The sequence below is a fragment of the Streptomyces sp. NPDC059003 genome (assembly GCF_042740445.1).
Classification (GTDB): domain Bacteria; phylum Actinomycetota; class Actinomycetes; order Streptomycetales; family Streptomycetaceae; genus Streptomyces.
This window is the reverse complement of the sequence record NZ_JBHYJH010000069.1, coordinates 1-46,419: the sequence shown is the minus strand read 5'-3', so window position 1 is coordinate 46,419 and position 46,419 is coordinate 1. Positions and strand designations below refer to the sequence as shown.

Below are 46,419 nucleotides of genomic sequence, written 5' to 3'. Positions count from 1 at the left end.
GGCTAAAACCTTGCCGCGCCGACGAGATATCCAGCCCGTCCGGCGTTTGAGGACGAGGCCGCAGGCCGATGACAGCCCAGGGCGCCCCCACCAGCGTCAGTTCCAGTCGGAGAACGCCGTCAGCTGTTCCGTGACACCTTCCAGGTCTTCCGGCAGCAGGCTCCAGACGATGAGGTCGGTGCGGAGGTCGATCCAGCCGCCCAGAGGGTCGCCGCCGTTTCTGACGCGTGCTATCCACGCGCCGCGCAGGACGCCCTCGCTGATGCAGCCGATCTTCTGGGCGACCTGCTGGGCCGCGGTGTTGTCGGCGGCGGTGCGCAGCTCGATGCGCTCGAACTTCTGGTCGTGGAACAGCCACTGGGCGGTGGCGAGCGCGGCCTCGGAGGCGTAGCCCTCGCCGCGGGCCCACGGCGCGGTCACATAGCTGAGCTCGCTGGAGCGCACCCGCCAGTCGGTGCGGCGCAGGCGGACGGCGCCGACGAGGCGCTGGGTGAGGAACTCGGTGACGGCGAGGGCGATCCCGCGGCCCTCGGCCCGCTCGGCGGGGGCGCGGTCGGTGATCCAGGAGCGGGCGTCGGCCTCGGTGTACGGCTGGGGCACGGCGGTCCAGGCGGTGACGAGCTCGTCGTTCATCATCTCCGCGTACGCCGGGACGTCCGCCTCCTCGAACGGGCGCAGGACCAACCGCTCCGTACTGATGGAGATGTCGGGAAAACCCGACGAGCCTGAGGAGGCTGTAGTCATGCGCCGCTCCGTAACCTTCATGGGCCTGTCGCTCCGTGAACCTTCGTAGCCCTCAAGGACCTTCAGGCCTGCCGAAGTGCCCAGCATGCAGCATGGTGACGCGTGAACGCACCACGGGGTCCTCTCCGGCGCGCGGAGCGGACCCCATGGGTTCCCGGTGCGGGTGTACAGGGCACGGACGTGCGTCAGCCCGCCGTGACGGGCAGCACCGATCCCTTGTACTTGTCCTCGATGAACTTCCTGACCTCGGGGGACGTCAGGAGCTTGGCCAGCTTCTTGATCTGCGCGTCGTCCTCGTGGCCCTTCTTGACGGCGAGGACGTTGTTGTACGGGTTGTCCTTCACCGACTCCAGGAGGATGGCGTCCTTCTTGGGGCTCAGGCCGGCGTCGAGTGCGAAGTTGTTGTTGATGACGGCCGCGTCGACGTCCTCCAGGGAGCGCGGGAGCTGCGCGGGCTCCAGGGGCTTGATGGTGAGCTTCTTCGGGTTGGACGCGATGTCCTCGGGGGTGGCGTTCGCACCCGCGCCCTTCTTGAGCCCGATCACGCCCTTGGAGGCGAGCAGCTGGAGCGCCCGGCCCTCGTTGGTGGTGTCGTTCGGGACGGCGACGGTGGCTCCGGAGCGCAGCCGGCTGACGTCCGTGAGCTTCTTGCCGCCGTCCGCGTACACGCCCATCGGCGGCAGGTACACCTCGGTGACCGGCACGAGGTCCGTCTTCTTCGACTTGTTGAAGTCGTCGAGGTACGGGGTGTGCTGGTAGAGGTTGGCGTCGAGGGAGCCCTCCTGGAGCGCGGTGTTCGGCGCGACGTAGTCCGTGAACTCGCGGATCCGGAGGTCGAGGCCCTCCTTCTTCGCGAGGTTCTGCTGGATGTACTCCAGGACCTCGCCCGCCGGTGTCGGGGTGGCTCCGACGACGAGCGTGTCGCCGTCGGAGCCGGAGTCCGAGCCACAGGCGGTCAGGCCGAGCGTCAGGGCGAGGACCCCGGCCGCGGCGGCTGTGACGGGGGCGCGCATGTCAGAACGCGGCGACGACGGCGCCGTCGTACTTCTCGTCGATGAACTTCTTGACCTCGGGCGAGGTGAGGAGCTTGGCGAGCTTCTTCACGCGCGGGTCGTTCTCGTTGCCCTTCTTCACGGCGAGGAAGTTGCCGTACGGGTTGCCCTTGGCCTTCTCGGCGACGAGGGCGTCCTTGGCGGGGCTGAGGTCGGCTTCGAGGGCGTAGTTGCCGTTGATCACCGCGGCGTCGACGTCACCGATGGTGCGGGGCAGGGCGGCGGCCTCCAGCTCCTTGAACTTCAGGTCCAGCGGGTTGGACCGGATGTCCTTGGGGGTGGCCTCGAAGCCCACGCCCGCCTTGAGCTTGATGACGCCGTTGTCCGCGAGGAGCTTCAGGGCGCGCGCCTCGTTGGTGGTGTCGTTCGGGACGGCGACGGTCGCGCCCTTCTTGAGGTCGTCGAGCTTCTTGACCTTCTTGGAGTAGACGCCGAGCGGCTCCAGGTGCACCGTCGCGCCCGGGACCGGCACGATGTCCGTCTTGTTCTTCTTGTTGAAGTCGTCCAGGTACGGCTTGTGCTGGAAGTAGTTCGCGAAGACCTCGCCCTGCTGCGTCGCCGTGTTCGGCGTGACGTAGTCGGTGAACTCCTTCACCTCGAGGTCGAGGCCCGCCTTCTTCGCCAGGTTCTTCTGGACGTAGTCGAGGATCTGGCCCTGCGGCGTGGGGGTGGCGGCGACGACGAGGGGTCCGTCCTTGTCGCCCGCGTCGCTCTTCTCCGAGCCGCAGGCGGTGAGCCCGAGGGTGAGGGCTCCGACGGCCAGGACAGCAGCGGTGATCTTGGTGGTGTTACGCACGAAAAGTGCCTTTCTCCATGGGTGGTACACCCCCGCGGTCGGTGGCGGCGGGGTGGTGCTGGGTACTCGCTGGGCGAACTCAGCAAACTCTGGGGGCTCAGGAGGCCTTGGCGGGCTCGGCCTCGGCCGTGACGGTCTTCGGGGTCTTGGCGCGCAGCAGCTTCAGGCTCGGCGCGGCTCCCGAGTGACCGCCGCGCCGGTGCAGGCGGCGGGCGGCGTAGTCGCCGATGAACTGGATGATCGAGATGACCACGGCGAGGATGCCGACGGTGATCCACATCAGCTCGGTCTCGAAGCGCTGGTAGCCGTAGCGGACCGCGAGGTCGCCGAGGCCGCCCGCGCCGACGGTGCCGGTGATCGCCGAGTAGCCGATGAGGGCGACGACGGTCGTGGTGGCGGACGAGATCAGCGACGGCAGCGACTCGGGTACGAGGACCTTGCGGACGATCGTCCAGGTGTTGCCGCCCATCGACTGCACGGCCTCGACCAGGCCGTGGTCGACCTCGCGCACGGCCGTCTCGACCAGGCGCGCGAAGAACGGGATGGCGCTGATCGCGAGCGGCACGATCGCGGCCTCACGGCCGATGGTGGTGCCGACGATGGAGCGCGTGAAGCCCATCAGGGCGACCATCAGGATGATGAAGGGCATCGAGCGGCCGATGTTCACGACCTGCCCGAGCACCTTGTTCACGACGACGTTCTGCAGCAGCCCGCCGCGCTCGGTGAGGACGAGCAGCAGGCCGATCGGCAGTCCGGCGGCGACGGCGATGAGCGCCGACCAGCCGACCATGTAGAGGGTGTCCCAACAGGCCTGCTCAAGGAGCGGCTGCATTTCGTCCCAGGTCACTTGGCACCTTCCTTCACCAGCGCGGGGTTCACGAGCGCGGAGTCCCGCGGCGCGGGCGTCTCGTGCCCGGCGACGTCGACCTGGAGGCCCTGCTCGCGCAGGAAGCCGATGGGCACGACGTTCTCCTCGAAGCGGCCGGGCAGCTCGATGCGCATGCGGCCGACCTGCTTGCCGCCGACGGTGTCCATCGCGGCGCCGAGGATCGAGATGTCGATGTTGTACGTGCGCGACAGCTGGGAGATGACCGGCTGCGTCGCGGCCTCGCCGTGGAAGGTGACGTCGACGACGGTGCGCTGGTCGCTCGACGCGTCGCCGCTGAGCGGGAACAGCGCGGCGGCGAGCTGCGATCCTGGCGTCGCGAGGAGCTCGCTGACGGTGCCGGACTCCACGATCCGGCCCTTCTCCATGAGCGCCGCCGAGTCGCAGACGGTCTTGACGACCTCCATCTCGTGCGTGATCAGCAGGACGGTCAGGCCGAGCTGGCGGTTGAGGTCGCGCAGGAGCTGGAGGATGGAGCGGGTGGTCTCCGGGTCGAGGGCGCTGGTGGCCTCGTCGGAGAGCAGCACCTTGGGCTCGCCGGCCAGGGCGCGGGCGATGCCGACGCGCTGCTTCTGGCCGCCGGAGAGCTGTGCGGGGTAGGCCTTGGCCTTGTCGGCGAGGCCGACCAGGTCGAGGAGTTCGAGGGCCTTGCGGGAGCGCTCCTTGCCGGACAGGCCGAGGATTTCGAGGGGCAGCTCGATGTTGGCCTGGACGGTGCGCGAGGACAGCAGGTTGAAGTGCTGGAAGACCATGCCGATGCGGTTGCGGGCGGCCCGCAGTTCCCGGCCGGCGCGCGGGCCGCGTCCCGCGAGCGCCGTGAGGTCCTGGCCCGCCACCGTCACGGTGCCGGAGCTGGGGCGCTCCAGGAGGTTGACGCAGCGGATCAGCGAGGACTTGCCGGCGCCGGACTGGCCGATGACGCCGTAGACCTCTCCTTCGCGCACATGGAGGTCGACTCCGTCGAGGGCGGTTACTTCACGACCGCGTGAGCGGTAGACCTTGGTCAGGCCGGAAGTGGTGATCACTGGGGTTTCCGTCACTGTCGAGTGCACGGCGCGTTGGTCGCCGGGGCACGGGGCATTCGTTCGGAACGCGGCACGGTTCTCGCGGTGGCGGTGGAACCGGAGGACGTGTGCGCGGGGCAGGCTCGCTTCCTACGTCACGTACACGGTGGACGTAAGGTGCGGGGCACAGCGGCTTCGCTTCGGGGCGCGAGGCTCAGTGGAACAGGGGCCCTCAGAAGGCGCACATTCGACACATACAACGAGCACCGGGCGTCGTCATCGCCTCGGTCGCAAGGGTGCGGCTGCTCGTCGTGGTCATGCGGACAGTAAAACACGCGTGCGGACTCGCTCCGCCACCACTGTCCGAATAGCGGACTGCGGATGACCATCAGTCGGACATCCGCCGCCGCTCCCCCGGCCCGCTCAGGCGCCGGTGACGATCTCCACGCCACCCGCCGTGGCCTGCGCGGACACCGCCGAGAGATCCTTCACGACGACATCGGCCGACAGCTCGGCCGCCGCGTGCGTTGTGGTCAACGCCACGGTGGTCATGCCCGCGGCCCGGCCCGCCGCCAGGCCCGCCGGGGCGTCCTCGAAGACCACGCAGCGCGCCGGGTCCGCGCCGAGCCGCTCGGCGGCGAGCAGGAACGGCTCCGGGTCGGGCTTGCCGCGGGTGATGTCGTCGGCGGCTATCAGGAGCTTGGGGCGGATGCCGACCTCGGCGAGCCGGGCCTCGGCCAGGCGGCGCGTGGCGGAGGTGACGACGGCCCACCGCTCCGGCGGCACCGACGCGAGGAGCCGGAGCGTGCCGGGCAGCGCCACGACCCCGCCCGCGACGTCCGAGACCTCCAGGTCGTCGATCCGGGCGACGGCCTCCGCGACCTGCTCGGCAGGCAGCAGGTCGGACACGATGTCCACGGCGGGCCGCCCGTGCAGCTCGACCGCCGCGAAGGCCTCGGCCGTGATGCCGTACTCCCCCGCCCAGCGCGTCCAGCAGCGGTGGACCGACTCGATGGACGAGATGAGGGTGCCGTCGTTGTCGAACAGGAGCGCGTCAGCCTGGATCTTCATGCGCCCGACCCTACGTGCACGCGCGGGGGCGGACGCATCGGGCCTTTTGGCCTGTAATACGGTCTGGGCATGCTTGTTGCCCTGACCGTCGCGACCGCCGTGGCCGCGCTCGCGCTCGCGGCCTGGTGCGGCTTCGCCGCGTACCGGGACCAGCCGACGAAGGACTGGCACTTCATCGGGATGGGCGTGGTCACCCTCCTCGCCCTGGTCCAGCTGATCGTCGGCATCGTCCAGCTCGCCCGCGGCGAGGACCCGGAGCAGGGTACGACGATCTTCGTGGCGTATCTGATCGGCTCGTTCGCGTGCGTCCCGGCGGCGGGCTTCATGTCGCTCGCCGAGCGCACCCGGTGGGGCTCGGTGACGGTGGCGGCGGGCGGCGTCGTGCTCGCCGTGCTCGAAGTGCGTCTGTACGACATCTGGGGAGGCTGAGGTGGCCGCGACCGAGGACGGGCCCCGCACCGGGCAGCAGCAGAAGCTGATCAAGGGCCCCGGCATCGTGCTGGTGTGGCTGTACGGCGTGATGGTCGTCGGCGCCGTGTCCCGCTCGGCGGTGCAGATCTCGACGGACTTCGACAAGGCGCCGCTGGCGTACTCCCTGTCGGCGCTCGCGGGCCTGGTCTACGGCTTCATCACGTACTCGCTGGTGCGCGGCGGGGAGACGGCCCGCAGGGCGGCGCTGGTGTGCTGCGCCGCCGAGCTGGCCGGCGTGCTCGGCGTCGGGGCGTGGACCCTGGCGGACCCCTCCGCGTTCCCGGACGCGACGGTCTGGTCGGACTTCGGCATGGGGTACCTGTTCATCCCCGTACTGCTTCCGGTGACCGCGATGTACTGGCTGCGCAAGGCCGGACAACCGTAAGGGACCGCGCCCCCGAAGGGGCGCGGGGAACTGCGCGCCCAGCCACAAGGCACCCGCAGACAAGCGACCGCGCTGCTCGCGGAGCGCCTACGCACTGGTCACATACGCCTCGGCAGCCTCGACCTCCTTGGAGAGGGTCACCACCGTAAGCCGCTCATCCACGCGCCGAGTGCTCACCGGCGCGTACCCGTGCTTGCGGTACAGCTGCAGGTCACTGTCGCTCCGGTGCCCCGTGAACAGCTCGAACCGCTGGGCGCCGCCCTCCCCGAGGCGGCGCTCTATGGCGTCCAGGAGCCGCCCGCCCAGGCCGTGCCGCTGCATCCGGGGGTGCACGACGAGCTTGCCGATGCGGGCCGTGCCCGCCGCGTCGACGCTGCCGCGCACGGAGGCCACCACCTCCGCGCCGAGGCGGGCCACCAGGACGGTGCCCGCGGCCAGCTCGCCCTTGAGGGAGTCGAGGGTCTGCGTCAGCGGCTCGATGGAGTAGTCGCCGTACAGCTCGGCCTCGCTCTGGTAGCAGAGGTACTGCAGTTTGAGGATCTGCTCGGCGGCGTCCTGGTCGTCGGCCGCCGCCTCCGAGATGGTCACGCTCATGCCCATGTGTGCATGCCTCCCGCTCACCTGCTCCGCCGGTTGTCCCTCACTCCTTTCCCCACGGGTCCGGAGTCCCAACCTCCTGCGCGAGCATTCTGCGCAGGCATCCCAGGCATCGGGAACGTTCCGGCCCCAAAGATCCTTGTGACATACCCAACTCTCCTGCGATTTCGCGGTACGTCAGGTCCTTCGGCGACAGAAGTGCAGCCAGGAGGCGGGGGCAGCGTCCGGGGAGCCGGCGCACGGCCGCGTGCAGGGTGCGGCGCCGTTCGGCCCGCAGCGCGCGCTGCTCGGGGCCGCCGCGGAGGTCGTCGGCGGGCTCGGTGGCGTAGGGGCGCTCCTGGCGGGCGGTGTGGCGGGTGCGGTGCGCCTCGTCGCGGACGGCGGTGCGCAGCCAGGCGGCGGGGTCGGTGACCGGACCCTCGGCGGCCAGGTGTTCGAGGAGGCGCAGCCAGACGGCCTGTTCGAGGTCACCGGGCTCGGCTCCGCAGCCGCCCGCCTCCGCCGACGCCTCGGCGGCGAGCAGCGGGCGCAGGGTGATGACCAGGTCGTAGGAGAGCGAGAACGTCATACCGGCGGTGACGCGGCCGCTTCGGCGAGAGTTTCCGAAACGGCCGCGACTCACCCCAACCGGGTCTTTACGGTCACTCGTTGACGGAACCGCCGCGGCCGTCCGCGAAGTCGGCGGCGGCGAGCAGCGCCGTGTCCGCGTTGTCGGAGAAGATCCCGTCGATGCCCGTGGCGAAGTACCGCTTGAAGGCGCCGAAGGCGTCGCCGTACGCGTTCGGGTCCGTGCCCTTCTTGTAGTCCGCGGGCAGGAAGGTGTTCTCGTTGCGCATCGTGTACGGGTGCAGGATCAGGTCCTCGGCGTGGGCGTCGCGCACCAGCGTCGTCGGCTCCAGGAGCTTGCCGTCGGGGCCCTTGGGGATGATCAGGTCGAGCGTGGGGCCGATGCCCTTGGCGTACGACGCCATCCACTTCAGGCCCTCGGGCTTGATCAGGTCGGCGACGGTGCGGGGGTCGCCCGCCTCGACGAAGTCCCAGGGGCGGGAGTTCGCGGTCGACAGGAGGACCACGCCGGGCGCGTCGACGAGCTTGCGCAGGCGCTGGATGCTGCTGGGCTCGAAGGACTGCAGGAAGGTCGGCGAGTTCCAGCGGTGGCGGTGGTAGCGGCGCAGGAGCTTGGCGAGCGGCTCCTCCAGGCCGAGGCCGAGCTTGCGGAAGTACGTGGGGTGCTTGGTCTCGATGTGCAGCCAGACGCGGTGGCCGCGCTCGCGGCCCTCCTTCTCGGCCCAGCGGAGGACCTCTTCGAGGGTGGGGACGTCCCAGCGGCCGTCGTAGAGGGTGTTGCGCTGGCGGGTGCCCGGGATGCGCTCCTTGGCGCGCAGCGTCTTCAGCTCGGCGAGCGTGAAGTCCTCGGTGAACCAGCCGGTGAGCGAGACGCCGTCCACGGACTTGGTGGTCTTGCGGGAGGCGAACTCGGGGTGCGCGGCGACGTCGGTGGTCGCGGTGATGTCGTTCTCGTGACGGCATACGAGATGGCCGTCCTTGGTGGGCACGACGTCCTGCTCGATGACGTGCGCGCCCATGTCGAGGGCGAGTTGGTACGAGCCGAGCGTGTGCTCGGGCCGGTAGCCGCTGGTCCCCCGGTGCGCGATCACGGTCGGCACCGGCAGGTCCTCGTACCCGCCGTGCCCGTGGCCCTTGCCGTGCCCCTTGCCGTGTCGCGCGTCGGCTCTCGCCACGCCGGAGGTGCCGACGACGGTCGTGCCCGCCCCCAGGACCGCGGCCCCGAGCACCGCGCGCCGCCCCGGGCTCGCCCCTGTCCGTCGCTGCCCCGAATCCTGCGCCATGGAGCGCTCCCTCCTCGTGTGCCACTGGTACTGCCTTGCGCCTGGCAAAGCGGCACCGATCGTAGGTGGCGGCACATGACGGGTGGGAGACCCGGGGTCGAACGGACGGCTGACGGGTGATGTCGGGTGCTGCCGAACGGGTCCGCGCGGCGTGTTGCCGCGGCGGTGCGGGGTACCCGGCGGAGCCGTGGGGTTCCGGCCGCGGCGGGCCGCGCGCGTGAGAAGCACCACTCGGACAAGCCACGCAGTTCGCTCAGCGATACGGTCGTGACGGTGAGATTCTCGCGGGGCAACGAGCGTGCACGCACAGGTCAACTCTGCGTATCGGGCGCATGAACCCGATGTGCAATCGGCGGGGGGCCGCGAGTATGGTCCTCACCTGCACAGACTCTTTGTCGACCCGTTGACACCGGAGGACCCGTTGTCCCGTCTAGCGCTCATCAAGGCAGTGCTCGGACCGTTCTTGCGCCTGATGTTCCGCCCGCGGGTGGAGGGCGTGGAGAACATCCCCGGGACCGGACCCGTCATCCTGGCCGGAAACCACCTGACGTTCATCGACTCGATGATCATGCCCCTGGTCTGCAACCGGCCGGTCTACTTCATCGGCAAGGACGAGTACGTCACGGGCAAGGGCCTCAAGGGCCGCCTGATGGCCTGGTTCTTCACCGGCGTCGGCATGATCCCCGTCGACCGCGACGGCGGCCGGGGCGGCGTGGCCGCGCTGATGACCGGCAAGCGGGTCCTGGACGACGGCCAGATCTTCGGCATCTACCCGGAGGGCACCCGCTCCCCCGACGGCCGGCTCTACCGCGGCCGCACGGGCATCGCGCGGCTCACGCTGATGACGGGCGCGCCGGTGGTGCCGTTCGCGATGATCGGCACGGACAAGCTCCAGCCCGGCGGCAAGGGCCTGCCCCGCCCGGGCCGGGTGACCGTCCGCTTCGGCGAGGCGATGGAGTTCTCCCGCTACGACGGCATGGACCGCGACCGCTATGTGCTGCGCGCGGTGACGGACTCCGTGATGACGGAGGTCATGCTGCTCTCGGGTCAGGAGTACGTGGACATGTACGCCACGAAGGCCAAGGCGGCCTGACCTCACGGGTCTTGTGCACGGGACGCCATCGGCGAGGACATCGAAGGGCCGCACCCCGCGGGGTGCGGCCCTTCGCCGTGTCACCGGGAGGACGTGCGGCTACGGATGCTCCACGCCGTCCTCGAGGCGCTGGCCCTTGAGCAGGAACCAGGCGGCGACCGCCGTCGCGAGGAGCACCGCCGCGCCGACCCCGGCCGCGACCCGCAGCCCGTCGACGAAGGCCTCCTGCGCGGCCGACACCAGCGGCCCCGCCGTGTGCTGCGGCAGGCCCGCGCTCGCCTCGACCGCGCCGCCCAGGGACTCGTGCGCCGCGGCTGCCGCGCCCGCCGGGGTGCCCTCGGGGGCGGTGAAGTCGCGGTAGACGCCCGTGACGATGGAGCCGAGCAGGGCGATGCCGAGGGCCGCGCCGAGCTCGTACGCCGTCTCCGAGACCGCGGAGGCCGCGCCCGCCTGCTCCTTGGGCACGCTGGACAGGATCACGTCGGCGGTGACCGTGAAGGCGAAGCCCGCGCCGACGCCGACCACCAGGAGCACGGCGCCGAGCAGCGGATAGCCCGTGCTCTGGCTCAGGGTGGTGAGCACGGCCAGGGCGAGGCCCACGGCCGCGAGTCCGCCCGCGACCACCGCGCGCACCGAGAAGCGGCGCGCCACCAGGCCCGCGACCAGGCCCGCCGTCACCGCGCCGACGGCGGCGGGCAGTTCGGCGAGACCGGCCTCGAACGGCGGCCTGCCCTGCACCAGTTGCAGGAACTGGGACAGGAAGAAGACCAGGCCCGACAGGCCGAGGATGGTGAGCAGGTCGGCGAGGACGGCGGCGGAGAAGCCGCGGTTGCGGAACAGCCGCATGTCCAGCAGCGGCGCGGGCAGCGTGAACTGGCGGCGTACGAACCACGTGAGTGCCGTGACGCCGAGCGCGGCCGCGCCGAGCACGTCCCAGCGGAAGCCGTGCGTGGCCGCCTCCTTGACCGCGTACACCACGCTGATCATGCCGATGAGCGACAGGGCGACGCTGATCAGGTCCCAGGGGCCCGGCGCCGGGTTCTTGGACTCCGGGAGCAGCTTGATGCCGACGAGGACGAGCACCGCCATCACGGGCAGGTTGATCAGGAAGACCGAGCCCCACCAGAAGTGTTCGAGCAGGAAGCCGCCGACGACCGGGCCGACCGCCGCGCCCGCCGACGCCATCGCGCCCCACACGCCGACGGCGATGCTGCGCTCGCGCGGGTCGTGGAAGATGTTCCGGATCAGCGCGAGCGTGGACGGCATCAGCGTCGCGCCCGCGACACCGAGCAGGGCCCGGGCGAGGATCATCAGCTCCGGCGTCGTGGCGTAGGCGTTGAGCACGGAGACCGCGCCGAACGCGACGGCGCCGGTGAGCAGCAGCTTCTTGCGGCCGATGCGGTCACCGAGGCTGCCCATCGACACCAGCAGACCCGCGATGACGAACGAGTAGACGTCGCCGATCCACAGGAGCTGGGTGCCGGACGGCTTGAGGTCCTCGCTGATGTACGGCGTCGCGAGGCCGAGCACGGTCGCGTCGACGGCGACGAGGAGCACGGCGAGGACGAGCACGGACAGGGCGAGCCAGCGGCCGGGCGGCCGGGCCACCTCGGCGGTCCGGATGCGCTCTGCGGTGCTTGTCATGGTTCCTCTCTCCGTCGTGCGCCGCCGAGCAGCAGCTCGGCGATCATGTAGCTGTAGTCCTTGGCGGCGATGCGGCCGTCCAGGACGGCCCAGACGCCGGAGCCGATCAGGCCGTACAGCGCCTCCGTGAGCCACACGGGGCTCAGGTCGATGCGGAACTCGCCGCTCTGCTGGCCGCGCCGGAACAGCTCCGCGATCCTGACGTCGAGCCGGGCCCAGCCCTCGTGCTGGGCGTCGCCCTCGAAGAGCTGGTTCTCCGTGACGAGGAACGCGAGCAGGCCCGCGGCCGGCTCGATCTCCATGATCAGGCGTCGCAGCGCTTCCTGCGCGCTGCCCTCGTCGAGCCGCGCGGCGGCGAGGGCCGCCTCGCACTCCTGGATGCCGAGGTCCTCCAGGGCCCGGATGAGCGCGTCGCGCCCGGCGAAGTGGCGGTGCAGCGTGGCACGGCTGATGCCGCAGGCCTTGGCCACCTCGTCCATGGTCGAGGAGCCCTTGCGGGTGAGCTGGGCGGCGGCACTGCGCAGCACCTGGTCACGATCGACTGACATGAGACAACCATAGACCACATGAGACATTTTTGTCTCACGAGAGGCATGCGGGTCTTACTGCGGGTGGGTCTTACTGCGGGTGGGTCTTACCGCGTGTGGGGCTGTGGGTGAGTGGCTCGGCGCCAGGGGGGCGGTCCGGCGCGTGCGCCCGTACCGCTCAGTGCCAGGGCAGGCCCGCGCGCGTGCGCCAGTACGCGGTGGGCTCCTCCGCGAGTGCCGCGAGGCGCTCCAGCTGCTCGGCGTCCAGGTCGACGGCCGTCGCGTGCAGATTGGACACGAGCTGTACGGACGTGGCGGCGCCGGAGAGGACGACGCCCGCCCACGGCTGGCGCAGGACCAGGGCCAGGGCGACCGCGTCGCAGCCGAGCCCGGTGGCCTCGGCGGCGGCGCGCACGGCGGCCGGGGCGCCGGGGCCCGCCAGACGGCCGTTGGCCATGGCCTCCTTCACCAGGACGGTCAGGCCCGCGTCGTGCGCCTCGGCGAGCGCGGGGCCCGCCGACGTCTCCAGGGCGTTGTACGTCGCCTGGACCGTGCGGAAGAGCCGCTCGCCGCCCACGGTGACGTCCAGGGCGGCCCGGATCGCCGTGGCCTGGTCGGGGCCGCTCACGGAGAGGCCGACGGTGACGCCCTGGTCGGCGAGGGCGGCGAGCCGGGCGTGCAGTTCCTTGTCGGTGAGGGCCGGGCTCTCGGGGGTCACCGAGTGGATCTGGTAGAGGTCGAGCCGGTCGCCGAGCAGCTCGGCGGTCTCGGCGCGCTGGCGGTCGTACGCGGCGACGCTGTGGTCCTTGACCTCGTGCGCGTCGGCGTCGGTGCGCCAGTCGGCGGTGTACGTGTAGCCCCACTTGCTGCCCACGACGACGTCGCGGATGTCGGGGCGGGCGTGCAGCCAGTCGGCCAGGAACTCCTCTGAGCGGCCGTAGGACCGGGCCACGTCGATGTAGCGGACGCCGAGGGCGTAGGCGGCGTCGAGGAGTTCCAGGGTGCGCTCGCGCAGGGCCTCCACGCTGCGCGAGGGCGGGAGGTCGGCCTCGCGGCCCAGGGTGATGTAGCCGGGCCTGCCGATCGCGGCCAGGCCGAGTCCCAGGTGGGCGGTCGGCGTGGTCGCTGCGGTGAGTCGGGCGAACGGCATCTGGGGGCTCCACGCGGTGAGGGGGTACGCGGGGTGCGTACCCCCTCAACGTAACGCTGTGCGGGGGGTCGGGGCCTCGCGGGTGCGCCCCGGGCCCGCCCCTTCCCGAAACCAGGGGGCTTCGCCCCCTAGGACCCCCGTTTATCGGCGCTTCGCGCCTCGTCCTCAAACGCCGGACGGGCTGGAAGCTTCGCCGGACGGGCTGGATGCCCACTGGCGCTGTGACGCTACGTCTGTCTTGATCTCCGCCAGTTGTGCGGCCACCGCTGAGGGGGCCGTGCCGCCGCGGCCGTTGCGGGAGGCCAGGGCTCCGGGGACGTTCAGGACGGTGCGGACCTCGGGGGTCAGGTGGGGGGAGATCTTCGCGAACTGGTCGTCGGTGAGCTGGTCGAGTTCGATGCCGTGCGCCTCGCACTCCTTGACGCACTCGCCCGCGACCTCGTGCGCGACGCGGAACGGCACGCCCTGCTTGACCAGCCACTCCGCGATGTCCGTGGCGAGCGAGAAGCCTGCCGGGGCCAGCTCCTCCATGCGCTCGCGGTGGACCGTGAGCGTCGCCATCATGCCGGTGAACGCCGGCAGCAGGACCTCCAGCTGGTCGCAGGAGTCGAAGACCGGCTCCTTGTCCTCCTGGAGGTCGCGGTTGTACGCGAGCGGGAGCGCCTTGAGCGTGGCCATGAGGCCCGTGAGGTTGCCGATGAGGCGGCCGGACTTGCCCCGGGCCAGCTCGGCGATGTCCGGGTTCTTCTTCTGCGGCATGATCGACGAGCCGGTCGAGAAGGCGTCGTGGAGCGTGACGAAGGAGAACTCCTTCGTGTTCCAGATGATGACCTCCTCGGCGATCCGGGAGAGGTTCACGCCGATCATCGCGGTGATGAAGGCGAACTCGGCGACGAAGTCGCGCGACGCCGTGCCGTCGATGGAGTTCGCGGCGGAGCCGCGCTCGAAGCCCAGGTCCTTCGCCACGGCCTCCGGGTCGAGGCCCAGCGACTGGCCCGCCAGCGCCCCGGAGCCGTACGCCGACACGGCGGTCCGCTCGTCCCACTGCCGCAGCCGCTCGGCGTCCCGCGCCAGGGACTGGACGTGCGCGAGGACGTGGTGCGCGAACAGGACCGGCTGGGCGTGCTGGAGGTGGGTGCGGCCCGGCATGGCGACGTCCGGGTGGGCCTCGGCCAGGCCGATCAGGGCCTCCTGGAGGTCGGTGAGCAGGCCGCCGATGATCCGGGCGTGGTCGCGCAGGTACATCCGGAAGAGCGTGACGACCTGGTCGTTGCGGGACCGGCCCGCGCGCAGCTTGCCGCCGAGGTCCGGGCCGAGCCGCTCCAGGAGGCCGCGCTCCAGGGCCGTGTGCACGTCCTCGTCGGCGACGGTGCCCACGAACGTGCCTGCGGCCACGTCCGCTTCGAGCCGGTCGAGGCCGGTGAGCATGCGGTCCAGTTCGTCGGCCGTGAGGAGGTCCGCCTTGTGCAGCACGCGCGCGTGGGCTCGGGAACCGGCGATGTCGTACGGCGCGAGGCGCCAGTCGAAGTGGACCGAGGCCGACAGTTGCGCCAGCGCTTCTGCGGGGCCGTCGGCGAACCTTCCGCCCCAGAGGCGGACTTCGCCGGTGTTGCTGCTCACGGTTGCTCCTTGATGTGCGGTGGGCGGGGCGAGGGTCTTCTCCCCCGCCCCGCCCCTTCCCGAACCGAAGACAATCAGGTCAAGTCCCGCTTGGCGGCGATCTTCGACGACAGCGCGAAGATGTCGATGAAGCCCTGCGCCTTGGACTGGTCGAACGTGTCGCCCGAGTCGTACGTCGCGAGGTTGAAGTCGTACAGGGACTCCTCGGACTTCCGGCCCGTGACGACGGCGCGGCCGCCGTGGAGGGTCATGCGGATGTCGCCGGTGACGTGCTGGTTGGCCTCGTTGATGAAGCCGTCGAGGGCCCGCTTCAGGGGGGAGAACCACAGGCCGTCGTAGACCAGTTCGCCCCAGCGCTGCTCGACCTGCCGCTTGTACCGGGCGAGCTCCCGCTCGACCGTGACGTTCTCCAGCTCCTGGTGGGCGGTGATCAGGGCGATCGCGCCCGGCGCCTCGTACACCTCGCGGGACTTGATGCCGACGAGCCGGTCCTCGACCATGTCGATCCGGCCGATGCCCTGGGCGCCCGCGCGCTCGTTGAGCTGCTGGATCGCCTGGAGGACCGTGACGGGCCTGCCGTCGATGGCGACCGGGACGCCCTCCTTGAAGGAGATGACGACCTCGTCGGCCTCACGGGGCGTCGCCGGGTTCGAGGTGTACTCGTACACGTCCTCGATCGGCGCGTTCCAGATGTCCTCCAGGAAGCCCGTCTCGACGGCCCGTCCGAAGACGTTCTGGTCGATGGAGTACGGCGACTTCTTGGTGGTCGCGATCGGCAGGCCCTTGTCCTCGCAGAAGGCGATGGCCTTGTCCCGCGTCATCGCGTAGTCCCGGACGGGGGCGATGCACTTCAGGTCGGGGCCGAGCGCCTGGATGCCGGCCTCGAACCGCACCTGGTCGTTGCCCTTGCCGGTGCAGCCGTGGGCCACGACGCCCGCGCCGTGCTTCTGCGCGGCGGCCACGAGGTGCTTGACGATCGTGGGCCGGGACAGGGCCGACACCAGCGGGTACCGGTCCATGTACAGGGCGTTGGCCTTGATCGCCGGGAGGCAGTAGCCCTCGGCGAACTCGTCCTTGGCGTCCGCGACCTCCGCTTCGACGGCACCGCAGGCGAGCGCGCGCTTGCGGATGACGTCCAGGTCCTCGCCGCCCTGGCCGACGTCCACGGCGACAGCGATGACCTCGGCACCCGTCTCCTCGGCGATCCAGCCGATGGCGACGGAGGTGTCCAGGCCGCCCGAGTAGGCGAGTACGACGCGCTCGGTCACGGGTTTCTCCTCACAGTGCATTCGCTCGCTCAGTGCCTCGCGGTCACTGACATGCATGAGTATGCATTGCTCTGCATGATTCGTCAATTAGGCATGCGAAGGTGCGCAGAGATATGCGACAGGCGAACTGTTTAGACAAACGAAGGATCTGGGTCCATAATCCTTAGGCATGGGAAAGACTTATGAACGCATCGACGGCAGGCTCCGCACCTTCATCGAGCAACAGCCCATCTTCTTCACCGCCACGGCCCCGCTCTCCGGCGACGGCACGCTGAACCTCTCCCCCAAGGGCGTCACCGGCTCCTTCGCCGTGCTCGACGAACAGACCGTCGCCTACCTGGACTTCGCGGGCAGCAACGCCGAGACCATCGCGCACCTGCGGGAGAACGGCCGCATCACGCTGATGTGGTGCGCCTTCCAGGGCCCGCCGAACATCGTCCGCGTGCACGGCCGCGGCGAGCCCGTGTTCCGCGACGACCCGCGCTTCCCCGAACTGCTCGCCCGCTTCCCCGACGTCGACCACGCGCAGCACGGCCTGCGCGCGATCATCGTCGTGACCGCGGAGCTCGTCCGTGACACCTGTGGCTACGCGGTGCCGTTCATGACGTACGACCAGGACCGCGACCTGCACGCCAAGCGCTTCGCCCGCGAGGACGACGCCTCGCTCGACGCGTACTTCACGAAGAAGCAGGACATAGCCACTAGCATCGACGGGCTCCCGGGGCTGCCGCTCCCGCTGCCGCCGACGCCCGCCTGAGCCCTCCTGGGCCCGCCGCGACCGGCGCGGTGCCATCATGTTGCCCGGCCGGTCGGGCGGCCGGCGGGAGGGGCCATGGCAGGGGCACGCAGGGCACTGCTCATCGGAGTCGGGCACGTGCCCGACGCGGGCGGGCTCTTCGCGCCGCTCGACGACGCGGTCGACGCCGACCTGCGCCTGATGCACGCGGCGCTGCGGGCGGCCCGGTACGACATCGACACGCTGCACGACGCCGGGCTCAACCAGATCCGCACCCGCGTCCACGAAGCCGCCCGCGACGTCCCCGAACACGGCACCCTGCTGCTGTACTTCAGCGGGCACGGCGTCCGCGTCAACGGCACCGACTACCTGGTGCCCAACGACGCGGTCCCGCCCGCCGACGGCGACTGGCAGGAGCCGTACCTCCACACGCTGGTCCCGGCGAACATCAGCCCCTGGCTCAAGGCGTCCCGGGCGGACACCGTGCTGTGGGCCGTCGACGCCTGCCGCAGCGAACTGCCGAGCAACGAACCGCCGTTCGGCAACAGCGTCGACAACGGCCCGCCCGGCGGCGGCTTCGCCGTCCTCACGGGCTGCTCGGCGGGCGAGCGCAGCGGCCACACCGGCGAGGGCAGCTTCTTCACGCGCGGCCTCGCGGACGCGCTCGGCCCGCTGACGCCCGCGCGCACCGTCGAGGACGTGTTCGCCAAGGCCGCGGCGCGGACGAAGGCGGTGGCGCACCGGCAGGGGCTCCCGCAGCACGCGGACATCCGCTACGGCACCACCTTCGAGGCCCGCACCAGGGCCACGGAGATCTGCGAGGGGCGGCCGCTCCTGGAGGCCTGGCAGGGCGCCGTGCGGGACACGCCGCTGTGGAAGCGCGTCGCGCCCCGCGACGAGGGCGGCGTCGCCCGCTTCCAGGACTCGCTGAGCGCGTTCGTGGAGCGCTGCGCCCACACCCTGCACCTCGCGCAGGAGCGGCTGCCGTTCGAGGACCCGTGGGCCGACGACACCTTCCCCGTACGGCTGTTGTGCGACCGGCTTCCGCAGCTGCTGCCCGACGGGGAACGCCTGTCCGCGGTGGAGGTGGCCACGCTCGTCGCGGCGCCGTTCCTGCGGGAGGCGGCCTGGGCGGAGCGGCTCAGCCAGGCCGCGGAGATCGGCCCCGAGTCCCTGGAGCGGGTGCCGGGCGCCGACGCCCACCGCAGCCACTACGAGCAGATCGGCGAGCAGCACGCGCGCGTGGCGCGGAAGGTCGCCGAGTGCCGGGCGCGCGAGCGGGCGCGGGACGCCGCAGCCCTCGTCATGTGGCTGGTGCACCGGTGGGTCGCCGACCGCCTGGAGACGGACGACGAGGCGACGGCCCACCCGTTCGCGGACGCGCTCGCCGCCGATCTGCTCGGCGGGACCGCGCCCGCGCAGGACCGGGTCGCGGAGCTGTCCGGCCTGCTGCGCGCGGCCGCCGCGGCCATCGGCCTCGACGAGCCGCCCGACGGCGTGGTGGGGCGCGCCCCCGTCAAGGTGCTGCTGCCGGGCGGGTACCAGTCGCTGCGGGTGCGCCCGCTGGCGGCGCTGCTGCGGCTCGCGGGCACGCTCTCCTTGGACGTACGGACCTTCCCGGAGGTCGTCGCCGAGCACCTGGCCGTGTCGGACCCGGTCCTGCCGCAGGAGGTCGTCGCCCTGGTCGCGCACCCCGAGCTGCTCCGCTGGCGGCCCGAGGGCTCCGCGCTGCACCTGGACGTGCCGTGCCCGCACCAGGCGGTGCACGCGGCGCTCGTCGAAGTGGCCGACCAGGCGGACCAGTTGGCGGCGCAGACCGGGGTCCTCGCGAGCGCGCTGCCCGCCCAGGAGGCCGCGCTCCTCGCGGCCGTGCCGACGCGGGTGACCGACCGCGACCTCAGAGCCAGCACGCTCGGCGGCCGCACCGCGTACGAAGTGCCGCTGCTCCGCTTCCACCTGGCGCAGACCGAGGTCCGCGAGCTGCTCATGGGCGAGCAGCTGTACGGCGGCGAGCCGCAGCTCGCCCTGCGCGAGCTCTACCAGAACGCGATGGACGCCTGCCGCTACCGGGCCATGCGCTGGCGCTACCTGGACAGCGCGGGCCCGGCGCCCGCGCCCTGGACCGGGCGGATCTCCCTCACCATGGGCGAGGACGGGCGCGGCCGGTACGTGGAGTGCCGGGACAACGGCGTCGGCATGAGCGCGGAGCAGCTGAAGTACACGTTCACGCGCGCGGGCAGCCGGTTCGAGCAGTCCAAGGCGTTCCGGCGCGAGCAGTCGCGCTGGCTGCGGCACAGCTCCGCGCTGCGCCTCTACCCCAACAGCCGGTTCGGCATCGGCGTGTTCAGCTACTTCATGCTCGCCGACGAGATGACGATCGTGACCCGGCAGGTGAGCCCCGAGGGCATCCCCGCCGCCGAGGCACTGAGCGTGGAGATCCCGAGCAGCGGGAGCCTGTTCCGGATCCAGCGGTACGGGGGCACGGGGGACGCGCTGCCGGAGGGCGGGACGCGAGTGCGGCTCTATCTGCGGCCGGGGGACGTGTCCGCGCGGCTGTCGTGCGTGGGCGCGCTGCGGGAGTTCGTGCGGGTGAGCGAGTTCGACCTCGAAGCGCGGGACCTGACGGGGCCGCCGCAGCGGTGGGAGCGGGGCGTCCTCCAGCGGACGGGCCCCAGCCAGATGGAGCCCCTCGAAGCGGTGCCGGGCACCCTGTGGTGGACCGGCGCCGGAGGCGTGCTGTGCGACGGCATCACCACGGACGTACGGCCCTACGGCTACGTCCTGAACCTGACGGGACCGCACGCAGGCCGACTGAGCGTCACCCGCAAGGAACTCCAGTCCTACGACCGGGACTGGGCGGAGCTGAACTTCCGCAAGGGCGCCCGGATGCTCGCCGAGTGGCCCGGCCTCACGATGGAGTGGCTCTGGGCGCTGGAGCAGCAGAACCTGCCGGTGGCCCGGGTGCTGTGGAGCGAGTGGCGGGGCAAGGGCGTCGTCGCCGCACGCGGGCCGGACGACGACGAGCGGCACCGGCTCGACTCCGAGGGCTGGTTCCACCACGACGCGCACGTCCGGTCGCAGGCGAGCCAGGGGGACGACGCCGCGCACCTGTGGGCGTGGCGGGCCGCCGCGATGCGGCTTCCGAACACCGCCCTCACGGCGCTGTCTCCCAAGAGCCTCGTCGGCCATCCCGTGCCCGAGCCCGGCGACGCCACGCTGCAGGGCACGCACTCCCCTTGGTGGCTCGTGGTCGAACAGGCCGCCACGCTGGGCATGACGGTGGCCGAGGCCCTCCGGCGCAAACGGCAGCTGCGCGTCGCGCACCCCGCCGAGGCTCCGCCCGCCGTGCACGGCGAGTACCACGGGGAAGCCCTCGACCGTGTGCCCGACTCGGTCGACAGGATGCTGGCCCGGATCATCAACGGCACTCCCGCCCCCGGCTCGTCCGACCCCTTCATCAGCGTGGCGGCCACCACCGACGTCAGCCGCAGTGCCGGCAGCCTGGTGCTGGCCTCCCACAGGCTGGGCATCCCCCTGGGCCGCCTGGCCGAGCACCACGGCCGCTGGCTTCCGCTGCACGACGCGCCCCTGTCCCCCGTACCGCCGCATCACGAGGACTACGTGTGTACGCCGCAGGACGTCGACTGCCTCTTCCTCGATGCGACCCCAGGAGTCCACGAGGGGGACCTGGCTCCGGTCACGGGGCCCGCACAGGTGGGCAAGGTCTGCCGACGCACAGGCAGGACACCGGCAGAGGTCGTGGATCTACTGGCCCGCTTCGCCTGGCTCGGCTGGCGGGCACCCGCCGTCGAGACCGTCCAGGCGTGGGTCGACCTGGACCCGGAACTTGTCGATGCCCTCGACCTCTTCGCCACCCCCACTCGGGCGGGTGACCGGATACTGCGATGGGGCGCGACGGTGGTCATGGCCTGGGTGTGGGAGACCGGGCTCGAGGACGCCGAGAGCCGCCTCGCGCGGACGGCGGCCGCAACGGGCCTCTCGTACACGCGCCGGTACGGGCACGGCGGGAGCGGCGGCCGACTCGTGCCGTCCGATGCCACGGAGGTGCTGGTCAGAAGCCTCGCCGGCAGCGGGGCGCACCTGGAGGACGGGGTCGGCCTGGAGGCGCTGGGGCGGGCCGCCACGGACCTCGGCGCCCTGGGCGAGCTCGACGTCCTGGACGACATCACCGGCGCCGTCGCCGAGCTGCGGGCGGCCGGGGTCCGCGTACCGTCCGACATCGAGGTCGTCACCGCGTGGCCGGGCCTGTCGCTGCGCAGCCGCTACGCGCTCTCGGGCAAGGAGGCGGTCAAGGCGTCGCAGGACGCCCCGGCCGACGAGCTCACCACCGCCGGGCTGTTCTTCGCCGCCAGGTGCCTCCACGAGTCCCTCGCCGACGTATGGGCCATCGCACTCCAGGACGCGGACCGCTTCGGCTACACGGTCCCGCCCCTTCCGGAGGCGCTCGCCGGATACCGCCCCGGCACGCACGACGTCGAAGCCCTCACCACGCAGCTGGTCCACGAGTCCGTGCACGACGTGGACCCCCTCGAAGACCGCTCCTTCTCCACCGCCATGTGGACCTCCCTCGCTCCCTGGGCGCTGGCCGAGTACGCCAGAGCGCGGGAGATCGACCCCGCCACGGCCTACGCCGAGCTGTCCGCGCTGCGCCCGCTGGGCGCCCGGGTGCCGGAGCTCTCCCCCGCGGCCGTGGCGGCCCTGCCTCAAAAGCCCCTCCCCGAACGCGACCTGGTCGCGCTCTCGGCCGAGCAGTGGCTGTCGGCCCCCGACCGGACCTTCGGCCCCCTCGACTTGGTGAGCATCGCGGGCCGCCTCGGCGAGCCCCCGTCACGCACGCTGCGGCGCGTCGCGCCCTACCTCCCCCTCCTGCCCGACCACACCCCCCTGCCTCCCCCGCCGGACACCGTCCCCCTCTGGCAGGACCTGACCCTCCTCACCCAGCACCTCGACGGCCGGCTCCCCGCCGTCACCGGCACGGTGACCGCCGCGCACGTCGCCCGCGCCGCCCACGCCACCGGCGAGAGCGAGGGCTGGATCACCGAGCGCCTGCGCCTGTACGCCACGCTCTTCGCCCTCGATCTCGATCTCGACCTGGACGGCGCCCCATGACCCAGCCCCCGGCCCGCTCCCACCTGTTCGACACCGTGTACGCCGACGAGGACCTGGGCGAGGTGGCCGACCCGTTCACGCTCGGCGCGTCGCCGGGCGGGCACACCCTCGTCCAGGGGCACTGCCCCCGCTGCCGGGGCCGGACGGCCACGGAGTACCGGCGCGGCGTACCCGGAACCGGCACGGCGACCGGCACCAAGGGCCCGCGGGAGGACGCCGAACTCCTCGTCCAGGAGCGGCACTTCTGCGAGTGCCGGCACCCGCACCCGGACCTGCCGCCGAACGCCGTCTTCATCGGCTGCGGCGCCAGCTGGTACGTACGGAACCTGGTGCCCGCGGCGGCGAGCGGCGGCACGCCGTGACCCTTCAGTCCGACCGGCGCTGGGCGGAGCTGGCCCGTGAGCTGGAGTTCACCCAGCTCGACGAGTTGCGGGCGCGGGCCGAGGGCTGGCGGAACGGGCTCGGCGGGCTCACCGCGCTGCTCGCCGTCCTGGTGGTCCTCAAGGGCCGCGACGACCTCAACGGCCTTCCCGCGTGGGCCCGGCACACGGCGACGGGTCTCGTCGCCGCCTCCTTCCTGCTGCTGCTCACCGGGTCCGTCCTCGCCGTGCTCGCCGCGCACGGGCGCCCGCGCGAGCGGATCCTGCTCGCCGGTCAGTCCCTGCGCCGCTGGAGCGAGCGCGAGGCGGCCCGGATCCTGCGGCTCCTTCCGGTCGCCCTGGTGTGCTGTCTGCTCGGGGTGGTGTGCGGGGGCGCGGGCATCGGGATCGCCCTGGCCCTGACCGAGGCGCCGCAGGACCGTCTGGTGCGGGTCACCACGACGACGGGCGAGCGGTGCGGCGAGTTCCTCGGGTCGGGGCGGGACGGCGTCGCGTTGCGCGAGGGCGACGGTGGTGGTGGCGGGAAGCGGGTCACGCTGCCCGCCCGCAGTGTCGTGTCGGTGACGCCGGTGGGCGGGTGCGGCGGCGCCAAGTAGTCCGGGCGCCGCCCGCGAGGCACAGAGCCCGGCGCGCGCCCTATGTAGCTGTAGCGACCACATACCGAGACGGGGGTTGCGTGCCCACCGCCCGCGGACGTTGCATCGCCGGGTGCACACCGAACAGACGGCGCCGGGACCCGCGTCCACCGGCGCCATGAACCCCGCGGACCGGGCCGCCCGCCGCGCCGTGACCGTCTTCCCCGTGCTCGTGCTCGCCGCGGGCGCGGTCGGGCTCGCGTTCCCCGGCGGGTTCGCGGACTGGAAGCCGGGCGTGCCGTATCTGCTCGGCGTCGTGATGTTCTGCATGGGGCTCACGATGACGCCGCAGGACTTCAAGGGCGTCGCGCAGCGCCCCTGGGCCGTCGCCCTGGGCCTGGTCGCCCACTACGTCATCATGCCGGGCCTCGGCTGGCTCATCGCCCACGCCCTCGACCTGTCGCCCCAGTTGGCGGCCGGGGTCATCCTCGTCGGCTGCGCCCCGAGCGGCACGGCGTCGAACGTCGTGACCTATCTCGCGCGCGGCGACGTGGCCCTCTCGGTGTCCGTCGCCACCGTCTCCACGGTGCTCGCACCGCTCGTCACGCCACCGCTGACGCTGCTGCTCGCGGGCGAGTACCTGCCGGTCGACGCGGGCTCGATGGTGACGGACATCCTCAAGACGGTGCTGCTCCCGGTCGTCGCGGGCCTGCTGGTACGGCTGTTCCTGGGCCGGTACGTGGACCGGGCGCTCGGCGCGCTGCCGTGGCTGTCGGCCGTGACCATCGCCGTCATCGTCACCGTGGTCGTCGCGGGCAGCGCGGCGGCCATCAAGTCGGCGGCCGCGCTCGTCCTGGTGGCGGTGGTCCTGCACAACGGCCTCGGCCTGGCGCTCGGCTACGGCGCCGGCCGCCTGGCCCGCCTCGGCGCCCCCGCGTCCCGCGCGATGGCCTTCGAGGTCGGCATGCAGAACTCAGGCCTGGCCGCGTCCCTGGCAAGCGCCCACTTCAGCCCCCTGGCGGCCCTCCCCGCAGCGGTGTTCTCGGTCTGGCACAACGTGTCGGGGGCGGCGGTGGCGGCGTGGATGTCCCACCGAGCGGCAGAAGCCGGACCGGCCGCAGGGAATCCAGCCCGTCCGGCGTTTGAGGACGAGGCCGAAGGCCGATGAAGAGGCCCACCCAGGACCACGGGACAACTCACTCGTTGGACGCCAACCGCAGCAAGTGATCGGCCAACGCCTGCCCACCCGTCGCATCCCTGCTGATAAGCATCACCGTGTCGTCGCCCGCGATCGTCCCCAGGATGTCGTGCAGTTCGGCCTGGTCGATCGCGGAGGCGAGGAACTGGGCGGCGCCCGGCGGGGTGCGCAGGACGACCAGGTTCGCCGACGCCTCCGCGGAGATCAGGAGCTCCGCGGAGAGGCGGCGCATCCGCTCCTCCTTCGCCGACTCGCCGAGCGGGGCGCGCGGGGTGCGGAAGCCGCCCTCGCTCGGTACGGCGTAGATGAGGTCGCCCTCGGCGTTGCGGATCTTGACGGCGTTCAGCTCGTCCAGGTCGCGGGAGAGCGTGGCCTGGGTGACCGAGAGGCCGTCGTCGGCGAGGAGCTTGGCCAGCTGGCTCTGGGAGCGCACCGGCTGCCGGTTGAGGATGTCCACGATCCGGCGGTGCCGTGCGGTGCGGGTCTGCGGCACGGCGGGACCGGCGTGCTCCCCTCGCTCCCCTCGCTCGTTGCGCTGCGCGTGGCTCATCGTCGTCTCATTCTCCGGATCGTCCGTCCCCGTTCGCCGCGGCCGCGGCCCGGTCCAGGACGCCGGGCAGGGCCTGGAGGAAGGCGTCCACCTCGGTGTCGCGCACGTTCAGCGGCGGCATGAGCCGTACGACATCGGGGGCGGGCGCGTTGACCAGGAGTCCGGCGTCCTGAGCCGCCCGCTGCACCTGCGCGGCCAGCGGCTCCGTGAGCACCATACCCAGCAGGAGGCCCGCGCCCCTGACATGGGAGACCAGTCGGTGGCCCGCCGACTCGATTCCGGCCCTCAGCTTCTCGCCGGCCCGCTTGGTGTTGTCGAGCAGGCCTTCGGCGGCGATCGTGTCGAGGACCGCGAGCCCGGCGGCGCAGGCGACCGGGTTCCCGCCGAACGTCGTGCCGTGCTGACCCGGCTTCAGCAGGTCGGCGGCCGCGTCGAAGGCGACGGTGGCGCCGAGCGGCAGGCCGCCGCCGATGCCCTTCGCGAGCGTGACGACGTCGGGGAGCACGTCCTCCTCGGCGAGGTGCGCGAACCAGTGGCCGGTACGGCCGATTCCGGTCTGCACCTCGTCGAGGACGAGCAGGGTGCCCGTGGCGCGGGTGATGTCGCGGGCCGCCTTCAGGTACCCGGCGGGCGGTACGACGACGCCGTTCTCGCCCTGGATCGGCTCGATGATCACGAAGGCCGTGTCCTCGGTGACCGCCGCGCGCAGGGCCGCCACGTCGCCGTACGGCACGTGCGTGACGTCGCCGGGCAGCGGCACGAACGGCTGCTGCTTGCCGGGCTGCCCGGTCAGGGCGAGGGCGCCCATGGTGCGGCCGTGGAAGCCGCCGTGGGTCGCGACCATGTGCGAGCGGCCCGTGAGCCGGCCGATCTTGAAGGCGCCCTCGTTGGCCTCCGCGCCCGAGTTGCAGAAGTACACGCGGCCGGCGCGGCCGAAGAGGGCGAGCAGCCGCTCCGCGAGCGTGATGGGCGGCTCGGCCATGAAGAGGTTGGAGACATGGCCGAGGGAGGCGATCTGCCGGGACACGGCCTCGACGACGGCCGGGTGCCCGTGGCCGAGCGCGTTCACCGCGATGCCGCCGACGAAGTCGACGTAGGCGTTGCCGTCGGCGTCCCAGAGCGTGCTGCCCGCGCCGCGCACCAGCGGGATCCGCGGGGTGCCGTAGTTGTCCATGAGCGCGCCCTGCCAGCGCCGGGTCAGCTCGTGGTTGGACGTCATGCCGGGTCTCCCTCGGTCAGCTCGTCGGGCACGACCATCGTGCCGATTCCGTCGTCGGTGAAAATCTCAAGCAGGATCGAGTGCGGGACGCGCCCGTCGATGACGCGGGCCGTCTGGACACCGTTCCGCACCGCGTGCAGACAGCCCCGCATCTTCGGCACCATGCCGCTGGACAGCTCGGGGATGAGCTTCTCCAGTTCGCCCGCGGTCAGCCGGCTGATGACCTCGTCGCTGTGCGGCCAGTCCTCGTACAGGCCCTCGACGTCGGTGAGGACCATCAGCGTCTCGGCACCAAGCGCCGCAGCGAGTGCCGCAGCCGCCGTATCAGCATTGACGTTGTAGACATGGCCCGGGCCACCTTCGTTCTGGGAGCGGGCGATGGAGGAGACCACCGGGATGCGGCCGTCGGCGAGCAGCGCCTCCACGGCGCCGGTGTCGATCCGGGTGACCTCGCCGACCTGGCCGATGTCGACGGGCTCGCCGTCGATGAGCGGGCGGTGCCGGGTCGCGGTGATGGTGTGCGCGTCCTCGCCGGTGAGGCCCACGGCCAGCGGGCCGTGCTCGTTGAGCAGCCCCACGAGTTCGCGCTGCACCTGCCCGGCGAGGACCATGCGGACGACGTCCATCGCCTCGGGCGTGGTGACCCGCAGGCCCGCCTTGAACTCGCTGACCAGGCCCTGCTTGTCGAGCTGCGCGCTGATCTGCGGGCCGCCGCCGTGCACGACGACGGGTCTGAGGCCCGCGTGGTGCAGGAAGACGACGTCCTGGGCGAAGGCGGCCTTCAGCTCGTCGTCGACCATGGCGTTGCCGCCGAACTTGATGACGACGGTTTTGCCGCGGTGCCGGGTCAGCCAGGGCAGCGCCTCGATGAGGATCTCGGCCTTGGGGAGTGCGGTGTGCTTGCGGGTGCTCATGGGGCTTTCCTGGTGGAGACGTGCGTACGGGGAGGAGCACGCACGGGGAGCAGGGCGTACGCGCTACGAGGAGTACGCGCTGTTCTCGTGGACGTAGTCGGCGGTCAGGTCGTTGGCCCAGATGACCGCGGACTCGGCCCCGGCGGCCAGGTCGGCGGTGATCCGCACTTCGCGGTAGCGCATGTCGACGAGGTCGCGGTCCTCGCCGACCGAGCCGTTCCTGCACACCCAGACGTCGTTGATGGCGACGTTCAGGCGGTCGGGCTCGAAGGCCGCGGAGGTGGTGCCGATCGCGGAGAGCACCCGGCCCCAGTTGGGGTCCTCGCCGTGGATGGCGCACTTCAGGAGGTTGTTGCGGGCGATGGAGCGGCCCACCTCGACGGCGTCGTCCTCGGTCGCGGCGCCCACGACCTCGATGCGGATGTCCTTGCTCGCGCCCTCGGCGTCGCCGATGAGCTGCCGGGCGAGGTCGTCGCAGACGGCGCGGACCGCCTCGGCGAACTCCGCCTGGCCGGGCGTGACCCCGGCGGCGCCGGAGGCGAGAAGCAGCACCGTGTCGTTGGTGGACATGCAGCCGTCGGAGTCGACCCGGTCGAACGTGAGCCGGGTGGCCTCGCGCAGGGCCTTGTCGAGGTCGGCGGCGGGCAGGTCGGCGTCGGTGGTGAGGACGACGAGCATGGTGGCGAGGCCGGGCGCGAGCATGCCCGCGCCCTTGGCCATGCCGCCGACGGTCCAGCCGTCGCCCTCGACGACCGCCGTCTTGTGCACGCTGTCCGTCGTCTTGATGGCGATGGCGGCCTTCTCGCCGCCGTGCGCGGACAGGGCGTCCGCGGCCGCGCCGACGCCCGGCAGGAGCTTGTCCATGGGCAGCGTGACGCCGATCAGGCCCGTCGAGGCGACGGCGACTTCGGCCGCGTTCACACCGAGGACCTCCGCCGCCTTCTCGGCGGTGGCGTGGGTGTCCTGGAAGCCCCGCGGGCCCGTGCAGGCGTTGGCGCCGCCCGAGTTCAGGACGACGGCCGCGACCTGTCCGCCCTTGAGGACCTGCTCGGACCACAGGACGGGCGCGGCCTTCACGCGGTTGGAGGTGAAGACCCCGGCGGCGGCGGTGCGGGGTCCGTCGTTGACCACGAGGGCCAGGTCCGGGTTGCCGTTGGCCTTGATCCCGGCGGCGACGCCCGCCGCCCGGAACCCACTGGCTGCCGTGACACTCACTGTCTCTCCTTGTCCGCGTACGGGTCTCTGTACGGGTTGCTGTACCGCTCGCTCAGGGAGCGAGTCCGGTGGTGGGGAGCCCCAGGTCCTCAGGGAGGCCGAGGGCGATGTTCATGCTCTGCACCGCGCCGCCCGCGGTGCCCTTGGTCAGGTTGTCGATCGCGCTGATCACGATCACGCGCCCGGAGGCGGTGTCGTGGGCGACCTGGAGCTGTACGGAGTTGGAGCCGTACACGGACGCCGTGGCGGGCCACTGGCCCTCCGGGAGCAGCCGCACGAACGGCTCGTCGGCGAAGGCCTTCTCGTACGCGGCCCGCACGGACTCCGGGGTGACGCCCGGCTTGGCCTTGGCGCTGCACGTGGCGAGGATGCCGCGCGGCATGGGGGCGAGCGTCGGCGTGAAGGAGACGCTGACGCGGGTGCCCGCGGCGGCGCTCAGGTTCTGGATCATCTCGGGCGTGTGCCGGTGCGTGCCGCCGACGCCGTACGGCGACATGGAGCCCATCACCTCGGAGCCGAGCAGATGCGGCTTGGGCGCCTTGCCCGCGCCCGAGGTGCCGGACGCCGCGACGATCACCGCTTCGTCCTCGACGAGCCCCGCCCCGTACGCCGGGAAGAGGGCGAGGGAGACGGCCGTCGGGTAGCAGCCGGGCACCGCGATGCGCTTGGTGCCCGCCAGGGCGGCGCGGCCGCCCGGCAGTTCGGGCAGGCCGTAGGGCCAGGTCCCGGCGTGCTCGCTGCCGTAGAACCGCTCCCAGTCCGCCGCGTCCTTCAGCCGGAAGTCGGCGCCCATGTCGACGACCAGGACGTCCGGGCCGAGTTGCTCGGCGACGGCGGCGGACTGGCCGTGCGGCAGGGCGAGGAAGACGACGTCGTGCCCGGCGAGGGTCTCGGCGCTGGTCGGTTCGAGGACGCGCTCGGCGAGCGGCGTCAGGTGCGGCTGGAGCGCGCCGAGGGGCTGGCCCGCGTTCGCGTGGGCGGTGAGCGTGCCGATCTCGACCTCGGGGTGGCCGACCAGGATGCGGAGCAGCTCCCCGCCCGCGTACCCGCTCGCCCCCGCCACCGCTGCGCTTACCGTCATGGACTCCTCCTCGTGAATGGCATGAATATACAATCCGCCGCACGTTTATGCAATGCGGATCTCGTGCCGCCCCGGTTGCCATGGAGGCCCCCCTGAGCCGACGAGCTGGGGAAATCGTGGCACCGGGCCGGAGGAACAGCCAGAGTTGGCTGACCGGGGCAGCGCCGCCGCCCCGCGACCGAGACACGACCGCCCCGGTCGGCGGCTGCCGACCGGGGCGGGGGGTGCGCGTGCCCGTGGGGCTCAGCGTCAGGCGAGCGAGGCGATCGCCTTGTTGAGGGTCGCCGACGGGCGCATGACCGCCGCGGCCTTGGTGACGTCCGGCTGGTAGTAGCCGCCGATGTCGGCCGGGGAGCCCTGGACCGCGATCAGCTCGTCGACGATGGCCTGCTCCTGCTCGGTCAGCGTCTTGGCCAGGGCCGCGAACGCCTCCGCGAGCTGCGTGTCGTCCGTCTGCTTGGCCAGCTCCTGCGCCCAGTACAGGGCCAGGTAGAAGTGGCTGCCGCGGTTGTCGATGCCACCGACGCGGCGGGTCGGCGACTTGTCCTCGTTGAGGAAGGTCGCCGTCGCGCGGTCGAGGGTGTCGGCGAGGACCTGGGCGCGGGCGTTGCCCGTGGTGGTGGCCAGGTGCTCGAAGCTGGCCGCGAGCGCGAAGAACTCACCCAGGCTGTCCCAGCGCAGGTAGTTCTCCTTGACGAGCTGCTGGACGTGCTTCGGGGCGGAGCCGCCGGCGCCCGTCTCGAAGAGGCCGCCGCCCGCCATCAGCGGGACGACCGACAGCATCTTGGCGCTGGTGCCCAGCTCCAGGATCGGGAACAGGTCGGTCAGGTAGTCACGCAGGACGTTGCCGGTGACCGAGATGGTGTTCAGGCCCTGGCGGATGCGCTCGACGGAGAGCTTGGTGGCCTCGACCGGGGACAGGATCCTGATGTCCAGGCCCTCGGTGTCGAACTCCGGCAGGTACTGCTCGACCTTCTTGATCAGCTGGGCGTCGTGGGCGCGGCCCTCGTCCAGCCAGAACACGGCCGGGTCGCCGGTGGCGCGGGCGCGCGTGACGGCGAGCTTGACCCAGTCCTTGATCGGGGCGTCCTTGGCCTGGCAGGCGCGGAAGATGTCGCCCTCGGCGACCTCCTGCTCCAGGACCACGTTGCCCTTCTCGTCGACGAGGCGGACGGTGCCCGCGGCCGGGATCTCGAAGGTCTTGTCGTGGCTGCCGTACTCCTCGGCCTTCTGCGCCATGAGGCCGACGTTGGGCACGGAGCCCATGGTCGACGGGTCGAAGGCGCCGTTGGCCCGGCAGTCGTCGATGACGACCTGGTAGACACCGGCGTAGCTGGAGTCCGGCAGGACCGCGAGGGTGTCGGCCTCCTGGCCGTCCGGGCCCCACATGTGGCCGGAGGTGCGGATCATCGCGGGCATCGAGGCGTCGACGATGACGTCGCTCGGGACGTGCAGGTTGGTGATGCCCTTGTCCGAGTCGACCATGGCGAGCTCGGGGCCCTCGGGGAGCTCCGCCTCGAAGGACGCCTTGATCTCCTCGCCCAGGTGCGGCACGCCGTCCAGGCCCTTGAGGATGGTGCCGAGCCCGTCGTTCGGGGACAGACCCGCGGCGACGAGCACCTCGCCGTACTTCGCGAAGGTCTTCGGGAAGAAGGCGCGCACCACGTGACCGAAGATGATCGGGTCGGAGACCTTCATCATCGTGGCCTTGAGGTGGACGGAGAAGAGGACGCCCTCGGCCTTGGCGCGGGCGATCTGCGCGGTCAGGAACTCGCGCAGCGCGGCGACGTGCAGGACGGAGGCGTCCACGACCTCGCCGGCCAGGACCGGCACGGAGTCCTTCAGGACGGTGGTGGTGCCGTCGGCGCCCGCCAGCTCGATGCGGAGCGCGCCCGCCTCGGCGATGGTCACGGACTTCTCCGTGGAGCGGAAGTCGTTCTCGCCCATGGTGGCGACGTTCGTCTTCGACTCGGCGGTCCAGGCGCCCATGCGGTGCGGGTGGGCCTTGGCGTAGTTCTTGACCGACGCGGGGGCGCGGCGGTCGGAGTTGCCCTCGCGCAGGACCGGGTTGACGGCGGAGCCCTTGACCTTGTCGTAGCGGGCGCGGACGTCGCGCTCCTCGTCGGTCTTCGGGTCGTCCGGGTAGTCCGGCAGCGCGTAGCCCTGCCCCTGCAGCTCGGCGATCGCGGCCTTCAGCTGCGGGATGGACGCCGAGATGTTCGGCAGCTTGATGATGTTGGCCCCGGGCGTCTTGGCCAGCTCGCCGAGCTCGGCCAGCGCGTCCTCGATGCGCTGGCTCGGCTCCAGGCGCTCCGGGAAGCTCGCGATGATCCGGCCCGCCAGGGAGATGTCACGGGTCTCGACGCGGACACCGGCCGTCGACGCGTACGCCTGGATCACGGGCAGGAACGAATGCGTCGCGAGGGCGGGGGCCTCGTCAGTGTGCGTATAGATGATGGTCGAGTCAGTCACCGGGTGCTCCGCTCCACGTCTGCAACATTGCTCGACATCAAGATATCTCGTGCGGGCGGTGTCGCTCACAGGGCCCTCGGTCGCTATCCGGTCACGGTGCGCGGGCGCGGCGACGGCGTCCGGTCACCGGGACGGCCCGGGCGCCCACACCCCGGCCGCCGTGCCCTCGCGCACGTGTTTCTCGTACGCCACGACCTTGCCGTGGATGATCTCCAGGCTCGCGTCGAGCTCGGCGATCCGGGCGCGGACGGCGCGCTCGTGCTCCTGGAGCAGGGCGAGGCGTTCGGGCTCGTTCCCCGACCCGGAGCGGACAAGTCCGGCGAATCTCCGCAATTCCGCGATCGGCATCCCGGACGCCCGCAGCCGGTTGCACAGGACGAGCCACTCCACGTCGGCGGGCTCGTACACGCGCCGCCCGCCGCCGGTGCGGGGGATCGGGCGCAGGAACAGCTTCTCGCGCTCGAAGAACCGCAGGGCGTGCACGCTCAGGCCGGTCGCCTCGGCGACCTCCCCGATGGACATCCCGGCACCGCCGGCACCGCTCACCGCCATGGCCCGTCCCCTCGCCGACCGCGGAGCTTGATCTAGATCGCAGTCTAGGTTCTAGCGTCCCGGCCATGACGACTGAGACAGACGGCACGACAGACGGCACGACGGCGGGCACGGCAGGTGCCCGGACGGCCGCGCAGCGCGGGATCGGTTCCGGATACGGCGCCTGGAGCACCGCCGACGACGTCCTGGACGGCATCGACCTGACGGGCAGGACCGCGCTCGTCACCGGCGGGTACTCCGGCCTCGGCCTGGCGGCCACCCGCGCCCTCGCCCGCGCCGGGGCCCATGTGATCGTCCCCGCCCGCCGCCCCGGGACGGCACGGACGGCCCTGGGCGAGGTGCCCGGCACGGAGGTGGCCGCTCTCGACCTCGCGGACCTCGACAGCGTCCGCGCCTTCGCCGACGAGGTGCTGCGCGCGGGGCGCACGGTGGACGTCCTGATCGCGGGCGCGGGCATCATGGCCTGCCCCGAGACCCGGGTGGGACCCGGCTGGGAGGCCCACTTCGCGGTCAACCACCTCGGCCACTACGCCCTGGTCAACCGGCTCGCCCCCGCGCTGACGGCGCCGCACGCCCGGGTCGTCGCGGTGGCCTCGTCCGGGCACTTCCTGTCCGACATCCGCTGGGACGACCCGCACTTCCACGGCGGCTACGACCGGTGGCTCGCGTACGCCCAGTCGAAGACCGCGAACGCCCTGTTCGCCCGGCACCTGGACGCGCTCGCCGGCGACCGCGGACCGCGCGCCTTCGCCGTGCACCCCGGCAGCATCCTCACCCCGCTCCAGCGCCATATCCCCCGCGAGGAGCAGCGCGCGCAGGGCTGGATCGGCCCGGACGGCGAGCCCGCCGACGGCTTCAAGTCGCCCGCGCAGGGCGCGGCGACGGCCGTGTGGGCCGCCACCTCGCCGCTCCTCGCGGACCACGGGGGCGCGTACTGCCAGGACTGCGACATCGCCGAGCCCGCCACCACGGACGACATGCTCATCGGCGGCGTCAAGCCGTGGGCGACGGACCCGGCGTCGGCGGCCCGGCTCTGGCGGCTCTCCGCCGAGCTCACGGGGGTGGACCACTTCTCCTAGCCGACTACGGCGACTGAGGCGGCCGCGGCGGTTGCGGGGCTACGCCGCGGGCGCGGGTATGTACGCGAGCCCGTGCGCCCCCTGGTGCGTCACTCCCCCGCCCGGCGCCTCCTCGCCCAGGTCGAGGTCCAGCGTCCCCGTGACCCGGTACGCCGCCAGGTCGACGACGCTCACCTCCTGCGCGTGCAGGCCCGTCACGAAGGCGGTCGAACCGTCCGGCGTGGAGACGATGTTGATGGGCGAGCGCGCCACCTCCGCCTCGCCGAGCAGGGCGAGCGACGAGGCGTCGTACACGGAGAGGAGGCCCGCCTCGAAGCGCACGCCCCGCCCCTCGGGGGCCGTCCGCCACTGGCCGACCAGGAGCTTGCCGTCGTGCGTGACGTGGACCGGGCTCGGGGCGTGGGAGGTGCGGAGGGTGTGCGTGACCGTCTGGGTGCGCGCGTCGACGACCTGCACCGCGTAGTCCGCGTCCGGGTCGGGCGGCAGCGCGAGGGCCGGAGTGGCGACGTACACGCGCGAGCCGTCCGGCGACACGTCGAGGCCCTCGCTCCCGCCCACCGGGACAGGACGCACGGGTCCGCCGCGCACCAGGTCGACGACGGAGACGTACGAGCTGCACTTGTTGGCGGTGTACGCCCTCCTGCCGTCCGGGGTGACCGCCATCCAGTGCGGCACCGGCGCTTCGGCGCTGAACCGGCGCTTCACGAGGCGGGTCGCGGTGTCCAGGGCGACGAGCCCGCCGGGCCCCGCGGGCCCCTCCTCGACGCTGATGTACAGCACGCCCGCGGCGCGGTCGAGCTTGAGGCCGTGGGGCGCGTGCTCGGGTGCGAGGTCGACGACGTCGACGACCTTCCGCGCGTCGACGTCGACGACGGTGATCTCGTGGCCCTCGTCGCCGTGTTCGAGGTAGTGGCCCGAGCGGTAGGTGTGGCTGGCGTAGAGCAGCCGCCGGTCCGGGTCGAAGCACAGCTCGTGGGCCTCGGGCAGCATGCCGAGCAGCCCGGTGCGGTGCCCCGACGCGAGGTCGAGGAAGTGCAGCGCGCGGCCGCTGTGGCTGAGCACCGCGAGCTGGGCACCGGCGGGTTCGGGCAGGGTCATGGGCGCGATCGTCCTCTCGCACAAGGGAGTTGAGGGGTGCGGCCGCGCGCTTCCGGGCGTCGGCGAGCCGTGCGTCCCACGCTAGGACGGCGTCCGGATGACCACCAGTGCAAGCTCGGCAAGGGGTAGTTTCACTGGAGACAATCGGTGGCGGTGACCGGCAGCAATCGAGGTGGGGCGTGGCGGCCGTGGAATCCCTGGACATGAATCTGCTCGTCGCGCTCGACGCGCTCCTGGAGACGCACAGCGTCACGCGCGCCGCCGAGAAGCTGCACACCTCGGCGCCCGCGATGAGCCGCACCCTCGCCCGGCTGCGCCGGGTCGTGGGCGATCCGCTCCTGGTGCGCGCGGGCCGCGACCTGGTGCCCACGCCCCGGGCGCTCGAACTCCGCGCCGACGTGCGCGCCGTGGTGCGGCAGGCGCACGCCGTGCTCGCGCCGCGCGGCGCACAGGACCCGGCGGGCCTCCAGCGGGACTTCGCGATCCAGGCGGGCGACGCCGTCCTGACCGACCTGGTCGCCCCGCTCACGGCGGCGGTGCGGCGCGAGGCGCCGGGCGTCCGGCTGCGGTTCCTGCCGGACAGCTTCGAGGGCACCTGCGCGCTGCGGGACGGGCGGGTCGACCTGGAGGTCGGCGTCGTCGACCACACGGACCCGGAGACCGTCGTGGAGCCGCTGACCAGCGGCACGGTCGTCGGGGTCGCGGCGGCGGACCATCCGCTCGTGACGGGCCCGGTGACCGTGGCGGCGTTCGCGGCGGCGGACCACCTGAGCGTCTCGCGCCGCGGCCGCGCGCGGGGCCCGGTCGACGTCCGGCTCGCCGAACTCGGCCTGTCCCGGCGGGTGGTGGCGACGCTGCCGACCTTCTCCGCCGCGCTGCTGTGCGTGCGCGGCACCGACCTGGTGTGCCTGGCGCCGCCCACGCTCGACACCGCCTCGCTCGCCGCGCTCGGCCTCGGCTCCTTCGACGTGCCCCTGGAGGTGCCGGAGTTCACGCTCAGCATGGCCTGGCACCCGCGGCACACCGCGGACTGCGGCCACGGCTGGCTGCGCGCCCAGGTGCGGGGCGCGCTTGCGTTGGAGCGCACTCCAACTCCTAGGGTCACGACCGAGATCACCGCACGACCTGAAGATCCCGCTCGACCTGAAGACCCGCACGACCTGGAGGTACCACCATGACCGGCCTGCCCACCCGCAAGCTCGGCGCCCTGACGGTCTCGGCCCAGGGACTCGGCTGCATGGGGATGAGCCACGGCTACGGCTCGTCGGACGACGCCGCGTCGACCGCGACCCTCCACCGCGCCCTCGACCTCGGCGTCACCCTCTTCGACACGTCCGACTACTACGGCTCGGGGCACAACGAGGAGCTCCTCGGCCGCGCGCTCGCCGGGCACCGGCGCGAGCAGGCCGTGATCGCCACCAAGTTCGGCTTCGCCAACCGGCTCGGCGAGCCCGCCGAGATCCGCGGCGACGCCCCGTACGTGCGCCAGGCCTGCGACGCCTCGCTCAAGCGGCTCGGCGTCGACCACATCGACCTGTACTACGTGCACCGCGTCGACCAGGACGTGCCGATCGAGGAGACCGTCGGTGCGATGGCCGAGCTCGTCGCGGCGGGCAAGGTCCGCCACCTCGGGCTCTCGGAGGCGAGCGCGCGCACGATCCGGCGCGCCCACGCCGTGCACCCCATCGCGGCGCTGCAGAGCGAGTGGTCGCTGTGGACGCGGGACCTGGAGGACGAGATCGCGCCGGTGTGCCGGGAGCTCGGCATCGGGCTCGTGCCGTTCTCGCCGCTCGGCCGCGGCTTCCTCACCGGCAAGGTCACGTCCGTCGACGGCCTGGAGGCGAACGACGTGCGCCGCACCCAGCCCCGGTTCGCCGACGGCAACCTGGAGCGGAACCTCGCCATCGTGGACACCCTGAACTCCCTCGCCGCCGAGAAGGGCGTCACCGCGGGCCAGCTCGCGCTCGCCTGGGTGCAGCACCGCGGCGACGACGTGGTGCCGATCCCCGGCACGCGCCGCGAGAAGTACCTGGCGGAGAACGTGGCCGCCGCGACCCTCGACCTGACCCCCGACGAGCTCGCCGCGATCGACGCGGCGGCCCCCGCGGGCGGCGTCGCCGGGACCCGCTACGACGAGGGCAGCCTCGCGGTCGTCGACAAGTAGACGAGTAAGCAAGTAGACGAGGAGACATCCAGAGATCCGAGCGCCCGGCGTCCGGCGTCCGGCGTCCACCAGGCGATACGTCGCCGAGCGCCGCGTACGCTGCGGTCATGCCCCTTCCCGACCGGCCCGCCGCCGTGACCGCGCACGCGGTGCCGGACGCCCTCGCGTACCTGGCGGGAACCTGGCGGGTGGAGCGGTCGGTACGGGACTTCGCGGCCGACGGGGACGGTCCCGCGGAGGGGCGCTTCAGCGGGACCACACGGTTCACGCCGCTGTCCGAGGGGGCCGTCCCCGGTGCCGGGCTCCTGCACCAGGAGTCCGGCACCTTCACGTGGCAGGGGGTGGCGCGGCCCGCCGAGCGCACCCTGCGGTTCCTGCCGGGCGAGCCCGCAAGCACCGTCGTCGTGCGCTTCGCCGACGGTCGCTTCTTCCACGGCCTCGACCTGCGCACGGGGCGGCACACCGCCGACCACCCGTGCGCGGCGGACCTCTACCGGGGCGACTTCGAGGTGGCCGCCGAGGACCGCTGGCGGACGCGCTGGCGCGTCAGGGGACCCGCGAAGGACCTGCTCCTGACGACGGAGTACCTCCGCGCCTCCTGAACCCCTGGCCCGGGTCCCACCGCCCCGCCACCCCGCGGCTCACTCCCCGCGCCTCACTGCGCGCCGAGCACCATCCACTTCCCGGGGTCGGCGGACAGTTCGTACCCGGCGGGCAGCGTGTACTCGGTCGTCATGCGGCCACCTCGTCACACGCCGTGCGGAGCCTGCGCACGCCCTCCGCGATCTCCGCCGTGCCCGCGAGCGCCGCGAAGCTGAGGCGGACGTGACCGGCCGGGGGCTCCGCCGCGAAGTACGGGCGGCCCGGCGCCACGGCGACTCCGGCGCGCAACGCGGCCGCCGCCAGGGCGAGTTCGTCCATGCCGTCGGGCAGGCGCAGCCACAACAGGTAGCCGCCCGCGGGGATGTGCGGCAGGGCGAGCTCGGGCAGGTGCAGGCGAAGGGCGGCCGCCATGGCGTCCTTGCGCTCCTTCAACTCCCCCGCCACCGTGCGCAGATGGCGCGGCCAGGCCGGTGAGCCGACGAGTTCGAGCGCGGCCTCCTGCAGCGGCCTCGGTACGAAGAAGTGGTCGACGACCTGGATGGCGCGCAGCCGCTCGAGGACCGGGCCGCGCGCGGCGAGCGCGCTGACCCGGAAGCTCGGCGACGTCGCCTTGGTGAGCGAGCAGACGTGCACGACGACGCCGTCCTGGTCGTCGGAGGCCAGCGGGCGCGGCAGCGGTCCCGCGCTGTCGTGCGCGAGGCGGCGTACGAAGTCGTCCTCGACGACGAACGCCCCGGCCTCGCGGGCGATGCGCAGCACCTCCGGGCGCCGCTCGGCGGACAGCACGGCGCCGGTGGGGTTCTGGAACAGCGGCTGGCAGACGAACACGCGGGCACCGGTCGCCTCGAACGCGGCGGCGAGCAGGTCGGGCCGCACCCCGTCGGTGTCCACCGGCACCGGCACGGGCCGCAGGCCCGCGGCCCGCGCGATCGCGAGCAGGCCGGGGTAGGTGGGCGATTCGAGCAGCACCGGGGCGCCGGGCGGGGCGAGCGCCCGCAGCGTGGTGGCCAGGGCGCTCTGTCCGCCCGCGGCGATCAGGACCTCCGCGGCGGTGATGGCGCCGCCGATGCCGCGCGCGAACCACTCGCGCAGCTCGGGCAGGCCGTCGACCGGGGGCCGGTCCCAGGCGCCGGGCCGGCGGCCCGCCCGCGCGAGGGCCGCCGCCATCGCCCGCTCGGGCTGGAGCGTCGGGTGCAGATAGCCGCCGTTGAACTCGATGACGCCGGGCGGCGGCGCCGCGAGCGTGGTGAGGACGCCGAGCGCGTCGACGGAGCGCGGCACGACGTCGGTGGCGGCGTCCGCGCTGAGCGTCACCTCCTGCCAGGACGTGTCGCCGACCGGGGTGGTCGCGGCCGTGCCCGGCGCCTCGGCCCTAAAGGCCCCGGCGCCGGGGCGCGTGACGACAAGCCCCTCCGCGGCGAGCTGCGCGAGCGCCCGCGACACGGTCACCGGGCTCACCCGGAACCGCTCGACCAGCACTCGACTCGACGGCAGCTTTCCACCTGGAGAGTAGCGATCCAGCTCGCTCCGCAGCTGTCGTGCCAGTTCACCCACACTGCTACGCTCATGCATGAGGACACAGGATAGCGCTACTACCGCAGAGTCGATAGCGGTCCCGCCCCGCACCCGGGCGACCGCGCAGCCGGGCCGCCGCGCCCGGCGCCGCGGCACCGCCCAGGCCGCCCTCGGCGTCGTCGCCTTCTCGCTCACCTTCCCCGCCACCGCCTGGGGCCTCGAAGGCATCGGCCCCTGGAGCTTCGTCGCCCTGCGCTGCCTGCTCGCCGGGATCGTCGCGGGCGGCTGTCTGCTCGCGCTGCGCGTGCCGCTGCCGCCGCGCGCCCACTGGGCCGGGCTCGCGGTGGTCGGGGGCGGCGTGGTGGTGGGCTTCCCGCTGCTCACGTCGCTGGCCCTGCAGACGTCGAGCACCGCGCACGCGGCCGTGGTGGTCGGCCTCCTCCCCCTGACGACCGCCGTGTTCTCGGCCCTGCGCACCGGTGCCCGGCCCTCGCGCTCCTTCTGGGCGGCGGCGCTCGCGGGCGCGGCCGCGGTGGTCGCGTTCACCGTGCAGCAGAGCGGCGGCGCCCTGTCGACCGCGGATCTGTACCTCTTCGCGTCCCTGCTCGTCTGCGCCGCCGGCTACACCGAGGGCGGCCGCCTGGCCCGGCACATGCCCGGCTGGCAGGTCATCGGCTGGGCCCTGGTCCTGTGCCTGCCGCTCAACGCGGCCCTCGCGGCGGTCGCGCTGCCGCACGAGCCGTTCGCGCTCACCGCGCACAGCACGGCGGGCCTGCTGTACTCCGCGATCGGCTCGCAGTTCCTCGGCCTGCTCATCTGGTACCGCGGCATGGCCGCCATCGGCATCCCGAAGGCCAGCCAGCTCCAGCTCGCCCAGCCCCTGCTCACGCTTCTCTGGTCGGTGTTCCTGCTCGGCGAGACCCTCACGCCCGCGGCCCCGCTCGCGGCGGTGGCCGTCCTCGTGTGCATCGCCGTGACGCAACGGTCGCGCGGATAGGCCCCAACGGACGCCACCGGTCGTACACTGACGGCCACGCACCGCCACCAACCGCGACGCGGACGAGGAGGTCACTCCCCATGCAAGCATCCGTGGGCGACCGGCTGTTGATCCACGGCAGGATCGTCGGCCAGCACGACCGGACTGCGGAAGTCATCGAGGTTCTCGGCACGGACGGCGGCCCGCCGTACCGCGTGCGGTTCGAGGACGGCCACGAGACGGTGATGTCACCGGGCCCCGACACCGTCGTACGGCCCTTCGCCTCCCAGGGCGACTAGCGCGCACCGCCCCCGCCGGGCGGTGCGCACCACCCGGCGGGGACCCGGCCCACCGCTACGGGGCCGGGCGCGTGTAGTGGTCGTCCACGACCCGCTGCATCGCACCGATCCTGTCGGCGGCCACGTGCTTGGCCGAGTAGAAGACGTGCCCGCGCACCCGCGGGAAGTCCTTGGCGTACGTGAGGTGGCGGGACAGCTCGGCCGGGTCCTGCCACGGCGCGGGCTGCGCCGGGTCACCCGCCTTGTACAGCGCCTCCCCCACGTAGAGCCTGACGCCCGTGCCCCGGGCCACGTCGTCCCACCAGGGCACGAGCTTGGCGTAGTCGGCCGCGGGCAGGCCGATGTGCCAGTAGAGCTGGGGGCAGATGTAGTCGATCCAGCGCTTCTTCACCCAGCCGCGCGTGTCCGCGTACAGGTCGTCGTAGGTCTGTACGCCCGCGCGCGTGTCCGAGCCCGTCGGGTCGGTGGCCGCGTTGCGCCACACCCCGAACGGGCTGATCCCGAACTGCGTGCCCGGGCGGGCCTTGCGCACCCGGACGCCCATCTCGCGCACCAGGCGGTCGATGTTGTCGCGCCGCCACGACGCCCGGTCGGGGAAGCCGCCGCCGTACCGCGCGAAGGCGTCGTCGTCGTTGAAGACCTGCCCGGCGACCGGGTACGGGTAGAAGTAGTCGTCCCAGTGCACGGCGTCCAGGGGGTAGCGGCGTACGGCGTCGAGCATCGCCTCCTGCACGAACCGCCGCACCTCGGGCAGGCCCGGGTTGTAGAACAGCTTCCCGCCGTACGGCACGACCCACTCGGGGTGCACGCGCGCGGGGTGGGTGGGCACAAGGCGGCTCGGGTCGGCGTGCATGGCGACGCGGAACGGGTTGAACCAGGCGTGCAGCTCCAGGTCCCGGTAGTGCGCCTCGCGGACGGCCGTGCCCAGCGGGTCCCAGCCGGGGTCCTTGCCCTGCGTGCCCGTGAGCCACTCCGACCACGGCTCGTGCCGCGAGGGCCAGAACGCGTCGGCCGTCGGGCGCACCTGGAGGACCACCGCGTTCAGCTTGCGGCGTACCGCCGTGTCCAGATGGCCGATCAGCTCCGCGCGCTGCTGCTCCACCGGCAGCCCCGGCTTCGACGGCCAGTCGATGTTGACGACCGTCGCCACCCACATGCCCCGCATCTCGCGCCCCCAGCGTCTGGACCCCGGCCGTGCCGCCGCGTCCCCGGCTGTCGCGAGCCCCGCGGCCACCGATGCCGCCGCCACGGTGAAGGCCCGACGTGACATACGCCTCATGATCCCGTCCCCTGTTCCTGGAAAACCCCGGACAAGCCCTGGCCGTTCGGGGACAGCATGCCCGACCCGGACCCCCGCGCACCGCGACGCGCGGAGTAACGTTCACCGGCGAGGCAGGCACCGGCACCGTACGGGGGGACCTGCCCGTCCTGTAGCTGAGCGAAAGGCACGAGGTGACCAACTCCATGGCCGACATTGCGCGCGTCGGAGTAGTGGGCTGCGGCCAGATGGGCGCGGGGATCGCGGAGGTCTGCGCCCGCTCGGGCCTCGAGGTGAAGGTCGCGGAGACCACCGGTGAGGCCCTGGAGATCGGCCGCACCCGCCTGCACAACTCCCTGACCAAGGCGGCCGAGCGCGGCAAGATCTCCGAGGAGGAGCGGGACGCGACGCTCGCCCGGCTCAGCTTCACCACCGACCTCGGCGAGTTCGCCGACCGTGACCTCGTCATCGAGGCCGTCGTGGAGAACGAGCAGGTCAAGACCGAGATCTTCCAGGTGCTCGACCAGGTCGTGACGCGGCAGGACGCGATCCTCGCCTCCAACACCTCCTCCATCCCCCTGGTGAAGCTCGCCGTGGCCACCTCCCGGCCCGACCAGGTCATCGGCATCCACTTCTTCAACCCGGCGCCCGTGCAGCAGCTCGTCGAGCTGATCCCGGCGCTCACCACGTCGGAGGGCACGCTCAGCCGGGCCCAGCTGTTCACCGAGAAGGTCCTCGGCAAGCACTCCATCCGCGCCCAGGACCGCTCGGGCTTCGTGGTGAACGCGCTGCTCATCCCGTATCTGCTCTCGGCGATCCGGATGTTCGAGTCGGGCATCGCGGCCCGCGAGGACATCGACAACGGCATGGAGCTCGGCTGCGCCCACCCGATGGGCCCGCTCAAGCTGTCCGACCTGATCGGCCTGGACACGGTGGCCTCGGTCGCGGACTCGATGTACGCCGAGTACAAGGAGCCGCTGTACGCCGCTCCCCCGCTGCTCCAGCGGATGGTCGACGCGGGCCGCCTCGGCCGCAAGTCCGGCTCGGGCTTCTACACGTACGCGTGATCCGCACCCCGGCAGGGGCAACTACGCTCCGTGCCTGAACTCAAGTCAGTTTCAGGCCAGTTCACGGACCCGGCACTCCCCGAGTGCCGGGTCCGTGCCGTACGCACACCGTGTGCGGTACGGGCACGCATATGCCCTGCGCACACGCTCCCGCCGCGACCACCAGGCGAGTTGACTTTCCGTGCGCACAGGGGGGATGTGACCACTACAGAAAGGAGCGGACTCGTGACCACCGACCCCGAGCGTCCTGTGGTCCCTGTGGTCCCGGAAGAACTGGCGGAGTTGCGTCGCAGCCTGGACGTGGGCCTCGCCCGCGTCGACGGACAGCTCGCGTTACTCACCCAGCGTGACGTCCAGCACACCAAGGACCAGGACGACCTGACCGGCCGGATCACGGCCCTGGAGCACACGCGCTGGCCGCTGCCCACGCTCGCGGCGCTCACCGCGGTCGGGGCACTCGCCGTGGCGGTCTGGCAGGCACTCGGCCGCTAGGCCGCGTCCTGGCCGAGGCGCAAATGGTGCAGCAAGAGGAGTGCTGCCGCCATGTTGGCGGCCGGGACCTCCCCGCGGGCCACCATGTCGGGGACGAGCTTGAGCGGGACCCACTCACGCCGGTCCGATTCGAAGTCGTCCTCGGGGTGGCCGATGTAGGTCCCCTCGTCCGACCAGTAGATGTGGTGCCGGGCGTCCGTGAGCCCGTTGGACGGCTCGACACTCATCAGGTGCCGCAAGGGCCCCGGTCGCCAGCCGGTCTCCTCCTCCATCTCGCGGGCCGCCGCGTACGCGATGTCCTCGCCGTCCTCGACGACGCCCGCGGCGAGTTCCCAGCCCCAGCTGTCGGTGATGAAGCGGTGCCGCCACAGGAGCAGCACCTCGTTGGCCTCGTTGACGACCGTGGCGACGGCCACGGGACGGAGCCGTATCAGGAAGTGGTCGAGGTGCCGGCCGTCCGGCAGTTCCACGTCTGCGAGATTGACGGTGAACCATCGGTTTCCATACACAGTTTGTTCGCTCTGTTTCGTCCACTGCACGGTTCTGCCACCTTCCGCCGAGTAGATGGCAATATCGCAGCAGGAGGGTGATCAGAGCACTCCGCGCACGGCGGGGCGGAGTAGCACGTGTCACGCGTGATTCCGCCCCCGCACCCCGCCGTCGGGGAGGTCCGCGCCGCACTGCGCCCCCGCTGTCACAGCGGCACGCGCAGCGCCCCGTCGATGAGTTCCGCGGCCTCGGCCGTGCCCGCGCAGTCGCTGCGCACGAGGTGCTCGCGCACCGCGCGCAGCCGGTCACGGAGCCGCTGCGACTCCATCCCCCGCGCCTGCTCCGCCATCTCCACCGCCGTGGCCACGGCCTCGTCGGTGTTGCCCTGGCGCAGCTCGATCTGGCTCAGCATGGCGAGCCGGTGCACGCGCCCTCGGTCGTGCGCCGGGGTGTCCACCGCCGCCGCGGCGTGCTCGTGCGCTCCCGTGAGATCGCCGAGGCTGAGCAGTGCCTCCGCCACCTGGACGTTCACCAGGCCCGGCTGGACATAGCCCGTCTCGTCCGGTTCGCGCCCGCGCCGGATGCGCTCGGCCGCGACCTCGGCACGCCGGATGCACGACAGCGCGCTGCCGCCGTCGCCCAGGTGCGCGTACGCCTTGGCCTGCATCGCGTACAGGTCGGACGCGAGCGCCGGGGTGAGGTCGCGCCCGGCGGCGCGCAGGGCGGCCTCCGCGAACGCGACGGCCTGGCGGTACTCGCGCATGAACAGCGACTGGTTGACGAGCAGCGCGATCACATAGCCGCCGAGCCCCCGGTCCCCGCTGGCCTTCGCCAGGCGCAGGGCCTGGTGGAAGTAGCGCTGCGCGAGGCCGTGCGCGTCCGAGTCGTAGGCGCAGATGCCCGCGATGGCCACCAGACCGCCGGTGGCGCGGTGCAGCTGACGCCCCGTCGCGTCGGTGTAGCCGCCGCGCAGGAGCGGCGCCGCCTCGGCGTTGAGGAAGCCGACGATGCGGCTGCGGGTCGCGATGCCACCAGTCTTGCGGTACATCTGCTCGTAGTGCGTGCGGGCCGCGCGCAGCATCTCGATGTCCGCCATGCTGACGGGGTGGCGCCCGCCGCGCGACACGTCCACGTCCTCCGGCGGGTTCTCCCACTCCCACACCGGCATCACCGCAGGCGTCCCGGTCACCGCGGGCGCGCCGAGCAGATGCGGGCGCTGCTGCTCGTCCGACCGCCACAGCGCCGTCGCGCGCTCGACGAACCCGGAGAGCGTGGAGGCCATGGAGCCGCCCCGCGCGGCCGGGAGCCCCGGTACGCCGAGGCCGATGTCGTCGAGCGTGACCGTGCGCTGCAGTCGCGCCGCGAGCACCTCGCAGATCAGGTCCGGCACCTGGCCGCGCGGGCGCTGGCCCTTCAACCAGCGGGCCACGGCGGTGTGTTCGTATCTCAGGGCCAGGCCTCTGGCCTTGCCTGCCTGGTTGACGTGCGCGGCGAGGCCCGCGTGCGAGATGCCGGCTTCGTCGAGGATCGCGTCGAGCAGGGTGTTGGGCTGCATGGAGGCCCTCCGGTGGCTCGGTGCGCCCCAGCCTAGTGGAGCACTCTTCACACCCCGTGTGAACGGAGTGCTCGCATCCGGGGGGTGCGCGCTCTGCCGCGCGGGGCGCGAGGTCGGTTGACTGAGGGCCCTCACCAGGAGGCGGCCGGGCCGCCGGCTCCCCCTCAATCAGTGCGGCGGCCCCTCTTCGGCGCCGTCCGGACGACCGTCGTCTGCCCGGCAGTTCCACGACGGCACGGACGGCGCGGGCCGCACCACGCCGGGCGGCGTTCAGCTCATGGTGCGGGCGCGCCGCCCGGTCTCCGTCTGCTGTCTGGGGACCCTTTTCCGGTCGTTGCGCAGGACGAGCAGCGCGGCGTCGTCGGTGGGCAGGCGGCCGATGTGCCGCAGGAGCCGGGTGTAGACGACCTGGATCACGCGCTGCGGCGACACCGGCTGGGAGCGGGCGGCCTCGCCGAGCACGGACCGCAGCGGGAAGAACTGCCCCGCCGTGTTGCGCGCGTCCTCCATGCCGTCCGTGTGCAGCACGAGCGCGTCGCCCGGAAGCAGCCGGCCGCAGCGGTGCACGGGCAGGTCGGCGGGCAGCGGGAACGGGCCGAGCGGCGGCAGCGGGTCACCGCCGGGCAGCTCCTGGGCGCCGCCGCGCAGCCGGTAGGGCCACGGGTGGCCGCAGTTGAGCGCGCGCACCTCGCCCTCCTGGCTGATTTCCACCAGCAGGACGGTGACGAACTCCTCGGCGAGCGGGGTGTCCGGCGGCGCGGCGGCGCTCGCGGGGTGCTCGGCGCGGGAGCGCTCCCGCAGATGCCGGGCCAGGGCCCGCTCCAACCGCCGGAGCACCTGCGGCAGTTCGGGCTCGTCGTGGGCGGCCTCGCGGAAGCTGCCGAGCACGGCGGCGACGGTGCCGATCGCGGCGAGCCCGTGGCCGCGCACGTCCCCCATCACGATCCGCACCCCGTGTTCGGTCGCCGCGACCTCGTACAGATCGCCGCCCACGGAGGCGCCGTGGGACGCGGACAGGCGGCCCGCGGCGAGGCTGAGGCCCTCGACGCGGGGCGGCAGCGGCCGCAGGAGCACGTTCTGGGCGGCGCCCGCGACCTCCCTGATCTGCCGCAACTCCCGCAGCAGCGCGTGCCGCACGTGGAATATCAGCCCCGTGCCGACGGCGAAGAAGACGGCACTGGTGACGATCCGCGCGCCCAGGCCGTTCTGCTGGGCGAGGGGGCAGACCAGTTTGTACGTGATGGCGACCGCGCCCCACACCGTCGGCAGGCCGAGCGAGAGCGCGCGCCGGACGCGGCGGCACCGGGGCCGCTCGAACGTCGTCGGCACCGGAGGAGGCTCGCCCCGCTGCGCTCTGGAGCGGATCCCCGGCACCTTCGGCCGGGGCCACACCCCGCGGTGGGCCCCGGTGCGATGGCCCCCGGAGCTGCTGCGGCGGGGCGCGCAGGGCTTGATTCGAATCATGCCGACGGCCCCCCTAAGGCCCGGTTCAGCGTGTGGGGCGCAGGCCCGGCTCAGCGCGCGGGCCGTGGTCGGATCGGCCCCTACGGCCGGATTGATTCTGTCGACCGACTGGCCGGATCGGGCCAGATCACCCCTCGTTGTCACTCATACGAGTGAGGGGCGCATCCGTGGCCACGGATG

43 protein-coding genes are annotated in these 46,419 nt (G+C 72.4%); 16 read left to right on the top strand and 27 right to left on the bottom strand.

Annotated features, from left to right (window positions below):
- Window positions 1–96: 96 nt before the first annotated feature.
- The 6 genes from ACFWZ5_RS23695 to ACFWZ5_RS23670 form a co-directional block, all read right to left on the bottom strand.
- Window positions 97–744, bottom strand: coding sequence for a GNAT family N-acetyltransferase (locus ACFWZ5_RS23695; protein WP_384796294.1), 648 nt, complete (start codon window positions 742–744; stop codon window positions 97–99).
- Window positions 745–929: 185 nt separating this feature from the next.
- Window positions 930–1,757, bottom strand: coding sequence for a MetQ/NlpA family ABC transporter substrate-binding protein (locus tag ACFWZ5_RS23690; RefSeq protein WP_384796296.1), 828 nt, complete (start codon window positions 1,755–1,757; stop codon window positions 930–932).
- A gap of 1 nt (window position 1,758) precedes the next feature.
- Entirely contained in the window at window positions 1,759–2,592 is an 834-nt protein-coding gene (locus ACFWZ5_RS23685) for a MetQ/NlpA family ABC transporter substrate-binding protein (protein ID WP_384796298.1), read from the bottom strand.
- 97 nt (window positions 2,593–2,689) lie between these two features.
- A complete protein-coding gene (locus ACFWZ5_RS23680) occupies window positions 2,690–3,439 on the bottom strand; it encodes a methionine ABC transporter permease (RefSeq protein ID WP_384796301.1) in 750 nt (249 codons plus the stop codon).
- Window positions 3,436–4,503 (bottom strand): methionine ABC transporter ATP-binding protein, encoded by a 1,068-nt coding sequence (locus tag ACFWZ5_RS23675; RefSeq protein WP_384796303.1) that lies wholly within the window; start codon window positions 4,501–4,503, stop codon window positions 3,436–3,438. Before ACFWZ5_RS23675 ends, ACFWZ5_RS23680 begins: the two co-directional genes overlap by 4 nt.
- A 402-nt stretch (window positions 4,504–4,905) precedes the next feature.
- Window positions 4,906–5,553, bottom strand: coding sequence for an HAD-IA family hydrolase (locus ACFWZ5_RS23670; protein ID WP_384796305.1), 648 nt, complete (start codon window positions 5,551–5,553; stop codon window positions 4,906–4,908).
- Between the two features lie 69 nt (window positions 5,554–5,622).
- Here ACFWZ5_RS23670 and ACFWZ5_RS23665 point away from each other — a divergent pair, with 69 nt between their 5' ends.
- Complete coding sequence (locus tag ACFWZ5_RS23665) at window positions 5,623–5,982, top strand: hypothetical protein (RefSeq protein ID WP_384796307.1); 360 nt, start codon at window positions 5,623–5,625, stop codon at window positions 5,980–5,982.
- A 1-nt stretch (window position 5,983) separates the two neighbouring features.
- On the top strand, window positions 5,984–6,409 hold the full coding sequence (locus tag ACFWZ5_RS23660; RefSeq protein ID WP_384796309.1) for a hypothetical protein: 426 nt from the start codon (window positions 5,984–5,986) through the stop codon (window positions 6,407–6,409).
- Between the two features lie 87 nt (window positions 6,410–6,496).
- Here ACFWZ5_RS23660 and ACFWZ5_RS23655 read toward each other — a convergent pair whose 3' ends face one another.
- From ACFWZ5_RS23655 to ACFWZ5_RS23645, 3 genes are all read right to left on the bottom strand, one after another.
- A complete protein-coding gene (locus tag ACFWZ5_RS23655) occupies window positions 6,497–7,009 on the bottom strand; it encodes a GNAT family N-acetyltransferase (RefSeq protein ID WP_384796312.1) in 513 nt (170 codons plus the stop codon).
- Window positions 7,010–7,049: 40 nt separating this feature from the next.
- Window positions 7,050–7,574, bottom strand: a complete 525-nt coding sequence (locus ACFWZ5_RS23650) for an RNA polymerase sigma factor (RefSeq protein ID WP_384796314.1) — start codon at window positions 7,572–7,574, stop codon at window positions 7,050–7,052.
- Between the two features lie 73 nt (window positions 7,575–7,647).
- Window positions 7,648–8,856: a glycerophosphodiester phosphodiesterase gene (locus ACFWZ5_RS23645; protein ID WP_384796316.1), complete on the bottom strand. Its 1,209-nt coding sequence runs from the start codon at window positions 8,854–8,856 to the stop codon at window positions 7,648–7,650.
- A 448-nt stretch (window positions 8,857–9,304) separates the two neighbouring features.
- Between ACFWZ5_RS23645 and ACFWZ5_RS23640 the strand changes: the two genes are divergently transcribed.
- On the top strand, window positions 9,305–9,949 hold the full coding sequence (locus ACFWZ5_RS23640; RefSeq protein ID WP_384796318.1) for a lysophospholipid acyltransferase family protein: 645 nt from the start codon (window positions 9,305–9,307) through the stop codon (window positions 9,947–9,949).
- Window positions 9,950–10,048: 99 nt separating this feature from the next.
- Here ACFWZ5_RS23640 and ACFWZ5_RS23635 read toward each other — a convergent pair whose 3' ends face one another.
- The 5 genes from ACFWZ5_RS23635 to ACFWZ5_RS23615 form a co-directional block, all read right to left on the bottom strand.
- Window positions 10,049–11,593: an MFS transporter gene (locus tag ACFWZ5_RS23635; RefSeq protein WP_384796320.1), complete on the bottom strand. Its 1,545-nt coding sequence runs from the start codon at window positions 11,591–11,593 to the stop codon at window positions 10,049–10,051.
- Entirely contained in the window at window positions 11,590–12,141 is a 552-nt protein-coding gene (locus ACFWZ5_RS23630) for a TetR/AcrR family transcriptional regulator (RefSeq protein WP_384796322.1), read from the bottom strand. Before ACFWZ5_RS23630 ends, ACFWZ5_RS23635 begins: the two co-directional genes overlap by 4 nt.
- A gap of 157 nt (window positions 12,142–12,298) precedes the next feature.
- Window positions 12,299–13,270, bottom strand: coding sequence for an aldo/keto reductase (locus tag ACFWZ5_RS23625; RefSeq protein ID WP_384796324.1), 972 nt, complete (start codon window positions 13,268–13,270; stop codon window positions 12,299–12,301).
- A 165-nt stretch (window positions 13,271–13,435) separates the two neighbouring features.
- Window positions 13,436–14,890 carry an argininosuccinate lyase gene (gene argH, locus ACFWZ5_RS23620; RefSeq protein ID WP_384796326.1) on the bottom strand — a complete coding sequence of 485 codons (1,455 nt, stop codon included), beginning with the start codon at window positions 14,888–14,890 and terminating at the stop codon, window positions 13,436–13,438.
- Window positions 14,891–14,964: 74 nt separating this feature from the next.
- A complete protein-coding gene (locus tag ACFWZ5_RS23615; RefSeq protein WP_384796328.1) occupies window positions 14,965–16,158 on the bottom strand; it encodes an argininosuccinate synthase in 1,194 nt (397 codons plus the stop codon).
- Window positions 16,159–16,327: 169 nt separating this feature from the next.
- On the opposite strand from ACFWZ5_RS23615, the gene ACFWZ5_RS23610 reads away from it, so the two are divergent.
- The 5 genes from ACFWZ5_RS23610 (at window position 16,328) to ACFWZ5_RS23590 (ending at window position 24,147) form a co-directional block, all read left to right on the top strand.
- Window positions 16,328–16,915 (top strand): pyridoxamine 5'-phosphate oxidase family protein, encoded by a 588-nt coding sequence (locus tag ACFWZ5_RS23610; protein ID WP_384796330.1) that lies wholly within the window; start codon window positions 16,328–16,330, stop codon window positions 16,913–16,915.
- A gap of 75 nt (window positions 16,916–16,990) precedes the next feature.
- On the top strand, window positions 16,991–22,024 hold the full coding sequence (locus ACFWZ5_RS23605) for a caspase family protein (protein WP_384796332.1): 5,034 nt from the start codon (window positions 16,991–16,993) through the stop codon (window positions 22,022–22,024).
- Entirely contained in the window at window positions 22,021–22,386 is a 366-nt protein-coding gene (locus ACFWZ5_RS23600; RefSeq protein WP_384796334.1) for a hypothetical protein, read from the top strand. Before ACFWZ5_RS23605 ends, ACFWZ5_RS23600 begins: the two co-directional genes overlap by 4 nt.
- Window positions 22,383–23,000, top strand: coding sequence for a hypothetical protein (locus tag ACFWZ5_RS23595; RefSeq protein ID WP_384796336.1), 618 nt, complete (start codon window positions 22,383–22,385; stop codon window positions 22,998–23,000). The genes ACFWZ5_RS23600 and ACFWZ5_RS23595 overlap by 4 nt, the downstream gene beginning before the upstream one ends.
- Window positions 23,001–23,157: 157 nt before the next feature.
- Window positions 23,158–24,147 (top strand): bile acid:sodium symporter family protein, encoded by a 990-nt coding sequence (locus ACFWZ5_RS23590; protein ID WP_384796349.1) that lies wholly within the window; start codon window positions 23,158–23,160, stop codon window positions 24,145–24,147.
- A gap of 28 nt (window positions 24,148–24,175) precedes the next feature.
- Here the strand turns inward: ACFWZ5_RS23590 and ACFWZ5_RS23585 are convergent, their stop codons facing one another.
- The 7 genes from ACFWZ5_RS23585 to ACFWZ5_RS23555 all read right to left on the bottom strand — a co-directional run bounded on the left by ACFWZ5_RS23585 (window position 24,176) and on the right by ACFWZ5_RS23555 (window position 32,180).
- Window positions 24,176–24,727 carry an arginine repressor gene (locus ACFWZ5_RS23585; RefSeq protein WP_384796338.1) on the bottom strand — a complete coding sequence of 184 codons (552 nt, stop codon included), beginning with the start codon at window positions 24,725–24,727 and terminating at the stop codon, window positions 24,176–24,178.
- A 7-nt stretch (window positions 24,728–24,734) separates the two neighbouring features.
- Complete coding sequence (locus ACFWZ5_RS23580; RefSeq protein ID WP_384796340.1) at window positions 24,735–25,946, bottom strand: acetylornithine transaminase; 1,212 nt, start codon at window positions 25,944–25,946, stop codon at window positions 24,735–24,737.
- Window positions 25,943–26,860 carry an acetylglutamate kinase gene (gene argB / locus ACFWZ5_RS23575; RefSeq protein WP_384796343.1) on the bottom strand — a complete coding sequence of 306 codons (918 nt, stop codon included), beginning with the start codon at window positions 26,858–26,860 and terminating at the stop codon, window positions 25,943–25,945. Before argB ends, ACFWZ5_RS23580 begins: the two co-directional genes overlap by 4 nt.
- Before the next feature lie 63 nt (window positions 26,861–26,923).
- Complete coding sequence (gene argJ, locus ACFWZ5_RS23570; RefSeq protein ID WP_384891257.1) at window positions 26,924–28,075, bottom strand: bifunctional glutamate N-acetyltransferase/amino-acid acetyltransferase ArgJ; 1,152 nt, start codon at window positions 28,073–28,075, stop codon at window positions 26,924–26,926.
- Between the two features lie 52 nt (window positions 28,076–28,127).
- Window positions 28,128–29,156 (bottom strand): N-acetyl-gamma-glutamyl-phosphate reductase, encoded by a 1,029-nt coding sequence (gene argC / locus ACFWZ5_RS23565; RefSeq protein WP_384800390.1) that lies wholly within the window; start codon window positions 29,154–29,156, stop codon window positions 28,128–28,130.
- Between the two features lie 249 nt (window positions 29,157–29,405).
- The gene (locus tag ACFWZ5_RS23560; RefSeq protein ID WP_384800387.1) at window positions 29,406–31,628 is read right to left on the bottom strand and encodes an NADP-dependent isocitrate dehydrogenase; all 2,223 of its coding nucleotides are present in this window, start codon (window positions 31,626–31,628) and stop codon (window positions 29,406–29,408) included.
- Between the two features lie 123 nt (window positions 31,629–31,751).
- Window positions 31,752–32,180 carry a MerR family transcriptional regulator gene (locus tag ACFWZ5_RS23555; protein ID WP_384800384.1) on the bottom strand — a complete coding sequence of 143 codons (429 nt, stop codon included), beginning with the start codon at window positions 32,178–32,180 and terminating at the stop codon, window positions 31,752–31,754.
- Between the two features lie 65 nt (window positions 32,181–32,245).
- Between ACFWZ5_RS23555 and ACFWZ5_RS23550 the strand changes: the two genes are divergently transcribed.
- Window positions 32,246–33,259 carry an oxidoreductase gene (locus tag ACFWZ5_RS23550; RefSeq protein ID WP_384800381.1) on the top strand — a complete coding sequence of 338 codons (1,014 nt, stop codon included), beginning with the start codon at window positions 32,246–32,248 and terminating at the stop codon, window positions 33,257–33,259.
- Window positions 33,260–33,298: 39 nt separating this feature from the next.
- On the opposite strand, the gene ACFWZ5_RS23545 is transcribed toward ACFWZ5_RS23550, so the two are convergent.
- On the bottom strand, window positions 33,299–34,357 hold the full coding sequence (locus ACFWZ5_RS23545) for a YncE family protein (RefSeq protein ID WP_384800378.1): 1,059 nt from the start codon (window positions 34,355–34,357) through the stop codon (window positions 33,299–33,301).
- Window positions 34,358–34,536: 179 nt separating this feature from the next.
- Between ACFWZ5_RS23545 and ACFWZ5_RS23540 the strand changes: the two genes are divergently transcribed.
- From ACFWZ5_RS23540 to ACFWZ5_RS23530, 3 genes are all read left to right on the top strand, one after another.
- Window positions 34,537–35,535, top strand: a complete 999-nt coding sequence (locus tag ACFWZ5_RS23540) for a LysR family transcriptional regulator (protein WP_384800375.1) — start codon at window positions 34,537–34,539, stop codon at window positions 35,533–35,535.
- Window positions 35,532–36,521: an aldo/keto reductase gene (locus ACFWZ5_RS23535; RefSeq protein ID WP_384800372.1), complete on the top strand. Its 990-nt coding sequence runs from the start codon at window positions 35,532–35,534 to the stop codon at window positions 36,519–36,521. Before ACFWZ5_RS23540 ends, ACFWZ5_RS23535 begins: the two co-directional genes overlap by 4 nt.
- A gap of 107 nt (window positions 36,522–36,628) precedes the next feature.
- Complete coding sequence (locus ACFWZ5_RS23530; RefSeq protein WP_384800369.1) at window positions 36,629–37,123, top strand: DUF6314 family protein; 495 nt, start codon at window positions 36,629–36,631, stop codon at window positions 37,121–37,123.
- Window positions 37,124–37,253: 130 nt separating this feature from the next.
- On the opposite strand, the gene ACFWZ5_RS23525 is transcribed toward ACFWZ5_RS23530, so the two are convergent.
- Window positions 37,254–38,696 carry a PLP-dependent aminotransferase family protein gene (locus ACFWZ5_RS23525; RefSeq protein WP_384800366.1) on the bottom strand — a complete coding sequence of 481 codons (1,443 nt, stop codon included), beginning with the start codon at window positions 38,694–38,696 and terminating at the stop codon, window positions 37,254–37,256.
- Between ACFWZ5_RS23525 and ACFWZ5_RS23520 the strand changes: the two genes are divergently transcribed.
- Together ACFWZ5_RS23520 and ACFWZ5_RS23515 are read left to right on the top strand one after the other, a co-directional pair.
- A complete protein-coding gene (locus ACFWZ5_RS23520) occupies window positions 38,695–39,636 on the top strand; it encodes a DMT family transporter (RefSeq protein ID WP_384800363.1) in 942 nt (313 codons plus the stop codon). The genes ACFWZ5_RS23525 and ACFWZ5_RS23520 overlap by 2 nt on opposite strands.
- A gap of 80 nt (window positions 39,637–39,716) precedes the next feature.
- On the top strand, window positions 39,717–39,914 hold the full coding sequence (locus ACFWZ5_RS23515) for a DUF1918 domain-containing protein (RefSeq protein ID WP_384800360.1): 198 nt from the start codon (window positions 39,717–39,719) through the stop codon (window positions 39,912–39,914).
- A 55-nt stretch (window positions 39,915–39,969) separates the two neighbouring features.
- Here ACFWZ5_RS23515 and ACFWZ5_RS23510 read toward each other — a convergent pair whose 3' ends face one another.
- The gene (locus tag ACFWZ5_RS23510) at window positions 39,970–41,193 is read right to left on the bottom strand and encodes a glycoside hydrolase family 10 protein (protein WP_384800357.1); all 1,224 of its coding nucleotides are present in this window, start codon (window positions 41,191–41,193) and stop codon (window positions 39,970–39,972) included.
- 185 nt (window positions 41,194–41,378) lie between these two features.
- Between ACFWZ5_RS23510 and ACFWZ5_RS23505 the strand changes: the two genes are divergently transcribed.
- Together ACFWZ5_RS23505 and ACFWZ5_RS23500 are read left to right on the top strand one after the other, a co-directional pair.
- Window positions 41,379–42,239, top strand: coding sequence for a 3-hydroxybutyryl-CoA dehydrogenase (locus ACFWZ5_RS23505; RefSeq protein ID WP_384800354.1), 861 nt, complete (start codon window positions 41,379–41,381; stop codon window positions 42,237–42,239).
- A 225-nt stretch (window positions 42,240–42,464) separates the two neighbouring features.
- Window positions 42,465–42,731: a hypothetical protein gene (locus ACFWZ5_RS23500; protein WP_384800351.1), complete on the top strand. Its 267-nt coding sequence runs from the start codon at window positions 42,465–42,467 to the stop codon at window positions 42,729–42,731.
- On the opposite strand, the gene ACFWZ5_RS23495 is transcribed toward ACFWZ5_RS23500, so the two are convergent.
- From ACFWZ5_RS23495 to ACFWZ5_RS23485, 3 genes are all read right to left on the bottom strand, one after another.
- On the bottom strand, window positions 42,728–43,270 hold the full coding sequence (locus ACFWZ5_RS23495) for an NUDIX hydrolase (protein ID WP_384800348.1): 543 nt from the start codon (window positions 43,268–43,270) through the stop codon (window positions 42,728–42,730). The two genes, ACFWZ5_RS23500 and ACFWZ5_RS23495, sit on opposite strands and share 4 nt — an antisense overlap.
- 155 nt (window positions 43,271–43,425) lie before the next feature.
- On the bottom strand, window positions 43,426–44,775 hold the full coding sequence (locus ACFWZ5_RS23490) for a transcriptional regulator (RefSeq protein ID WP_384800345.1): 1,350 nt from the start codon (window positions 44,773–44,775) through the stop codon (window positions 43,426–43,428).
- Window positions 44,776–45,045: 270 nt separating this feature from the next.
- A complete protein-coding gene (locus ACFWZ5_RS23485) occupies window positions 45,046–46,035 on the bottom strand; it encodes a PP2C family protein-serine/threonine phosphatase (RefSeq protein ID WP_384800396.1) in 990 nt (329 codons plus the stop codon).
- Between the last annotated feature and the right edge of the window lie 384 nt (window positions 46,036–46,419).

What these genes read in the sequence shown, in the direction of transcription:
- ACFWZ5_RS23695 (WP_384796294.1), bottom strand. Translation starts at nt 744, where the DNA reads ATGACTACAGCCTCCTCAGGCTCGTCGGGTTTTCCCGACATCTCCATC.
- ACFWZ5_RS23690 (WP_384796296.1), bottom strand. Translation starts at nt 1,757, where the DNA reads ATGCGCGCCCCCGTCACAGCCGCCGCGGCCGGGGTCCTCGCCCTGACG.
- ACFWZ5_RS23670 (WP_384796305.1), bottom strand. Translation starts at nt 5,553, where the DNA reads ATGAAGATCCAGGCTGACGCGCTCCTGTTCGACAACGACGGCACCCTC.
- ACFWZ5_RS23665 (WP_384796307.1), top strand. Translation starts at nt 5,623, where the DNA reads ATGCTTGTTGCCCTGACCGTCGCGACCGCCGTGGCCGCGCTCGCGCTC.
- ACFWZ5_RS23655 (WP_384796312.1), bottom strand. Translation starts at nt 7,009, where the DNA reads ATGGGCATGAGCGTGACCATCTCGGAGGCGGCGGCCGACGACCAGGAC.
- ACFWZ5_RS23650 (WP_384796314.1), bottom strand. Translation starts at nt 7,574, where the DNA reads ATGACGTTCTCGCTCTCCTACGACCTGGTCATCACCCTGCGCCCGCTG.
- ACFWZ5_RS23645 (WP_384796316.1), bottom strand. Translation starts at nt 8,856, where the DNA reads ATGGCGCAGGATTCGGGGCAGCGACGGACAGGGGCGAGCCCGGGGCGG.
- ACFWZ5_RS23635 (WP_384796320.1), bottom strand. Translation starts at nt 11,593, where the DNA reads ATGACAAGCACCGCAGAGCGCATCCGGACCGCCGAGGTGGCCCGGCCG.
- ACFWZ5_RS23630 (WP_384796322.1), bottom strand. Translation starts at nt 12,141, where the DNA reads ATGTCAGTCGATCGTGACCAGGTGCTGCGCAGTGCCGCCGCCCAGCTC.
- ACFWZ5_RS23625 (WP_384796324.1), bottom strand. Translation starts at nt 13,270, where the DNA reads ATGCCGTTCGCCCGACTCACCGCAGCGACCACGCCGACCGCCCACCTG.
- ACFWZ5_RS23610 (WP_384796330.1), top strand. Translation starts at nt 16,328, where the DNA reads ATGGGAAAGACTTATGAACGCATCGACGGCAGGCTCCGCACCTTCATC.
- ACFWZ5_RS23605 (WP_384796332.1), top strand. Translation starts at nt 16,991, where the DNA reads ATGGCAGGGGCACGCAGGGCACTGCTCATCGGAGTCGGGCACGTGCCC.
- ACFWZ5_RS23600 (WP_384796334.1), top strand. Translation starts at nt 22,021, where the DNA reads ATGACCCAGCCCCCGGCCCGCTCCCACCTGTTCGACACCGTGTACGCC.
- ACFWZ5_RS23590 (WP_384796349.1), top strand. Translation starts at nt 23,158, where the DNA reads ATGAACCCCGCGGACCGGGCCGCCCGCCGCGCCGTGACCGTCTTCCCC.
- ACFWZ5_RS23585 (WP_384796338.1), bottom strand. Translation starts at nt 24,727, where the DNA reads ATGAGCCACGCGCAGCGCAACGAGCGAGGGGAGCGAGGGGAGCACGCC.
- ACFWZ5_RS23580 (WP_384796340.1), bottom strand. Translation starts at nt 25,946, where the DNA reads ATGACGTCCAACCACGAGCTGACCCGGCGCTGGCAGGGCGCGCTCATG.
- argB (WP_384796343.1), bottom strand. Translation starts at nt 26,860, where the DNA reads ATGAGCACCCGCAAGCACACCGCACTCCCCAAGGCCGAGATCCTCATC.
- argC (WP_384800390.1), bottom strand. Translation starts at nt 29,156, where the DNA reads ATGACGGTAAGCGCAGCGGTGGCGGGGGCGAGCGGGTACGCGGGCGGG.
- ACFWZ5_RS23555 (WP_384800384.1), bottom strand. Translation starts at nt 32,180, where the DNA reads ATGGCGGTGAGCGGTGCCGGCGGTGCCGGGATGTCCATCGGGGAGGTC.
- ACFWZ5_RS23550 (WP_384800381.1), top strand. Translation starts at nt 32,246, where the DNA reads ATGACGACTGAGACAGACGGCACGACAGACGGCACGACGGCGGGCACG.
- ACFWZ5_RS23545 (WP_384800378.1), bottom strand. Translation starts at nt 34,357, where the DNA reads ATGACCCTGCCCGAACCCGCCGGTGCCCAGCTCGCGGTGCTCAGCCAC.
- ACFWZ5_RS23535 (WP_384800372.1), top strand. Translation starts at nt 35,532, where the DNA reads ATGACCGGCCTGCCCACCCGCAAGCTCGGCGCCCTGACGGTCTCGGCC.
- ACFWZ5_RS23530 (WP_384800369.1), top strand. Translation starts at nt 36,629, where the DNA reads ATGCCCCTTCCCGACCGGCCCGCCGCCGTGACCGCGCACGCGGTGCCG.
- ACFWZ5_RS23520 (WP_384800363.1), top strand. Translation starts at nt 38,695, where the DNA reads ATGAGGACACAGGATAGCGCTACTACCGCAGAGTCGATAGCGGTCCCG.
- ACFWZ5_RS23525 (WP_384800366.1), bottom strand. Translation starts at nt 38,696, where the DNA reads ATGCATGAGCGTAGCAGTGTGGGTGAACTGGCACGACAGCTGCGGAGC.
- ACFWZ5_RS23515 (WP_384800360.1), top strand. Translation starts at nt 39,717, where the DNA reads ATGCAAGCATCCGTGGGCGACCGGCTGTTGATCCACGGCAGGATCGTC.
- ACFWZ5_RS23510 (WP_384800357.1), bottom strand. Translation starts at nt 41,193, where the DNA reads ATGAGGCGTATGTCACGTCGGGCCTTCACCGTGGCGGCGGCATCGGTG.
- ACFWZ5_RS23505 (WP_384800354.1), top strand. Translation starts at nt 41,379, where the DNA reads ATGGCCGACATTGCGCGCGTCGGAGTAGTGGGCTGCGGCCAGATGGGC.
- ACFWZ5_RS23490 (WP_384800345.1), bottom strand. Translation starts at nt 44,775, where the DNA reads ATGCAGCCCAACACCCTGCTCGACGCGATCCTCGACGAAGCCGGCATC.